This is a genomic window from Nocardioides montaniterrae, from assembly GCF_054782655.1.
The window spans coordinates 226783-281925 of sequence record NZ_BAAGSB010000004.1 but is presented as its reverse complement, the minus strand read 5'-3'; the positions used below and the strand labels follow the sequence as shown (position 1 = coordinate 281925).

Genomic DNA, 55143 nt, shown 5'->3' with positions numbered 1-55143 from the left:
CGACGCCCACGGCCGCCAGGTGCTGCGCACCCAGGGCGATGCCAACCCGAAGCCCGACCCGTGGAGCTTCTCGCTCACCGCGAGCAAGCAGAACGTGGTCCGGACCTCCGTGCCGTACGTCGGCTGGGCGTTGATCGTGCTGGCGGACCGCCAGTACCGGATGCTCCTGATCGGGCTCCCGGCCGCGCTCATCGCGCTGCTCAGCCTGGTCGAGCTCGTCAGCGGTCTCCGGACCCGCCCGCGCCAGGTCTCCGTGGGGGGATCGATCGGCGCAACCGGTCCCGTCTGACGGAACCTGGCCGTCTCGCCCGGTGTGGGGCGGGGCGAGGCGGCCCCTCTCTCCACCCCGGCCGACGCGCGAGTCCCCTCAGCGCCTCGGCCGGGGTTCCAAGTTGTGGAAGTCCCGTGGACGATTCGTCGATCCGTCGTGGCGGGCCACTCCCTAGCGTTGAGACCGACGCTCAGCCGCCCACCCACCGTCGCGAGCACCCGAGAGGAGCCGTCATGAAGAAGCCTGTCGGCCGCCTCCTGGCCCTGCTCGCCCTGCTCCTCGCTGCGCTCCTCGCGTCCGGGCTCACCGGCTTCTCCGGTGCGACGTACGTCGCCGCGACGCAGGCCACCGCGACCGTCACCGCCGCCGCCGACTGGACGCCGCCCACGGTGTCGCTGAACACCCCGACCAACCCGCTGCAGCGCACCGTCACCCTCACCGCCACCGCGACCGACTCCGGCCTCGGGGTCGACACCGTGACGATCCAGCAGCAGGCGCCGGGCGCGAGCGGCTGGACGGCCATCTGCGCCGACAGCACCGCGCCGTACTCCTGCGCGTGGGACACCACCACGGGTGCCGACGGCAGCTACGACCTGCGCGCGAAGGCGGTCGACAAGGCCGGCCTGGCCACGCTCTCGGACTCGATCACCGTCGTGGTGGCCAACTCGGTCGTCATCACCCTCGCCGACCCCGGCGACATCGTGCACGGCGCCGTGCCACTGACCACGAACCTCTACAACGCCGGCAGCCTGCCCTGGCTGGTCACCGTCCAGTACGCGACCGCCGGCGGCTCGACCTGGAGGAACATCTGCACCGGTCTGGCCTCGCCGTTCCCGTGCACCTGGGCGACCGCCCCGGTGGCGGACGGCTCGTACGACCTGCGCGCCACGGCGACCTCCGGCACCACCACGGTGACCAGCGCGGTCGTGACCGACGTGCTAGTCGACAACACCGGCCCGGTCGTGACCATGACCGACCCGGGCACCCCCGTCAGCGGCACCACGACGTTCTCCGCGACCGCCTCGGACGCCGCCTCCGACGTGGCCCGCGTGGAGCTGCAGTACGCCCTCGGCACCGGTGCCTGGCGCACGCTGTGCACGATCTCCACCAGCCCGTGGAGCTGCCGCTACGACACCACCACGCTCAGCGACGGCAGCTACTCGTTCCGGGCCATTGCCACCGACCTCGGCGGCAACGCCACGACGTCGACGGCCGTCACCGGCCGCGTCATCGACAACACCGTCGCGTCGGTCTCCCTCACCGACCCGGGCGCCTACCTGACCGGCAGCGTCACGCTGGCCGCCCAGGCGAACTCCAGCGCCGGCGTCGCCTCGGTCCGCATCCAGCGGGCGGTCTCCGGCACCACGACCTGGACCGACGTGTGCACCGACACGAGCGCGCCGTACAGCTGCGTCTGGGACACCACCGCCGTGAGCGACGGTCTCTACGACCTGCGGGCGATCCTCACCGACACCCGCGGCGCGACCACGACCTCGGCGACCGTCTCCGCCCGCCGGGTGGACAACAGCCCGCTGCGCGGCGTCGACGTCCAGACCCAGAACGGTGACGGCACGCCCGGCCGCGTCGACACCAACGACGTGATGACGCTGGTCTACAGCGGGGTCGTCGCGCCGAGCAGCATCAGCGCCGGCTGGAACGGTACGGCGCAGGCCGTCACCCTGCGACTGCGCGACGGTGCCCTCCTCGGCACCGGCACCAAGGGCGACACCGCGGACATCCTGAAGGGCGGCACGGCGGTCAACCTGGGATCGGTCGCGCTGAAGGAGGACTACGTCAAGAAGTCCAAGTCCGTCAGCCTGAACGCCACCATGACCGCCGCGACTGTGACCGGCGCCGACGGGGTACCGCACACAGTGGTCACCATCCAGGTCGGCACCAGCCCCGGCACCAACCTGCGCACCGTCACGCTCCCCTCCTCGATGGTCTGGACACCCTCGGCGCTGGCCACGGCGGCCACCGGCGAGAAGTGCTCGGCCGCCCCCGTGACCGAGTCGGGTGCGGCGGACCGGGAGTGGTGAGCGACATGCGCACGCGGCTCTCGACGTACGTCGCGGGACTGACGCTGCTGCTCGCCGTCCTGCAGATCTTCTGGGCGCTGTTCCGCGCACCCGACGACCTGACCGTGACGCTGGGCCTGCTGCTCGGCCTGACCTCCATGGTCGCGGGCGTCAGCCTCGCGCGGAGCAACAGCTTCGAGGGCCGGCTGTGCGTCGGGCTGGCCTGCGGTGCCCAGATCGGGCTGATGGCCCTGGCCATCACCGTCGGCATGCCGGGCTCGTCGCGCCGACCGGTCGATCTCCACGTCGTGGTGGCGCTCGTGCTGCCCGCGCTCCTGCTCGCACTGCTCGACCTCGACCGCCGCGCCCGCCGGCGGCGCCGCCCGGAGGAACACTCCTCCTATGCTCTGTGAGGTGCCCGTGCGCCTGCTCATCGTCGAGGACGACGACGCCATCGCCATCCCGCTCCTGCGCGCCGTCCAGCGCGATGGGTACGACGTCACCCGCGTCGCCACCGGAGGCGAGGCGATCGCCGACGTCGCCCGTGGTGGCGTCGAGCTGGTCCTGCTCGACCTCGGCCTTCCCGACCTCGACGGGCTCGACGTCTGCCGGCGCCTGCGCTCGGACGGCTACGACGGCGGCATCCTGATCCTCACCGCCCGGGCCGGCGAGCTCGACCGGGTCGTCGGGCTCGACGTCGGCGCGGACGACTACCTGGCCAAGCCGTTCTCGCTGTCCGAGCTGCTCGCGCGCGTGCGGGCGCTGCTCCGGCGTACCTCCCGAGGCGGGGTGGAGGCCGAGCCGGCCGCTCCCGCCACGGTCGGGTCGAGCACCGACTTCCGGGTCGACGCCGCGGCGCGACGGGCCTGGGTGGCCGCCGGCGAGCTGCCGCTGACGGCCAAGGAGTTCGACGTGCTGGCCCTGCTCGACCAGCAGCGCGGCTCGGTCGTCAGCCGCGAGACGCTGATGTCGGAGATCTGGGACGAGAACTGGTTCGGCTCGACCAAGACCCTCGACGCCACCATCGGCCGGTTGCGCCAGAAGCTGGTCGACGCCTCCGCGCCGGTCGTGCTCGGCACCGTGCGCGGCGTCGGCTTCCGGCTGGAGGACGCCCCCCGCCATGCGTGAGCGGCTGGTCCTGGCGTTCGTGCTGCTGGCCGTCGGCGTGATCGCGCTGTACGGCGTCCCGCGGGCCTACTCGCGCGCCGATCTCGTGCACGACCACCAGACCCAGCGGCTCTCGATCGCCGCCCACGATGTCGCGGCGCTGGTCACCGAGAGACTCGCACGGCACGTGCCGGTCGACGCCGACCTCCTCGACCACGGGCTGACCGCGACCGACCGGGTCGAGTACCACGCCGCGAACGGCGACGACGTCGCCGTCGGCAGCGCCGCTGACGGCGGACCCAGCGAGACCGAGCCGGTGGACGGCGGCGGCTACGTCACGGTGGCGCTGACCCGCTCGACCACGACCGCCGAGCTGCACTCCGCCCTCGCCCCGCTGCTCTTCCTCGGACTCGGCCTGGCCGTCGCGGCCGCCCTGGCCGGCTTCGTGATGGCCCGCCGGCTGGCGCGGCCCTTCCAGGAGCTCGCCCAGAGTGCGCAGCGACTCGGGCAGGGCGACTTCGACATCGACGTGCCGGCGTACTCGGTGCCGGAGGCGGAGGCCATCGGCTCCTCCCTGCGCGGGGCGGCCGCCCACCTCGACCGGCTCGTACGCCGCGAACGCGAGTTCGCCGCGAACGCCTCCCACCAGCTGCGCACCCCGATCACCGCGCTCCGCCTGAGCCTCGAGGACCTGACGCTGTGGCCCGAGACCGCGCCCGCGGTGCGCGAGGAGCTGGAGCGGGTGCTCGGCGAGCTCGACCGGCTGAACGCCGCGATCACCGAGCTGCTCTCGCTCGCGCGGGAGCGCACCCTGGCCACCCACGGCGCGATCGACCTCGCCGCCCTCGTCGCCGCCGCCGGCGGCCGGTGGGAGCGCCGGCTGCGTGAGGACGGACGGTCCCTGGTCGTACGGCGTGCGGGGACCGTGCGGGCCCAGCTGCCCGTCGGGCCGCTCGAGCAGGTGATGGACGTCCTCATCGAGAACGCCCGGGTCCACGGCACCGGCACGATCACGCTCGAGGTCAAGGACGTCGGCAGCCACCTCGAGGTCAGCGTCGCCGACGAGGGCGAGGGCTCGCTCGCACCCGACATCTTCCGTCGCGGCGTGACGACGCGCGTCGGCAACAACGCCGACCACGGTGTCGGTCTCGCCGTCGCCGACGAGCTGGCCGACGCGGTCGGCGGACACCTCTCCCTCGACCCCGCCTCGACGACCACCCGGTTCCTGCTGCGGCTGCCGCGGCCGGCCGAGGTCGTCGGCTAGGACCGCTCGTCGACCAGCTCGCCGCGCCGACGTGCCACGTAGGCCCGCTCGGCGGTGTTGTCGGTGAGCGCCAGCGCCTCGTCGTACGCCGCTCGCGCCTGCGTGCTCCGGCCCAGACGGCGCAGCAGCTCGGCACGGGTGGCGTGGAACGGGTGGTAGGCCGCCAGGGAGTCCGCGAGCCCGTCGACCAGTGAGAGAGCGACCTCGGGGCCGTCGAGCTCGGCGATCGCGACCGCGCGGTTGAGGGTCACCACCGGGCCCGGGTCGAACCGCGCCAGCTGGGCGTAGAGCGCGACGACCTGGCTCCAGTCGGTCGCGGCCGACGTCGGGGCGTCGGTGTGGACGGCGTTGATCGCCGCCTGGACCTGGAAGCGTCCGGGCCGATCGGTGGCGAGGCACTCGCGGACCAGCGCGTGGCCCTCGTCGATGAGGGCGCGGTCCCAGCCACCGCGGTCCTGCTCGTCCAGCGGGACCAGCACGCCGTGGCGAACCCGCGCCCGGGCACGCGCCTCGGTGAGCAGCATCAGGGCGAGCAGGCCGGTGGTCTCCGGGTGGGCCGGCAGCAGCTCGCGGACCAGGCGGGCCAGGCGGATCGCCTCGGCCGTGAGCTCGCGCCGGATCGGCTCGCCCTCGCTGCTGGCCAGGTAGCCCTCGTTGAAGATGAGCCAGAGCACCGTCAGCACCGTGTCGATCCGGGTCGTGAGGTCATCGGGCTGCGGGACGACGTACGGGATGTTGGCGGCCCTGATCTTGGCCTTGGCCCGGCTGATCCGCTGGCCCATCGTGGTGTCCTGCACCAGGAACGCGCTGGCGATCTCCGGAACCGTCAGGCCACCGAGCAGGCGCAAGGTCAAGGCGATCCGTGCCTCCGGCGCGAGGGCCGGGTGGCAGCAGGTGAAGATCAGCCGCAGCCGGTCGTCCTCGACGGGACCGGTGGGCTGGTGCTCGTCGGTGTCGATGATCATCAGGGCCGCCTGGTGCTTGGCGTCGCGCTTGGCCTCGCGGCGGATCCGGTCGATGCCCCTGCGGGCCGCGGTCGTGGTCAGCCACGCGCCGGGGTTGGGAGGTACGCCGTCGGCCGGCCACCGCTCCAACGCCACGACCAGCGCCTCGGACGCGAGGTCCTCGGCGAGGTCGATGTCGCGGAAGCGGCGTACGAGCGTGGCGATCAGGCGTCCGTGCTCGGCACGGAAGACCCGCTCGACCTCCTCCTGCGCCGACAACTCAGGCGAGTCCCTCGAAGGGGCGGACCTCGACCTTGCCACGGCACGCCTTGGAACCGGCCGCCGCGAGCTTGAGGGCCACGTCGAGGTCGGGGGCGTCGATGACCCAGAAGCCACCGATGTACTCCTTGGACTCCAGGTAGGGCCCGTCGGTGACCACCGGCGCCTCGCCGGTGCCGTCGACGACGGTGGCGGTCGTGGCCGCCTCCAGGCCGCCGGCGAACACCCAGTAGCCGTCGGCCTTGAGCTGCTCGTTGAAGGCTCCGGTGTCGGCGAACGCCTGCTCCATCGCCTCCTGCGAGCCGTAGTTGCCGAACTCGGTCCGCTCGGCCGGGCCGTGCACGGACATCAGGTAGTGCGTCATGGTTCTTCTCCCTCTGGTGGGTCTCGTACGCCGGCCGCTGCGGCCAGCCTTCACCCTCACCACGAATGCGGTCGAGGGGTTTCGACAGCTGTCCCTAGAATTCTCCGGTGAGTCTTCGCGGTCTGCTGGCCGACACCCGGCCCTTGCGGAACCCGCACTTCCGACGGCTCTGGACCGCCAACATCGTCACCGTCATCGGTGCCCAGCTCACGGTCGTCGCCGTGCCGGCCCAGATCTACGCCGAGACCGGCTCGTCGGCGTACGTCGGACTGACGGGTGTCTTCGGTCTCGTGCCCCTGGTCGTCTTCGGCCTGTGGGGCGGCGCGCTGGCCGACCACTTCGACCGGCGCACGATCCTGCGGGTCACCACGACCGGGCTGATCGTGACCAGCCTGCTGTTCTGGCTGCAGGCCTTCTCCGGGCTCGGTTCGGTGTGGCCGCTGCTGGCGCTGTTCTCGATCCAGCAGGGGTTCTTCGCGGTCAACCAGCCGACCCGGTCGGCCGTCCTGCCGCGGCTCCTTTCCGACGACCTGCTGCCGGCGGCCAACTCGCTCAACATGACGATCCTGCAGGCCGGCGGCATCGCCGGACCGCTGGTCGGCGGCGCGCTGATCCCGGTGACCGGCTTCTCGTGGCTCTACCTGATCGACGCGGTCTGCCTGACCGCGACGTGGTGGGCCGTGTTCCGGCTGCCGCCCCTGCCCGTGGCGGGCGTGACCGGGCGCGCGCCCGGGATCCGGTCGGTGATCGACGGGCTGCGCTACCTGGCCGACCATCCCGTGCTGCGGATGTCCTTCGTGGTCGACATCATCGCGATGCTGTTCGGCATGCCGCGGGCGCTCTTCCCGCAGATCGCGCACGAGAGCTTCGGGGGGCCGACCGACGGCGGACTGGCCTTCGCGCTGCTCTTCGCGGGCATCCCGGCGGGTGCGGTGATCGGCGGCGTCTTCTCGGGCTGGGTCTCGCGGATCTCCCGGCAGGGCGTCGCCGTCGTCTGGTCGATCGTGCTGTGGGGCCTGTCGATGGTCGGCTTCGGGGTCGCCGTGGGTCTGGCCGTCCACCACTCGCGGCCGCTGTGGCTGACGGTGGCCGTGCTGATGCTGATGGTCGGCGGTGCGGCCGACATGGCCTCGGCGGCGTTCCGTACGTCGATGCTGCAGGCCTCCGCCACCGACGAGGTACGCGGTCGGCTCCAGGGCATCTTCATCGTCGTCGTGGCCGGTGGCCCACGACTGGCCGACGTCGCGCACGGCGCCGTCGCCGCCGTGGTCGGGACGGCCGTCACCGCTGCCGGCGGCGGGGTCCTGGTGGTCGTGGGCTGCCTGGTCGCCGTCGTCCTCGTGCCGGTGTTCGTGCGCTACCGGCTGGTCCCGTCTCACTGAGAGTGGTCTATCGGTCACTCTCAGTGAGACGGGACCGGCGTACGCGCGTCAGGCCCACCAACCGAGGACCGGCCAGGCGCTGCTCGACGCGACGGGCCTCACGGGCGACGGGCTGGGCGACGTACTCGCCGAGGATCACGCCGGCCGCGAGGGCGATCGCGATCGACGCGGCGGTGACCATGGCCAGCAGGCCTTGGGCGGCATGCGGGTCCTGCGAGGCGCCGAGGAGGGCGAGGCCCTTGTAGATCGAGAGTCCCGGCAGCATCGGCACGACCGCAGGGACGACGACGACCAGCGGCGGCACCTTGAGCCGCCCCGAGACCGCGAAGCTGACCAGGCCGACGGCGAACGCCGCGACCGCCGTCGCCCACGGGACCGCGAAGTCGTGCAGCGTGATGGCGTCGCTGATGGCGAGCGCGCCGCCGCCCAGGAGGGCGATCGGCAGCAGCGTGCGCAGGGCGGCGTACGTCGCGAAGCCGAAGGCCGCCGCACCGATGCCGGCGCCGAGCGCGCCCACGCCGATCCCGGTCAGGTCGGTGCGGGCCGGCACGAGTGGTGGCAGGTCGAGGCCGACGGCGGACGCGACGCTGAGACCACCCGTCACACCCGCGATGACGCCCGCAGTGGCCAGGATGGCCTCGAGGATGCGGGCGGCGCCGGTGACGTAGAAGCCGGTCAGGGCGTCCTGGATCGCACCCATGAAGCCGATCCCGGAGAGCAGCATCATGATGTTCGCGCTGACGACGGCGCTGGCGTCGAGGTGGACCCAGTGGTCGACGGTCCGGGTCGCCAGGGCCGCCAGCAGCGTGGCGACGATGCCGCCGGCGACCTGTTGGTAGAAGAACGGCAGCCGGCCGCGCCCGAGCACGATCTGCAGGCGGTCGATGGCGACACCGGCGACGAGGGCGGTGGCGATGCCGATCGGCGTGCCTCCGAGCTGGAGCCCGATGCCGGCACACATCAGGCCCCACCCGATCGTGACCGCCCAGCGCGGGCGCTGGTGGCCACTGGAGACGAGTCGTGCGACGCGGCCGCGGGCCTCGGCGACGTCGATCCGGCCGGCCGCGATGTCGCGCACCAGGTGGTCGACCTGGGTGAGGTCCTCGTAGTCGATCTCGCGCTTGGTGACCCCGCGGATCTGGATCAGCGGCGGCTCGTCACCCTCGCTCGCGGCACTCATCGCGAGCTGCGTGAAGGTGACGTCGACGTGCGGGTTGCGGACGCCGTACGCCTGCGCGATCACCCGCATCGTCGCCGTCACGTCGGCCGCGCCGGCGCCGTTCGAGAGCAGCACCTCGCCCACGCGCAGGCTCAGGTCGAGCGTCTGCGCGAGCTTGCGGGAGCCGGCGGGCGTGCCGCCGGCAGCGGTCGCCTTGTCCATGTCAGGCGTCCAGCAGGCCTCGGAGGTACGCCGCCTGGCCGGCGTGCTGGGTGCAGTCGTTGATCACGCTGACCAGCCGCACGCCGAGGGTGACCGGCGGGTCCCAGCGGGTGTCGACGATCCGGTCGAGGTCGTCACCGGTGACCCCGGCGACGTAGCTGAGCGTCTGGCGGTGGGTGGCGCGGTAGTAGTCGAGGAGGAGGTCGGCCGGGATGCCCCGCACCTTCGCGACGTCGTCGGAGCTGTGGCCGTAGCCGTGCGCCTCGACCGGGAACGGCAGGCCGAAGCGGTCGGCGTACCCCTGAGCGGTCCACACCTGCTCGATGCCCGCGACACCGGCGACGTGGTCGTCCTGCACCCGGGTCAGGTGCCACACGAGCCACGCGATCGAGTTGGCGTCGGGCGTCGGGCGGGCGGTCAGCTGCTCCTCGGTGAGTCCGTCCAGGACGGCCTCGAGGTCGCCGAGGACCCGGCCGATCGCGTCGGTGAGCAGGTCGCTGGGGGTCATGCTTTCGACCGTAGCGGGGACGGTGTCACATCACGAGGGGCTTGTTCGTCGGTACGTCGAGGAGAGGATGTGGTCGTGGACCTGGATGTGTTCGAGGCGGAGCGGGGACGGCTGCGTGCCGTGGCGGTGCGGATGCTCGGCTCTGCCGACGATGCCGACGACGTGCTGCAGGAGGCGTGGCTGCGGTGGTCCTCGGCCGGCGAGGGGATCGAGAATCCTGCGGCCTGGCTGACGACCGTGACGTCGCGGTTGTGCCTGGACCGGTTGCGGTCGCGGGGCCGGCGGGACGCGGTGCCGCTGGACGCCGTCGCCGAGGTCGCCTCCCCGGGAGCCGGTCCGGTGGACGAGGCCGAGCTGGCCGAGTCGGTCGACGCGGCCCTGCTGGTGGTCCTCGAGCTGCTGTCCCCTGCCGAGCGGCTCTGCTTCGTGCTGCACGACCTGTTCGGGATGCCCTTCGACGAGATCGCCTCCCTGCTGGGACGTACGTCGGCCTCCGTCCGTCAGCTCGCCTCCCGCGGCCGGCGCCGGGTGCAGGATCCCGCCGGCGCCGCCGCCGCCGAGGTGCGAGCCCGCCAGCAGTCCGTGGTCGACGCGTTCTTCGCCGCTTCCAAGGCCGGTGAGTTCTCGGCCCTGATGGAGCTGCTCGACCCCGGTGCCGTGGTCCGCTCCGACGCCACCGCCGTCGCGATGGGGGCCGCGCCGTTGTTGACGGGCGCCGCCGCTGTCGCGGGCCGCTTCTGCGGTCAGGCCCAGGCCGTCGTACCGATCCAGCTCGACGGGTACGCCGCCGCCACCTGGCAGCTGCGCGGCGAGCCCAAGGTGGTCTTCGCGTTCGTCATCTCCGAGGAGACCGGGAAGATCCTGGAGATCGAGGCCGTCTCCGACCCCGAGGTCCTTGCCTCCTCGGACCTCTCGCGGGGTGGTGGGGCGGTCCGCTTTCGGTGAGTCCTCGGCGGGCGGGGGTCGCGCAGCGGCCGTGTCGCGATCCCTCGTTGGTTAGTAGCCCGAGCCGCTAGGCGAGGGCGTGTCGAAACCAACTGCGTGGCCGGTCGCTCCTGGTCGGTGTTCTGATTCCTCGACTGGCGGCCGCGCTTATCCGACCGTCCCCCGCCGTCAAGGATCCTCGCTTCGCTCAGCCCGCTTCGCGGCGGCCTTCGGCCGTCCTTGACCGCGGGTCCCGGACGGTCGGATGGCGGCGCGGTGGGGCGACGGCTCGCTTCGCTCGCGCCGCCGCTATGCGGCCGCCTCCGACGACCGCTTTCCGCCGTTGGTTGAGTAGCCCGAGCCGCTAGGCGAGGGCGTATCGAAACCAATTCCGCCGACAGCGAAAAGTGCCTCTGACCTGCACGTTTGGGCGAATTCTGCATTGAGAAACCGTTCGAACAGGCGTACTATGAAGGCACGAATCAAGCCTCATCTCTCGGGAGTCACCATGGCGACAGCATCGGTGCCAGAGCACCCGATGCTGCGTGCGGTGAACACCTCCCGCCGAGCCTTCGACGGGGTCGCGTCGGTCGAGCCGGTCTACATGACACCCGCCGACAAGGCCGCTGCCCTTCGGGGCCTGGCGGCTCTCAAGGCGCAGGTCGAGGAAGCCGAGATGCGGCTCCTCGCCGCCTCCGGGGACCTCGCTCAGGACAACGGTGCTCGCGACGCCGGGATGTGGCTGGCGCACGAGGCGCACCTGGATCCCCAGGCAATGCGTGCCGAGCTCAAGCTCGCCGAAGCGATCGACGAGCGGTGGCGACAGATCGGTGTCGCGATGCGCGAAGGTTTCGTGAATCGTGCGCAGGCGCAGGTGATCGTCGCGGCGTTGGAGAAGCTCCCACCCGAGATCGACCAGGTCACCCGGCGCCGTGCCGAGAAGCACCTCGTGGAGCTCGCCGGTCAGTTCGGGCCGCGTGAGCTCCGCACCCTGGGCGAACGGATCCTTGCCGTGGTCGCGCCCGAGATCGCCGATGAAGCAGACGCGAAGGCACTCGAACGCGAAGAACGCTCCGCGCGGGTCAACACCTCGATGCGGTTCAAGCGGCTCGGCAACGGCATCACCCGCATCATCGGCCAAGTCCCCGACGCGATCGCGGCAAGGTTCGAGACGTACCTCGACGCGTTCTCCTCGCCCAGGGTCTCGACCGGCGAACGCGTCCCCCGGAGCAACCGACTCGGCCGGGCGTTCTGCGCGCTGCTCGAGCACCTCGACCCGAGCAAGCTGCCCGACCACGGCGGCGACACCACCACCGTCATGGTCACCATCAGCCTCGACGACCTGCGGCGCGACCTCGCCACCGCCGGCGTCATCGGCTCCCTCGACGGCAACCTCCGCATCACCGCTGACGAGGCCCGGCGCCTGGCCTGCACCGCGAAGATCATCCCCGTCGTCCTCGGCGGCAAGGGCGAGATCCTCGACCTGGGCAGGGCCCAGCGGTTGTTCAAAGCCGCTCAGCGCAAGGCGCTGCGACTCCGCGACAAGCAGTGTCGCGCCGAAGGCTGCTCGATCCCCGCCACCTGGTGCGAAGCACATCATTCACATCCATGGTCAGCCGGCGGGAAGACCGACCTCAAAGACGGCGTGCTCCTCTGCAGTCACCATCACCACATCGCCCACGACCCCCGGATGACCCATGAAGTCATGCCGACCGGCGCCTGGCGGTTCCACCGCCGGCCCTAGACCCCGATCGTGGAGTCCCAGAGCCACCTGGTGACCCCACAACTCCACAATGTCGAGAGCCAGACCCCACCATCACACCGATGGGGCCGCCGAAGGCGGCCGCATCGCGTCGGCGCGAGCGAAGCGAGCCGCCGACAACCGCGCCACCAGCGCGCCGCCAGGGACCCGCAGTCAAGGACGCCGAAGGCGCCGCGAAGCGGGCCGAGCGCAGCGAGGATCCTTGACAGCGGGGAGCGGCGCGCTACGCGCGGCCGCCACACCCACCTGAGAAGTCACGGCACCACCCAGCCAACAGCCGGTCCGCCGGTACGAGCCGGCTCACTCCACCACGAGCGGCACGGACAGGGGCCGACGTACGTAGGCCCCCGGAGCCCAGGTCACCCCCTCGAGATCCACGGAGAAGTCCGGGATCTCGGCGAGGAGCTCCTCCAGGGCGACGCGGGCCTGGAGACGGGCGGCGGCGGAGCCGAGGCAGTGGTGGTGGCCCTGGCCGAAGGCGAGGACCTGTGCGGGCTTGCGGCGGATGTCGAGGTTCTCGGCGTCGGCGCCGTAGGCACGCCAGTCGCGGTTGGCGGCGGCGTACAGGAGCAGGACGCGCCGGCCCGCCGGGATGCGTACGCCGTGCAGGTCGACGTCGCGCGTGGTGGTCCGAGCGAGGCCCTGGACGGGGGAGGACAGCCGCAGCAGCTCCTCGACCGCGTCGGGGATGAGCTTGGGCCAGTCGACGAGGTCCTCGCGCTGCTCCGGGTCGGCGGCGAGCAGCTGCACGGCCTCACCGAGCATCCCGGTCACCGTGTCGTTGCCGCCGGTGATCATGGTGAACACGAAGCCCAGCACCGCCAGCAGGTCCGGCCCGTCCGCGGCCGACGACGCGGCGACGAGGTGGGAGACGGTGTCGGCGCCGACGATCCCCCGGGCCTGCTCGGTACGCCGGCGCTCGCAGAGCTCGGTGAAGTACTCCATCAGCGAGCCGACGGCCGCCGCAGCGCCGAGCACGCCGCCCGACGCGTTGGCCGCGACGATCGCCGAGGACCACTCGTCGAACCGGTCGCGGTCCTCGGGAGGAACACCGAGGTAGTGCGCCACCACCAGCGACGGCAGCGGCTTGAACACCTCCGCCACGATGTCGCCCCCGCCAGCGGCGGAGAGCCGCGCGATCCGCGAGCGCACGAACGACCGCACCAACGGCTCGAGCTCACCGACCTGTCGCGGGGTGAAGCCCCGCACCACGAGCCGCCGCAGCGCGGTGTGCGCCGGCGGGTCGGTCATCACGAAGGGCGGCGCGTCGGCGAGGCCCACCGACTCCAGGTCGCCGTACCCGACCGTCAGGCCCGTCGCGCTCGAGAACGTCTGCACGTCGATCGCCGCGGCGAGCACGTCGGCGTGCTGGGAGAGCACGTAGAAGTCCTCGTCCGGGCGGCCGGTGGGCACGACGTGGTGGACGGGGTCCTCGTCCCGCAGGCGTGCGTACGTCGCCCACGGGGAACGCCAGGCGTCGCCCCCACCAGGCACGTAACGCACGGCAGCCCGGTCCCCCAGCATCCGTTCAGGATCCTGCAGGACCGGGCGCGCGTAAAGGCCCAGCGGGCGATCGGGGTGGTTCGATCAGCGGATCAGCTCGTCCAGGCGGTTGTAGACGTCGGACGAGCCCTGCACGACCCGGCTCGGGCGGCCGTCGATGGAGACGGGGACGTCGCCCTGGACGGTGATCCGGCGTACCTCCCGCGGCTGGGTGTCGAAGTCGGCGACGGCGTAGTGCTGCGTCGCGCGGTTGTCCCAGATCGCCACGTCGCCGGGCTGCCAGGTCCACCGGATCGTGTTCTCCAGCTTGGTCACGCGGTCCTGCAGGAGGTTGAACAGGGCCGCCGACTCCTTGGCGTTGAACCCCGAGAACTGCTGGACGAAGTGACCGAGCACCAGCGAGCGCTCGCCGGTCTCCGGGTGGACGCGCACGACCGGGTGCTCGGTCTTGTAGACCGTCGAGGCGAACTGGTCGCGGTAGAAGTCGGTGTCCTCGGCCTTGGTCGACCCGTCCTCGCCGAACTGGTGGGCGTAGTCGTAGTCGTTGCTGTGGACCGCCCACAGCCCGTCGACCAGCGCCTTGAGCTGCACCGGCAGGTTGTCGTACGCCGCCGCGGTGTTGGCCCAGTTGGTGCTGCCGCCGTACTCCGGGATGGTCACGCCGCGCAGGATCGAGAACGCCGGCACCCGGTCCACGAACGTCACGTCGGTGTGCCAGGAGTTGGCGGCCATGCCGCGCGTCGACTTCAGCGAGAGCACGCGCGCGCTGCCGGTGTTGACGGTCGGGTGCGCCGTGGTGAGCGGGCCGAGGCGCTCCCCGAAGGCGATCTGGCCGGCGTCGTCGAGGTGGTCCTGGCCGCGCAGGAAGACGACCTTGTGCTCGAGGATCGCCCGGCGGATCGCGGCCACCGTCTGGTCCGGCAGGTCCCCGGACAGTCGTACGCCGTCGATGCGGGCGCCGATCCGCGAGCCGAGCTTGGCGACGGTGACGGCGTCAGCGGTGGGGGTGGCGGTCGTGCGGTCGATCTGGATGGTCATGTCGCTCCTCGCGGTTCGTGCTGGAAGTGCTGGGGAAGTGCCGGGATCGCCGGCCTGCCCAGCGTGGCAGCGCGAGGAGCAATGTTCTAGAGTTTCTCTACCAAGTTTATTTACTTTCGATCGGAGACCCGTGAACCGCCGCTCCCCCATGATCACGATCGCCCGCGGCGACCTCGGCGTGACACCGGCGCGCGTCCTGGAGCAGGTGCGCGCCGGCGGCGTGGTGACGCGCGACGAGCTCGTCGCCCGCACCGGCCTGAGCTCGGCCACCGTCGGCCGGATCGTCACCTCGCTGGTCGAGGCCGGCGTGCTGCGCGAGCGCCACGACCGCATCCGGGTCGGCGCCGTCGGCAGACCGGGCATCCCGGTCGAGATCGACCCGGACCGCTTCGTCGTGGTCGGCATCCACATCGGCCGCCGCGTCTCGACCGTCGCCATCGGCGACCTCGCCGGCCGGGTGATCACCCACGAGACGGTCTCGACAGGCCCGACCACCGAGGCGAGGTCGACCACCGAGCCGCCCGACCTCGAGCTCCTGGCGCGGACCGCCGCCAGGCTGCTCGGCACGCTGCCCTCGCGCGCCCCGCTCGCGGCCGGCCTGGTCGCACCCTGGCGCGACCTCGGCATCGGCGCGGCGGCGTACGCCGGTGAGCTGGGCGAGCTGACCGGCCTCGAGGTGCACACCGGCGACCACATCGCGGCGGTGGCCGCGAGCGAGTTCTTCCACCGCCGCCACGGCACGACGGGCGTGACGCTGTACGTCTACGCGCGCGAGACGATCGGCTTCGCCGTCGCCGTCGACAAGGGCTCCACCGTCGAGGTCTCCCGCGTCGGCAGCCTCACCCACTTCCCGACGGACACCGACGTGCCGTGCGCCTGCGGCCGCACCGGCTGCCTGGGACGGGTGGCGGGCGATGCGGCCGTCGTCGGGGCCGCCCGGGCCGACGGCCTGCTCGACGGCACCGGCATCGACGGTCTCTACGCCCGCTCCAAGGAGCCGCGGGTCCTCGCCCTCCTGCGCGAGCGGGCCCGCCGCCTCGGACAGGTCGCGGGCGTCGTGCGCGACATGACGGCACCCGACCGGGTCGTGCTGGTCGGCCAGGCCTTCACCGGCTGCCCTCCCGTCTTCGAGGAGATCCACGCCGGCCTCGCGACGGGCGCGCTGCCCGACGTACCCGTCTCCTTCACGCGGTTCGGCTCCGGGATCCAGGCGATCGCGGCCTGCACGATCGCGCTCTCCCCGGTGTACGACGACCCGCTGGCCGCCGTACCAGGAAGGACGGCCTGAGACCCGGGGGCCAGACCCCGGGCCTCAGGCCGTGCTCGAAGGGTGTCGGCGGTCAGAGACCTGCCGGCACCTCCAGGCGCCCGAACGCGCTGCGGTGGAAGACGAGCGGCTGCTCCTCGTTGGTGTGTGCCACGGCGTGCAGCTCGAGCAGGACCAGGACGTGGTCGCCGGCGTCCACCTCGCGGTAGACGGTCGTGTCGAACAGCGCGATCCCGTCGTCGACGAGCACTGCTCCGCGGTCGGTGACCGTGACGTCGACACCGTCGAAGCGGTGCGCGACGTCGCCGGCCAGCTGCCGGCACAGCGGGCCGTGGTGGTCGGCCAGCACGGTCAGGCCCAGGTGCTCGGCCCGCCGCAGGTCCGGCCACGTCTTCGACGCGCTGGCCAGGTTGATCGAGACCAGCGGCGGGTCGAGGCTGACGCTGGTGAAGCTGCTCGCGGCCAGGCCGATGAGCTGCCCGTCGACCTCGGCGGCGACGGCGACGACGCCGGTCGGGAACACCCCGAACGCCTCGCGCAGCCGGACCGTGTCGAGGTCCTGGTTGGTCGGGAAGGCGATCGTCATGCGCGCGCCTCCAGGACCGCCCGCACCAGCGGCCGGGTCGCCTCCAGCCAGGCGCGATAGGCGCCGGGGGCGTCGTACGCCGAGTCCAGGATGTACAACCCGCGACCGGGCACGGTCGCCCCGAGCTCGGTGAGCACCGGTCGCAGGCTGAGCTCGGGGGCCAGCGCGTGGGCGGGCGAGCCGCCGAGCTGGAACGGGACGGCCAGGCCGGTCAGGCCGGAGCCACCGGCGAAGCGGTCCAGGAACAGCTTGAGCAGGCCCGTGTAGGTCCCCTTGTACGTCGGCGAGGCGACCACCACGAGGTCGGCCTTGCCGATCCGGTCGACGAGATCGGTCACCGTCGGTGAGACCTGGTCGAGCAGCTCCGCCCCGAGGGTGGCCAGGTCGACCACGATCTCCGGCTCGGCGCCGGCGAGCTCGCGGGCGACGTACGTCGCTGCCTGGAGGGTGCGGGACTCCGGCTTCGGGTTGCCGACGACGACCGCCACGCTAGGCAAGACGGGCCTCCGCAGCAGCGGCGCCCGAGTAGAGGCTCTCCGGACGCGGCAGGCCGAAGTGGTCGCGCAGCGTCGACCCGGCGTACTCCTCCCGGAAGATGCCGCGCTCCTGCAGCAGCGGCACGACCTTCTCGGTGAACGCGTCGAGCAGCTGCGGGTAGAGCGGCGGCATCACGTTGAAGCCGTCCGCGGCGCCGCCCTCGAACCACTCGGTGATGATGTCGGCCACCTGCGTCGGCGTACCGGCGACCACGTTGTGGCCACGACCGCCCGCGAGGCGGTGCAGCAGCTCGCGCAGGGTGGGCCGGTCGCGCTCGACGATGTTCGCCACGACCTGGAGGCGCGAGCGGTTGTTGTCGAGGACGTTGCCCGAGCCCGCGAAGATCTCGGCGGGCACACGCTCGTCCAGCGGCAGGTGCCCGAGCGAGATGCCCGCGATCGACTCCAGCTGGGAGAGCCCGTACGCCGGCACGGTGAGCTCGTTGACGTGGGACTGCAGGTCCCGCGCCTCCTTCTCCGTGTCGCCCAGGAACGGGCTGATGCCCGGCAGCACCTTGACGTGGTCGGGGTTGCGGCCGAAGCCGGCCGCCCGCGCCTTGATGTCGTCGTAGAACGCGCGGGCGTCACCGATGGTCTGGTGCGCGGTGAAGATCGCCTCGGCGTTGCGGGCGGCGAAGGCCCGGCCCTCGTTGGAGGAGCCGGCCTGCACGTAGACGGGCCGGCCCTGCGGCGAGCGGGGCGCGGCGAGCGCGCCCTCGACCTGGAAGTAGCGGCCCACGTGGTTGATCGCGTGCACCTTGTCCGGGTCGAAGTAGTGGCCGGACGCGCGGTCGGCCAGGATCGCGTCGTCCTCCCACGAGTCCCACAGCTTGGTCACGACGTCGAGGAACTCCTGCGCCCGGGCGTAGCGCTCCTCGGCCGGCGGGACCTGCGCCAGGTTGAAGTTGCGGGCCACCGAGTCGGTCTGCGTCGTGACGATGTTCCAGCCCGCGCGACCGCCGGAGGCGAAGTCGACCGAGGAGAACAGCCGCGCCAGGTTGTAGGGCTCGTAGAAGGTGGTCGAGGCGGTGGCGATCAGCCCGATCTTCTTGGTGTGCACCGCGATCGCGGCCAGGCGGGTGATCGGCTCGAGGTGCCCGGTGGGGCGGTACGGCGTCGCCGAGAACATGCCCGGGGCGTCGGCGAAGAAGATCGCGTCGAGCTTGGCGGCCTCGGCCTTCTGCGCGAGCTCGATGTAGTAGTCGATGTCGTTGGCGCGCTCCACCGAGGACTCCGGGTGGCGCCAGGACGCCTCGTGGTGGCCGGTGTCCATCAGGAAGGCGTTGAGGCTGAGCTGTCGGGTGGGCTGTGCGGACATGGGGGTCTCCTTGGGAGTGGGGGATCAGGCAGGACGCCAGCGCGAGAAGCGCTTCTCGAGCGCGACCAGGCCGTAGTTGACGGCCACTCCGAGGAGCGAGGTCGTGAGGATCGCGGCGTACATCTTGGGGATCAGGAAGTTCATGTTCGAGTAGTTGATGAGGAAGCCCAGGCCGGCGGTCGCGCCGATCATCTCGGCAGCGATCAGGACCAGCACCGCTGCGGCGCCGGCGATCCGGATGCCGGTGAAGATGGTCGGGATCGCGGCCGGGAAGACGACCTTGCGGAACGTCTGCACCGGGCTCAGGCCGAGCACCTTCGCCGAGCGCAGCAGCTGCGGGTCGACCTGGGCGACGCCGGTGATGGTCGAGAGCAGGATCGGGAAGAAGCACGCATAGGCGACGATCGCGATCTTCGAGGTCTCGCCGATCCCGAGCAGCAACGTGAACACCGGCAGGATCGCCAGCGCCGCGGTGTTGCGGAACAGCTCGAGCACCGGCTGGAAGAACTCGCGCACCGGGCGGTACCAGGCGATCACCGCACCGAGCGGGATCGCGATCGCGATGGCAGCGGCGAAGCCGACGCCCGAACGGAGCAGGCTGGCGCGCAGGTGCTTGGCCAGCTCGCCGTCGGTGACCATCGCCCACCACTCCTGCAGCACGACGTGCAGCGGCGGGATGAAGTAGCTGTCGACCAGGCCGGTCCGCGGGACGATCTCCCAGACCAGCGCGACGGTGACGAGACCCGCGACACCGCGGGCCACGGTGACGGCACGCGTACGCCGGATCGAGACGCCCTTCGCGCGGAGCGACTCCTCCTGCCGGCGGTTCGGTCGTGCCTCGGTCTTCTCGGCGAGGATGCTCGCGCCCCTCGGGCGCTCACTCAGTCGGCTAGGCACTGAGTCGCTCCTCGGTCCGCTCACGGGTCTCACCCGTGGCGCGCTGCTGCTCGCGCAGCAGCGACCAGATGTGGTGGCGATAGCCGGCGAACGGCGTCGTCGCGCGGATGTCGGTCTCGCCGGCCGCCGTACGGTCCAGGTCGATCCCGACGACCTCCTTGATCCGGCCGGGTCGCGCGCTCATCACCGCGACGCGCTGGCCGAGGAAGACGGCCTCCTCGATGTCGTGGGTGATGAAGACGATCGTGGTGCCGGTACGCCGCCAGATGCTCAACAGCTCCTCCTGGAGCCGCTCGCGGGTCTGGGCGTCCAACGCCCCGAACGGCTCGTCCATCAGCAGGACCTGCGGCTCGTACGACAGGCTCCGGGCGATCGCGACCCGCTGCTTCATGCCGCCCGACAGCTCGTGCGGGTAGCGGTTGGCAAACTCGGTCAGCCCGACCAGGTCGAGGTAGCGGCGAGCCCGCTCGGCGCGCTCCTTCCGGCTCAACCCGCCCTTCGCCTCCAGCGCGAACTCGACGTTGCCGGCAGCGGTCCGCCACGGCAGCAACGTGTACTGCTGGAACACCACGCTGCGATCCAGGCCGGGGCCGGTGATGGGGCGTCCGTCGATGGTCAGGCGGCCGGAGGTCGGCGCGGCCAGGCCGGCGATCAGGTCCAGCACGGTGGACTTGCCGCAGCCCGACGGCCCGACGACGGTGAGGAACTCACCGGCCCCGACCGTCAGCCCGACGTCCTCCAGGGCGACGAACTCGCGCAGCTGCTTGTCGTCATCGCCCCTGACCCAGAACGTCTGGGCGACGCCGGTCAGCTCGATCCGTGAACTCATGGAATCTGCTCCTGGTCCGTCGTACGCCGTCAGGCGTTCGGGTTGAGGTCGTTGGTGTAGACCTTCGAGACGTCCAGGTGTCCCTGGAGGTCGCCGCGGCCCTCGAGCCAGTCGGTCCACCGCGAGATGTCCGCGGGCGCGATCACCGGCTTGGTGCCGACACCGAGGGTGCCGGGGTAGTTGGCCTGGATGGCCGGGATGTAGTCACCGAAGCCGTGCGCCTTCAGGTACGGGAAGTAGATGTCGAAGACCTGCTGCTTGGTGTGGGTGCCGATGTACTCCGTGGCCGCGGCGAGGCCGGCGACCAGCTTCTTCGCGGCGTCCGGGTTGGACTTGATGAAGTCGTCGCGCAGCGTGAAGGCACCGCCGACGTACGGACCGCCGAGGGCTTGGACGTCGTTGACGACCTCCCGGACCTTCTGCGTCCGGGACAGCTGCTGGTAGCCGATGAACGAGACGACCGCGGCGTCGACCTGGCCCTTGGCCAGTGCGTCCGGCGTGTTCAGCGGCGGCAGCGGGACGAGCGTGACCTTGCTCTGGTCGTCCTTGCTCAGACCCTCCTTGGCGAACCAGGTGTCGAGGAACGCCTCGGAGTTGGCACCGAGCGTGTTCACGGCGACCTTCTTGCCGATCAGGTCCTTGGCGCTGCTGATGCTCGAGCCGTCCAGGACGACGAGCTTCTCGTTGCTCTTCTCGTCATAGCCGTACGACGGGAACACCGCCTTGATGGGTGCGCCACCGGCGACCAGCTGGGCGATCGCGCCGTAGAACGCCGAGGAGCCGATGTCGGTCTGGTGCGAGACCAGCGCCTGCAGCGCCTGCGGTCCGCCGGTCACGTCGCCCACCCGCTTGAGGTGGAGGCCGTCCAGCTTGCCGAGCGCGTCGGCGAACAGCAGGGCATCGACCGCGCCGGCGTAGCTCTGGTACCGGATCGTGTTCTTGTCGCCCTCGGCGCTGGCGCTGCATGCGGTGAGCGAGCCGAGCGCGGCGAGGAGGGCCAGGATGATGACGGCGAGCCGGCGCGGGCCGGCCTGGTGGTGGGAAGGCATGCGATCAACTTTAAGTCGATCGACTTTATAGAGAAACGGTTCGGTTCAGGCTGATCCGAAGGCGATCGAGATGCCGACGAGGTACGCCGTCGGGCAAGACCGTGTGGATCCGTGGTCACCTGGTGGCCTCAGATCCACACGATGTGGCCGACGAGACGGTCGCAAGCGAGTCCTCAGTCAGCCCGGCCGGTGCTCGCCGTCAGCCCACAGTCCAGGGATTGTGGAGTTCCACGGTCACCTGGTGACCACCAGACTCGACGATGACGAGCCGACCCCACGAAACACACCGATGAGGCCGCCGAAGGCGGCCGCATCGCGTCGGCGCGGCCGAAGGCCGTGCCGACCTCCGCGCCACCAGCCGTCCGGCCGGGTCCCGCGGTCAAGGACGGCCGAAGGCCGCCGCGGAGCGGGCCGAGCGAAGCGAGGATCCTTGACGGCGGGAGACGGACGGCTACGCGCGGCCGCCACAGTCCCCGGAGTCACCAGGTCTCGAGACGGTCGCGAGCGGCCGCCTCGACCAACGGCGACGGGTCAGTCGGCGAGCGCGGGCACCTTGTTGGTGTGGACGGGCAGCGCCTCGACGCCGTACACGGCGGAGAGCTTGCGGAACTCCAGCTCCTCGATGCCGGCGGCCATGGTCAGGTCCGGGAAGCGCTCGGCGAGCATCCGCAGGGAGGTGCGCAGCTCCATCCGGGCGAGCTCGGCGCCGACGCAGCGGTGCATACCCCAGCCGAAGGCCAGGTGACGGGTGGACTCACGCTCGGGGTCGAACTCGGCGAGACCCTCGCCCAGCAACGGGTCGCGGTTGGCGGCCAGCAGGGAGACCCCGACAGCGTCGCCCTCCTTGATCTGCTTCCCGGCGATGGTGACGTCCTTCTTGGCGAACCGCAGGAAGGCCAGCTGCACGACACAGAGATGACGCAGCAGCTCCTCCACCACGCGGTCGACGGAGGCCGGGTCGGCCCGCAGCATCTCGCCGGCCTTCGGGGTGGTGGCGATCAGGTAGGTGCCCAGCGCCAGCATCGACGCGGAGGTCTCGTAGCCGCCGAGGAAGACGCCGTCGGCGATGCCGCCGAGGGTGACGTCGTCCAGCTCGTCACCGTGCTCCTTGAGCAGCGCGCCGATCAGGCCGTCGCCGGGGTTGGCGCGCTGCTCGCGCACCGCGTTGATCAGGAACGAGCGCGTGTGCTCCTGGGCGCCGAACGCACCGGCACCGCCCTCGGTCAGGTCGAAGCGGGCCACGCCGAGCTCGAGGAACCGGGCGCGGTCGTCGACCGGCAGGCCGAGCAGGTCGCAGATGACGTCGAACGGTACGGCGAACGCGAACTCCTGCACCATGTCCACCGCCTTGCCCTCGGCGCCGGCCGCCTCCATGGCGTCCAGGCGCTGGGCCACGATCGCCTCGATGCCCGGCTGCAGCCGCGCGAGACGGCGCATCGTGAACTCGGGCGTGAGGTACTTGCGCAGCTTGGTGTGCAGCGGCGGGTCGGTCATCCCGAGGCCGCCGATCTGCTCCTCGTCGGACTTGCCCTCCTGGGACACGAACTGGCCGAGATCGTTGGACCAGGTCTCGGCGTCGCCGGCGAGCACCTCGCGCGCGGCGTCGTACCCCGTCACCATCCAGACGTTCCTGCCGAACAGGGTGACCAGCTTGGACACCGGCTCCTCGGCCTGGCGCGCCATCATCCGCGGCAGCGGGTCGAGGCCCTCACGCTTGAGCGGGAGCGTCACCGACTCCGGGAGGAAGCGGAGCTTGCGCAGGTCGATACCGTCCTTCATCGTCCGGTTGATCAGCCACACGCCGACGCGGTTCTTCACGAACCCGACAAGTCCCATGGCGACATTTCACCAGACATCAGGCCGTTACCCGCAGGCCGCGCGGCCGCTGGCGGTCCCCGCTAGCCTGAGACGCATGTCGACGCAGCCCCACGAACTGGACTGGAGCAGGTACGCCGCCGCGTTGTTCGACCTCGACGGGGTGATCACGCCGACCGCTCTGGTGCACATGCAGGCGTGGGCCGAGATGTTCGGGGAGCTGCTCTCGGCCTACCCCGACCAGCGGCCGTACGCCGACGCCGACTACTTCGCCCACATCGACGGGAAGCCGCGGTACGACGGGGTGCGCGACTTCCTCGCCTCCCGCGGCATCGAGCTCCCCGAGGGCGCCCCGAGCGACCCGATCACCGCGCAGACGGTGTGTGGCCTGGGCAACCGCAAGGACGCGCTGTTCAACGCCGTCCTCGAGCGCGACGGGGTCGCTCCCTACCCCGGGTCGGTCGTCCTGCTCGACGCGCTGCAGGCGCAGGGCGTGCCGATGGCGGTCGTCTCGTCGAGCCGCAACGCGCCCGCGGTGCTGGACGTCGCGGGCGTCGCCCACTACTTCACCACCGTCGTCAGCGGTGCCGTCGCCGGCGAGCTCGGCCTGGCCGGCAAGCCCGCGCCCGACACGTTCGTGCACGCCGCCGAGGTCCTCGGCGCCACCGCGGCCACCAGCGTGGTCCTCGAGGACGCCACCAGCGGCGTCGCGGCCGGCCGCGCGGGGAACTTCGGTCTCGTGATCGGGGTCGACCGCGGTGCCGGCGTACAGGCCCTCACCCAGGCGGGCGCCGACCTCGTCGTCGCCGACCTCCAGGAGCTGGTCCGATGACCCCGGCCCCCGACGCGCTGTCGGGCCCGGGCCCGTCCCACGTCGCGCCCCCGACCACCGACCCGTTGGACCGCAGCCGGTTCCCCGTCGACGAGTGGCGCCTGGTCGAGAAGCGCTTCGACGCCGAGGACCTCGGCGTCACCGAGTCGCTGTTCACCGTCGCGAACGGCTACCTCGGTCTCCGCGGCAACTACGAGGAGGGCCGCACGTTCCACGCGCACGGCACCTTCATCAACGGCTTCCACGAGACCTGGCCGATCCTGCACGCCGAGGAGGCGTTCGGCTTCGCCCGCACCGGTCAGACCATCGTCAACGCGCCGGATCCCAAGATCATCAGGCTGTACGTCGACGACGAGCCGCTGCACATGACCAAGGCCGACCTGATCGAGTACGAGCGCTCGCTCGACTTCCACACCGGCGTGCTCACGCGTGACCTGGTGTGGCGCACACCGGGAGGCAAGCGGGTCCACGTCCGCAGCACCCGGATGGTGCCGCTCGAGCAGCGGCACCTCGCGGTGATCACCTACGAGGTGACCCTGCTCAACTACCGCGCGTCGGTGACGCTCTCCTCGCAGGTCGTCAACCGGCAGGACGGCCAGGAGCCCCACAACGGGCACTCCGAGGAGCCGGTCGACCCGCGCAAGGCATCGGCGTTCCGCCGCCGCGTGCTGCAGCCGGCCGTCCACGAGGCCAACGCCGAGACCGGCCGGATGAAGGTCGGCTACCAGACCACCGACTCGCACATGACGATCGGCGTGGTCGCCGACCACCGGCTGGAGACCGAGGGCGACGTCGCGGCCGTCCAGGCGCATGCCGAGGAGGACCTCACCAAGCTGATCTACCGGATCTCGGCCGAACCCGGCCAGACCATCCGGCTGACCAAGCTGGTCTCGGTCCACACCGCCGACTCGGTCCCGGCCGCCGAGCTGATCGACCGCTGCGAGCGCACCCTGGACCGCACCTGGGAGCAGGGCATCGAGGCGCAGTACACCGCCCAGCGCCGACTCCTCGAGATCTTCTGGGAGCGCGGAGACGTCGAGGTCCCCGGCCAGCCGGAGCTCCAGCAGGCCATCCGCTGGAACCTCTTCTCGATCCTGCAGGCCGCGGCCCGCGCCGAGGGCCAGGGCATCGCGGCCAAGGGCGTCACCGGCTCCGGGTACGGCGGCCACTACTTCTGGGACACCGAGATCTACGTCCTGCCGTTCTTGACCTACACGATGCCGTGGGCGTCCCGGAACGCCCTGCGCTTCCGGCACACCCTGCTCAAGGCCGCCCGCGAACGGGCCCGCGAGCTCGCCCAGAAGGGCGCGCTGTTCCCGTGGCGCACCATCAACGGCGAGGAGGCGTCGGCCTACTACGCCGCCGGCACCGCGCAGTACCACATCGACGCCGACATCTCCTATGCCCTGAGCCAGTACGTCGGCGCGACCGGCGACGACGAGTTCCTGGCCAGCGGGGCGGTCGACATCTTCGTCGGGACCGCCCGTCTCTGGGCCGACCTCGGGTTCTGGCGCGACGAGAAGCAGCGCACCTTCCACATCCACGGCGTCACCGGGCCCGACGAGTACACGACCGTGGTGAACGACAACCTGTACACGAACGTGCTCGCGCGCTTCAACCTCCGCCGGGCCGCGCACGCGGTCTGGACGCTGCAGCGTGACGACCCGTCGGCGTACGCCGAGATGGTGCGCCGCACGGGCCTGCGCGACGACGAGCCCGACGAGTGGGCGGCGTGCGCCGACGGCATGCTCATCCCGTACGACGACTTCCTGGGCATCCACCCGCAGGACTCGCACTTCCTCGAGCGCGAGATCTGGGACCTGGAGAACACGCCACTGGACAAGCGGCCGCTGCTGCTGCACTACCACCCGCTGGTGATCTACCGGTTCCAGGTGCTCAAGCAGGCGGACGTGGTCCTGGCCCTCTACCTGCAGGGCGACGAGTTCAGCGCCGAGCAGAAGAAGGCCGACTTCGACTACTACGACCCGATCACGACCGGTGACTCGACGCTGTCGGCCGTGGTGCAGTCGATCGTCGCCGCCGAGGTGGGGTACGCCGACCTGGCGCTGCGCTACTTCCACGCGGCCCTCTTCGTGGACCTCGCCGACCGGCACAACAACACCGCCGACGGCGTGCACGTCGCGTCCACCGGCGGTGTGTGGAGCGCGCTGGCCTGCGGGTTCGGCGGGTTCCGCGACGTCGGCGCCGACAAGGGCGACCAGCAGTGGCAGCTCGACCCGCGCCTGCCGGCGACCTGGGAGTCACTGACCTACCGGCTGACGCTGCGGCACACGCGGGTCCGGGTGGCCGTCGAGCGCGACCGGCTCACCCTGACGACCGAGGCCGGGAAGGCCCCGCTGACGTTCGTGGTCCGCGGCGAGCCGGTCACGGTACGACCGGGCGAGCCCGTCGTCGTACCCCTCGACCACCAGGGCCCTCAGCTCGTGGGTGAGCCACCCAACCCCGCCGGCGTGCAGCGCTCGGACGGGACGGTGCTGTCCGCGATCGTGCCGTCGGGCGACTGATCAGGACTTCCCGCAGACCGTCAGGCCGAGGCCGTTCGCGAGCTGGTTGGCCGCATCGAACGGCGAGGCCGCCATGGCGGCGGCGGGGTCCGCCTTGACCGCGGCGATCGCCTTGTCGATAGCGGCGATGAGGTCGGCGTACTTGACTGCGTCGGTCTTCGGCGGCTCGAGTGCATCGAGCCGGTCGCGCTGGTCCTGGATGATCGGGACGATCTGCTCCTTGGTCGCCTTGAGGACCGCCGCCCTCGTGGGCTTGCCGTGCTTTGTGACCTTCTTGACCACGGCGGCCACGTCCTTCGTGCCCTGCTTGCAGATCGCGTTGCCCTGCTTGACGAGCTGAGCGTGGGTCAACGGGGTCGGGTCGTCGCTGCCGCCGCATCCGGCGAGCGCGAGGGTGGCGGCGAGGGTGGTGGCGAGGGCGAGCTGCTTCATGGGCGCCAGCGTCTCAGAGTTGCGGGGCCGCCGGATCGTTCTTGGCGAACAAGTGGAACCCTCGGTGTGTGGCTGTGGAGACCGAACCGCCGGCGTACGCCGAGGTGTCGGTCGCGCGCCGCTGGGCGATGCTCGGTGTCGGTACGACGGCCCAGGCGAGCTCGGCCACGATGGTGCACGGTCCGGCGTTCCTGATCCCCACGCTGCACTCCTCGCTGGGGCTCTCGCTGGCCCGGGCCGGAGCGGTCTCGGCCGCCTCGATGGCCGGCCTGATGTGCACGCTGATCCTGTGGGGCGTGGTCGTCGACCGGCGCGGTGAGCGCTTCGCGCTGCTCCTCGGCCTCTCCCTGGTCGTGGCTGCGGGCGTCGTTGCGGCCCTGTCCCCCGGCGTCGTGACGATGGCGATCGCGCTGTTCGTGGCCGGAGCCTGCTCGGGCGCGACCAACGCCGCGTCGGGTCGACTCGTCGTGGGCTGGTTCCCACCCGCTCGGCGCGGCCTGGCGATGGGGATCCGGCAGTGCGCACAGCCCCTCGGCGTCGGCGTCGGGGCGCTGACCATGGCGGTGATCGCGGCGCACGCCTCGGTCCAGGCGGCGATCTGGGTGCCGACCGGTCTCGCGGTCGTCGCGCTGCTGCTGGTGGCGTGGCTGATCATCGACCCGCCGCACCCCTCATCGCTGGGCGCTCCCCCGGCGGCCAACCCCTACCGCGCCGACCGCTACCTCGCCCGGGTCCACGCGACCTCGGCGATCCTGGTGGTCCCGCAGTTCGTGGTGTGGACGTTCGGGCTGACCTGGCTGGTCGAGTCGCTCGGCTGGGCCGCGGGATCGGCCGGCGTCGTCGTCGCCGGGACCCAGCTGCTCGGCGCGTTCGGCCGGATCGGCGCGGGCCACCTCTCAGACGCGGTCGCCTCCCGGCTCCGTCCGATGCGCTGGATCGCCTGGGTCGCCGCCGCGACGATGGGGCTGCTCGGTGCCGCGGCCCGCTTCGACGGCGTCGTCGCCGTGGTCGTCGGTGTCGCCCTGCTGGTCGTCGCCTCCGCCGTCACGGTCGCCGACAACGGACTGGCGTACGCCGCCGTCGCCGAGCGGGCCGGGCCGTCCTGGTCGGGCCGCGCCCTGGGCGTGCAGAACACGACGCAGTACCTCGTGGCGGCCGCCGTACCTCCCCTGGCCGGCGCCCTGATCTCCGCGACCGACTACTCCGTCGGCTTCGCCGTCGCCGGCCTGCTGCCGCTGCTCGCCGTCGCGCTCGTCCCGGTGCGCGACGAGCGCCTCATCGCCTGAGGTCGCGCAGCGCCGCCTGGGCCGCGAGGTACCCGCACATCCCGTGCGCGCCGGCGCCGGGGGGCGTGGCCGCCGAGGCGAGGTAGACGCCGCTCACCCCGGTGGCGTACGGCGAGGCGCCGACCCGCGGCCGGAACACCAGCTGGGTGCCCGTAGTGGCACCGGTGGCGATGTCGCCGCCGACGTAGTTGGGGTTGTGCTCCTGCATCCCGCGGGCCGAGCGGACGTGGTGGGCCAGGATCCGGTCGCGGAAGCCGGGGGCGAACTGCTCGATCCGCGCGATCATCGCGTCGACGACCGGCTGGTCGGGTCCGTCGTACGCCGCCGGCACGTGGGCGTAGGCGTAGAGGGGATGGATGTCGCCGACCGAGCGGGTCGGGTCGGCGATCCACTGCTGGCCGACGATCATGAACGGCTGCAGCGGCATCCCCCCGGCGAGCACCTCGGCCTCCGCCGCCGCGATCTCGTCGAGCGTGCCACCGAGGTGGAGGGTGCCGGCCGAGCGCGCCGGGCCGTAGGACCACGGCACCCCGCCCTGGACCGCGAAGTCGACCTTGAACGCGGCCGGTCCGTGGCGGTAGCCGAGGAAGGCCCGCCGCACCCGGCGCGGGAGGCGCGGCCCGATGATCCGGGCCGCGGCGCCCGGGGCCGTGTCGAGCACGACCACGTCGGCGTCCGGCAGCTCGTCGAGCGAGGTGACCAGGCGACCGGTCTCCGCGTGCACGCCGTGCTCCCGGCAGCGCGCCCACACCGCGTCGGCGATCGCCTGCGAACCGCCCTCGGCGACCGGCCAGCCGTAGGCGTGCGCCGCGGCCGTCAGGGCCACCCCGGCCGCTGCCGAGAACGGGCGGTCGAACCGGGTGAAGCCATGGGCCGCCACCCCGGCGTACAGCGCCTTGGCCTCCTGGCCGCGCCACCGCTGGGCGAGCATCGCGACCGACTGGGCGGCGTTGAGGCCGAAGCGCGCCAGGTGGAGCGGGTGGTCGGGCATGCGCAGCACCGGCTGGAGGATGCCGTCGCTGATCGTGTCGAAGCGCTCGGTCAGCGGGCCGAACGTGCGGGTCCAGGCGGCGCCGTCGACACCGAGGACGCGCGCCGTCTCGGCGACGGAGCGCTGGAGGACGGCGCCGCGACCGGCCTCGAGCGGGTGCGCGAACTCGTACGGCGCCCAGCGCCACCGGAGCCCGGCGCCGGTCAGGTCGAACGCGCGCGCGAACGCGGAGGACCTCGCGAACGGGTGGAAGCCCGAGCACTCGTCGTGGATCAGCCCGGGGATGGTGAGGTCGGCCGACGACCGTACGCCGCCGCCGAGACGGTCGGCCGCCTCGATGACCGTGACGTCGAGACCGGCCGCGGCCAGCGTGAGCGCCGCGGCGAGACCGTTCGGTCCGCTGCCGACGACCACGGCGCTGGTCATGGCCTCAGACCTTCCGGTCCTCCGGGCCCTGCGGCAGGAACTGGCGCGACAGGTCGGCCCAGGAGTTCTCGATCAGCTTCTCGACGTCGAGGTTGAGCGCCTTCTGGATGTACGGCTTGGTGAGCTCGGTCTGGAGGACCTGCGGCAGGAAGCGGCGCAGCTCGGACTCGAGACCGGTGATCCGCTGGAAGACCGCGCCCCGTCGGGTCGACGGCTGAATGACCAGGTCGACCTTCTCCGTGGACATGGTCAGGTCGAGCCGGATCCTGGCCGGCGCGTGGGTGTGCACAACCAGCTTGAGCGGCACGACGACGTCGGCGTTGAACGTCAGCGAGTCCATCGGCAGGTCGAGGGTGAAGGTGACCGCGATCGGCAGCTTGAGGTCGTAGGTCAGCAGATCGGCGTGCACCTCGTGACCCGTGGTCTTGCTGAAGCGGCCGACGACGGTGACGCTCGCGAACGCGCGGCCCGGTCCGGCACCGATCGGGCCGAGCTCGATGGTCGGGCCAAGGATCGAGTCGACCGTCTCGAGGATGCGCTCGAGGTGCAGGACCCGGCGGATCCAGTAGCGACCGAACTGCTCGTAGCTGATCTCGACGCCCTCGGGCGCCTCGGTCGGCCGGGGACCCATGCCCTCGTTGCCGGCGTGCACGGTCTGCGCGGACGAGACGGGGAGGCGGACCGGCATCTCCACGACGGGAGAGGCGGGGTCGACCTCGGGAAGCTCGACGACGTCGGTGTCGGTGGGTTGGTCCAGCCGCGGCGGGAACGTCGGCGCTGCGTCACTCACGTGTCCGGGCCCCCTGCCTGATCCTTGCAACCGACGGAGATCTGCCCGTGGTTGCTGACGATTCTCCACTCTGCCATCGCGTCCCCGTACCCCTCCATCCGGCCCCTGGGACGCTCAGCGGACGTGTCGTGGGTCACATCGCCTGCTGCTCGCGCGCCGGCCAGAAGAGCCTAGCCCGCGTGGATGTGCGGGCGTCGGGTTCTGTCCGATTCGGCCCGGCGCACGACCTCCCGCGTCAGCGGAGCGACCTCGCCACCCCCGAAGAGCAGGAAGCGGGCCAGCTGCCCGACCGGGTTGCCCTCGGTCCACTCGAAGTAGATGTGCGGGCGCACGCCGGTCCGGTCGCGGATGTCCAGCAACAGCGCCGCGAGCGCGTTCGGCACGGTCGATGCGTGCACCGTGAGCACCCGGAACGCGTCGTGCAGCACTTCACCGCAGACGTCGATCTGGCTCTCGAAGTCGGAGTAGTCGGCGACGGTGACCTCGACGAACAGGATGTCCCCCGGCTCCACGAGGTCGTGGTCGTCCATGACCTCCTGGAGCTTGTCGCGATACTCGGCCACGTCCCGCGCGCCCGGCTCGTTGGCGACCAGGCGGATGCTGCGCCGCGAGCAGTCGCGCAGGAACGCCTCGGCGGTGCGGTCGTAGGTGACCTCGGTCGTGCGCAGCTCCAGCGAGCGGAAGATCCGCGACACCAGCGACAGACCGACGATCGCGGCGATGAAGCAGCCGCCGATCTTGAGGCCGTCGGGCCGCTCACGGACGTTGTCGAAGAGCGTGTAGGTCATCACGAGCGCGATCGCACCGAAGGCGACCGTGAGCCAGCGCTGGCCGGCCTTGCGGGCCGCGAGCATCACCGCAACGGCAGCGGACGTCATCAGCACGAGCACACCCGTGGCGTAGGCCCCGCCCTGCGCGTCGACGTCGGCGTGGAAGAGCCAGGTGATGAAGAAGCCGACCGCCGTCAGGATCACCACGAGCGGCCGGGTCGCGCCGGCCCACTCCGGGGACATGCCGTAGCGCGGCAGGTAGCGCGGGATCAGGTTGAGCATGCCCGCCATCGCGCTCGCTCCCGCGAACCAGAGGATCAGGATCGTGGAGACGTCGTACGCCGTCCCGAAGCTGTCACCCAGGTAGAGGTGGGCCATGTACGCCAGCGCGCGGCCGTTGGCCGGGCCGCCGTCGGCGAAGTCCTTGGCCGGGATCAGCAGCGTGGTGACGAACGCCGAGGCGATCAGGTAGACGCTCATCACGATGGCCGCCACGGTCAGCAGCCGCTTGGTGTTGCGGATCCGCGCGACCGGCTTGCGGGGGTCGTCGCCGGGCGCACCCTCGACGTGACCCATCACCGCGACGCCGGTCTCGAAGCCGGACATGCCGAGGGCGAGCTGAGGGAAGAGGGTCAGGCTCACGCCGATCATCGCGAAGACGTTGCCGTGCTGGATCTTCAGGGCGTTCGACCAGTCGGGGACCAGGTGTCCGTGCTGGATCACCTGCACCGCGCCGACACCGATCACGACCGCGTTGAGCGCCATGTAGACGACGACCAGCACCAGTGCGATGCCGATCGCCTCGCGGAAGCCCTTGAGGAAGACCGCGCCCAGCAGGGCGACCAGGAAGAGCGTGATCCACAGCTCCTTGCCGTGGAAGTACGCCGGCATGTGCGGGTTGTTGACTGCGTGGGCCGCCGCGTCGGCGGCCGAGAGGGTGATGGTGATGATGAAGTCGGTCAGCGCGAAGCCGAGCAGCGCGAGCACGAACAGCTTGCCGCGCCAGAACGGCAGCAGCCGCTCCAGCATCGCGATCGAGCCCTGCCCGTGCGGACTCTCCGCGGCGACCCGGCGGTAGACCGGCAGCGCGCCGAACAGGGTGAGCAGCACCAGGATGATCGTGGCGATCGGGCTGAGCAGGCCGGCGGCGAGGAACGCGATGCCGGGCTGGTAGCCGAGGGTGGAGAAGTAGTCGACGCCGGTGAGGCACATGACCTTCCACCAGGCCTGTGGCTTGTCGTGCTGCTCGGCCTGCGCGCTGACGCGCGGCCTCGGTGCGGGATGGGCATCCGCGATGACGTTCACGGTTCCATCCAACGGCGCCGACGGGGCACCAGCACGCGGCCTAACGAACCCCTAACGGCGGCCACGTCACAATGAACGCCTGGTCGTCGACGGGTTCGCAGGAGGGAGGTGACGCGGTGATGCTCGGCTTGCGCACGGCCGCGCTCAGCAACCGGCGCCGGATCGTGGGCCATGCGCTCGCCGTCGTCGCACCGATCCTGCTCCTGGCCGGCCTGGTACCGCTGCGCGAGCGGCTGGGCCTGGCCGGGGACGTCTCGGTCTACCTCGTGGTGGTCGTCGGCGCCGCCCTGGTCGGCGGGATCGGTCCGGCACTCATCGCCGCGCTCTGGTCCGGCCTGCTGCTCAACTACTTCTTCACCCAGCCATACTCGACGTTCGCCATCAGCGACCCCGACAACGTCGTCGCGCTGGTGGCCTTCGTCGTCGTCGCAGTGATGGTCAGCGGCGTCGTCGACGTTGCCGCGCGCCGGGCCGAGGCCGCGGCCGCGGCAGCCGAGCTCGAGGCCGCCGACCGCATGCGCACGGCCCTGCTGGCGGCGGTCGGCCACGACCTGCGCACCCCACTCGCGGCCACGAAGGCGGTCGTGTCTGGCATGCGTAGTCGTGACGTCACGCTGACCGAGAGCGACCGCGACGAGCTGCTGGCCACCGCCGACGCCGCGCTCGACCGACTCACCGGCCTGGTCGACAACCTGCTGGACATGAGCCGGCTGCAGGCCGGCGCGCTACCCGTCCACCTGCGTCCGGTCGACCTGTCCGGCGTGGTCGTCGCCGCGCTCGACGACCTCGGCGTCGCCCCACGCGGCGTCGTCCTCGACGTGGCCGACGACCTGCCTGCGGCGTACGCCGACGCGGGGCTGCTGGAGCGGGTCGTCGTCAACCTCGTCGCGAACGCCCAGCGCCACTCGGCGCTGCCGCCGCTGGTGACGGCCGCCCACATGGGCCGTCGCGTCGAGCTGTGCGTGGTCGACCAGGGACCGGGCATCCCCGTCACCGATCGCCAGCGGGTCTTCGCTCCGTTCCAGCGGCTGGGCGACACCGACACCTCGACCGGTGTCGGTCTCGGGCTGGCGCTGGCTCGCGGCCTCACCGAGGCGATGGACGGCACGCTGACCCCCCACGAGACCCCCGGCGGCGGCCTGACGATGCGCGTCTCGCTGCCCCTCGCGCCGAAGGCCCTGCCATGAGCCGCATCCTGGTCGTCGACGACGAGCCGCACATCGTCCGGGCCCTCCGCATCAACCTGCGCGCCCGCGGCTGGGACGTCGACGTCGCCGGCGACGGGGGCCAGGCGCTCGAGATGGCGCTCGGGTCGACGTACGACGTCGTGGTCCTCGACCTCGGCCTGCCCGACCTCGACGGCGTCGACGTGCTCGTGCGGCTGCGGACCCGCTCCGAGGTGCCGGTGCTGGTGCTCTCGGGTCGCGGCGACAGCGTCGACAAGGTCGAGGCGCTCGATGCCGGCGCCGACGACTACGTCACCAAGCCGTTCGGCATGGACGAGCTGCTGGCCCGGCTGCGCGCGCTCCTACGCCGCAACGCGGCCTCCGAGGAGCCCCCGCAGCTGGCCTTCGGCGACGTGGTCGTCGACCTGGTCGCCAAGCGGGTGCTGCGCGGCGCGATCGAGGTACGCCTGACGCCGACCGAGTGGCACCTGCTCGAGGTGCTGGTGCGCAACCCGGGCCGGCTGATGTCGCAGCGCGAGCTGCTGCTCGAGGTCTGGGGACCCGGCTACGAGACCGCGCAGGGCAACCTGCGGCTCTACATGGCCCAGCTGCGGCGCAAGCTCGAGAGCGACCCGAGCCGGCCGGTCCACTTCCGCAACGAGCCCGGGATGGGGTACCGGTTCGAGGTGTGAGGGTGGGCCGGGACCAAACAAGTAACACGTCGTCCGCCGGTCTACCGCCCCGTTTTCGGCTCTCCCACGCCGTCACGACAGCGTGGAAGAGCCTCCAGCGACGTGGAGGACCGCCGAACGACGTGTTACTTGTTCGGCCGGCCCCCGCCCACAGCCCTCAGAGGTCGACCGAGAAGTACCGCGTCTCCTGGAACTCCCGGATGCCCTCGCGCGCACCCTCGCGGCCGATGCCGGACTGCTTGACGCCGCCGAACGGGGCGGACGGGTCGGAGACGAGGCCGCGGTTGATGCCGACCATGCCGGCCTCGATCCGCTCGGCCAGCTGGAGGCCGTCCTGGAGCCGGCCGGCATAGAGGTACGCCGCGAGGCCGTACTCGGTGTCGTTGACCAGCCGGATCATCTCGTCGGTGTCGGTCCAGGTCACGACGGGTGCGACGGGGCCGAAGATCTCGCTCTTGAGGATCTCGGCGTCGGGGGCCACGTCGACCAGCACGGTCGGGGCGACGTACCAGCCCTCCGGTGCGGTGGCCTGGTGCGCGATCCGCGCGCCCGCCGCGACGGCGTCGGCCAGCTTGCCGCGGATCTCGTCGGCAGCCTTCTCGGTGATCATCGGGCCGATGTCGTTGCCGTCGGCGGCGGGGCCGACCTTGAGCGCCTCGACGGCCTCGCCGAACTTCGCCACGAAGTCGTCGGCCACGTCAGCGTGGACGTAGAACCGGTTGGCGGAGGTGCAGGCCTGACCGGCGTTGCGGAACTTCGCGATCATCGCGCCCTTCACGGCCTCGTCGAGGTCGGCATCGGCCGTCACGATGAACGGCGCGTTGCCGCCCAGCTCCATGCCGGCGTTGACGACCCGCTCGGCGGCCTGCGCCAGCAGCTTGCGGCCGACGCCGGTGGAGCCGGTGAACGAGACCATCCGGACCCGCTCGTCCTCGAGCCATGCGGTGACGAGCGCTCCCGCGTCGGAGGTGGGTACGACGTTCACGACACCGTCCGGGACGCCGGCCTCCTTGAGCAGGTCGGCGACCGCCAGCGCGGTCAGCGGCGTCTCCGAGGCCGGCTTGAGCACCACCGCGCAGCCGGCGGCCAGCGCCGGGCCGATCTTGCGGGTGGCCATCGCGGCCGGGAAGTTCCACGGCGTGACGAGAGCGGCGACGCCGATCGGCTGGTGGGTCACGAAGGTCCGCGCACCCGAGGCCGGAGCGATCGAGTAGTCGCCCTCGGACCGGACGGCCTCCTCGCCGAACCAGCGGAAGAACTCGGCGGCGTACGCCACCTCGGCGCGGGCGTCGGTCATCGACTTGCCGTTCTCGGCACACATCAGCGCGGCCAGCCGGTCGGTGTTGGCCACCATCAGCTCGTACGTCCGGCGCAGCACCTCGCCGCGCTCGCGAGGTGTCTTCGCCGCCCAGCCGGGCAGAGCGGCGGCCGCCGCATCGACCGCGAGCCGGCCCTCGACGGTGCCCCCGTCGGCGACCGAGGCGATGGTCCTGCCCGTCGCGGGGTCGTGCACGTCGAGGGTGCGCTCGGTCGTGACGGGCGCTCCGTCGATGCGCAGGCCGGTGTCCACACCGGCGATGGCGGGGGCGAAGTCGATCGGAGGGGTGGTCATGCGGTGGTCTCCTCGAAGATCCGCTCGAGCAGGTCGAGCGCCTCGGTCAGCAGGTGGTCGGGGATGGACAGGGGTGGCAGGAAGCGCAGCACGTTGCCGTAGGTGCCGCAGGTCAGCACGATCAGGCCCTGGCGGTGGGCGGCCGTCGCGACGGCGGCGGCGAGCAGGGGGTCCGGGTCGGTGGTGCCGGGCCGGACCAGCTCGACGGCGATCATCGCGCCACGGCCGCGGACCTCGCCGATCCGGTCGTCCTTCGCGGCGAGCGCGGAGAGTCGGCCGCCGAGCTGCTCACCGATCGCGCGCGCCCGCTCGACCAGCCCGTCGGCCTCGATGGTCTCGAGGACCGCAAGCGCGGCGGCACAGGCGAGCGGGTTGCCGCCGTACGTGCCTCCGAGGCCGCCGGCGTGCGGCGCGTCCATGATCTCGGCGCGGCCGGTGACCGCCGAGAGCGGCAGCCCGCCGGCGATGCCCTTGGCGGTGACGATCAGGTCGGGCACCACGCCCTCGTCCTCGCAGGCGAACAGCTGGCCGGTTCGGGCGAAGCCGGTCTGGACCTCGTCGGCGACGAGCACGACGCCGTTGGCCGAGCACCACGCGGCGAGCGCGGGCAGGAAGCCCGGAGCAGGGACGACGAAGCCGCCCTCGCCCTGGATCGGCTCGATGACCACGGCGGCCAGCGAGGCGGCCCCGACCTGCTTCTCGATCACGCCGATCGCGCGGGCCGCGGCCTCCTCGCCGCCGAGTCCGTCGCGCAGCGGGTAGGACATCGGGGCTCGGTAGACCTCGCCGGCGAACGGCCCGAAGCCCTGCTTGTAGGGCATCGCCTTGGCGGTCAGCGCCATCGTCAGGTTGGTGCGGCCGTGGTAGGCGTGGTCGAACGCCACCACCGCCTGCCTGCCCGTGAAGGAGCGGGCGATCTTGACCGCGTTCTCGACCGCCTCGGCGCCGGAGTTGAACAGCGCGGAGCGCTTCTCGTGGTCGCCCGGCGTCAGCCGGTTGAGGGCCTCGCACACCTCCACGTAGCCGTCGTACGGCGTGATCATGAAGCACGTGTGGGTGAACGCCGCCGCCTGCGCGGCGACCGCCTGCGCCACCCGCGGGGCGGCGTTGCCCACCGTCGCGACCGCGATGCCGGAGCCGAGGTCGATCAGCGAGTTGCCGTCGACATCGACCACCACACCGCCTCCGGCGGCGACGGCGTACGTCGGCAGCATCGTCCCCACCGCCCGCGACACGGCGGCGTCCTTGCGGGCCGCGAGCTCGCGCGAGCGCGGGCCCGGGATCTCGGTGACGAGTCGTCTCTCCTGCGGAAGCCCGGGGCCACCCGTCTGCGTCATGAAATCGACACTAATACCGAGTGGCACACCGCACACGTCCGCTGCGACCATCTAGGCATGTTGGGCATCACGGACCTGTCGACGTACCTCGTCGGTCTCGTGCTGATCATCCTGCTGCCCGGCCCGAACACGCTCTACGTCCTCTCGGTCGCGGCCCGACGCGGGCACCGGACGGCGTACCGCGCCGCGGCCGGTGTCTGGACCGGCGACGCGATCTTGATGGTGCTGTCCGCGGCGGGCGCGGCCTCCGCCCTCGAGGCCAGCCCGACGGCGTTCGACATCGTGAAGTTCGTCGGCGCGGGCTACCTCGGCTGGCTGGCGTTCACCCTGGTCCGCAGCGCGGTCCGGACCTGGCGCACCCGCCGGGACGCGGTCGCCGCGGCCACCGCCGGCGTCAGCGTCGAGGAGCTGGAGCGGCCCTACCGCCGGGCGCTGGTGATCAGCCTGCTCAACCCGAAGGCGATCCTGTTCTTCGTCGCGTTCTTCGTGCAGTTCGTCGACCCGGCGTACGACCGGCCGTGGCTGTCGTTCCTGTTCCTCGGCAGCCTGGTCACGCTCTCGAGCGCGATCTACCTGTCCGGCATCATCTTCGGCGGGATCCGGCTGGCGACGATGTTCCGCCGCCGCCGCGGCCTCGCCGCCGCCGGCACCTCCGCGATCGCCGCCGTCTTCGTCACGTTCGCGGTCAAGCTGTCACTCGCCCACGCCTGACGCCTCGGCCCGGCGCAGCAGCAGGACCCGCTCGCTCTCGTTCTGGGTGAGCTCGGCGGCCTCGCGAAAGGCGTACGCCGCCTCGTCGCCGCGACCGGACCGCGCGAGCAGGTCGCCGCGCACGCTCGGCAGCAGGTGCGAGCCGGCCAGCGCGTCGGGGGCGATCGTGTCCAGCACCGCGAGGCCCGCGTCCGGGCCGAACGCCCGGCCGTGCGCCACTGCCCGGTTCACCTCGACGACCGGGCCGGGCGCCGCGGTCGCGAGCACGTCGTACAGCCGCGCGATGGTGCGCCAGTCGGTCTCCGCGGCGGTGCGGGCGCGCGCGTGGCGCGAGGCGATCGCGGCCTGGAGGAAGTAGCGGCCGACCGGCGTGCCCTCGGCCGCCAGGGCCTCGGCGCGGGCGAGGGCCGCGAGGCCGCGGCGGATCAGCAGCTCGTCCCAGAGGCCGCGGTCCTGGTCCTCGAGCAGGACCGGCTCGCCACCGGCCGACACCCGGGCCGGCAGCCGTGAGGCCTGCAGCTCCAGCAGCGCCTGGAGGCCCAGCACCTCGACCTCGTCGGGCATCAGGGTCGCGAGCAATCGGGCGAGACGGATCGCCTCCGTGGTGAGGTCGGGCCGCGACCAGTCCTCGCCGGCGGTCGCGGTGTAGCCCTCGTTGAAGATCAGGTAGATCACGGCCATCACGTCGTCCAGCCGTGCCTCACGGTCCCTGCCCGTGGGCAGGGCGAAGGTCGCGCGGGCCTGCTGCAGCGTCTTCTTGGCCCGCGAGATCCGCTGGCCCATCGTCGACTCGGCGGCCAGGAAGCCGCGCGCGATCTCGGTGGTGGTGAGGCCGCCGACCAGCCGCAGCGTCAGCGCGGCACGCGACTCCGGCGTGAGGGCCGGGTGGCAGGTGAGGAACACCAGCCGGAGGACGTCGTCCTCGATGTGATCGACCTGGGCGTCGAGGTCGGGCATGTCCTCCCCCTCCCGGAGCTGCAGGTCGTGCCCGATCTCGGCCGTCCTGCGGCGCAGGACCTCGGCGCGCCGGAAGTGGTCGATCGCGCGACGCTTGGCGGTGGTCATCAGCCACGCCCCCGGGTTGTCCGGTACGCCGGACGGCCACTGCTCCAGGGCCGCGACGAGGGCGTCCTGGGCGATGTCCTCGGCCAGGGCGACGTCGTACGTCATGCGCGTCAGCGCGGCCACCAGCCGTGGCCACTCCTGGCGCCACGCGGTCGTGATGGCCGCAGACGTGGTGGGCTCGACGGGCACCCGGCCAGCCTAGGGCCGGGTGCCGACGTCGGGATCCGGATCAGTCCTCGGCCGGACCCTCGGAGACCTGGCGCAGGGTGGAGACCATCTTGCAGCCGGGCCAGTGCTTGGCGTGCAGCTCGGCGAACTCCTGGCTGCCCGCGATCGCCTCCTCGACGGTGTCGTACTGCAGCAGCGCCCAGCCACCGACGACCTCCTTGGCCTCGGCGTACGGGCCGTCGACGCGGGTGGTCTGGCCGTCACGCACGACGAAGTTCACGGCGTCCTCGGTGCCGAACAGACCGCCGCCGTCGAGGAAGACACCCTTGGCGGCCTGCTCGCCGACGTAGACGTCCATCGCGTCGAACATCGACTGCGGGGGCATCCCCTGGCCCTCTTCCATCCGCACGAATCCCATGAAACGAGGCATCTGCCCACTCCTTGCTCGGGTGCGGGTCACCGTCGGTCGGTGGCCCTGTCATCAGTACGTCGAACGCCGGACCCGGTCTTCGACATGACCTGCGAAAAAGATTCTGCCCACTGACGCCGACATCGTTCTAGGGTCGGGCGCATGGCGTTCGCAGAGGTCAACGGTCAGCGGCTCCACTTCGAGGACACGGGCGGCGACGGTCCGCCGATCGTGTTCTCGCACGGCCTCTACATGGACCACGAGATGTTCGCGCCGCAGGTCGCCGCGCTCCGCGACCGCTACCGCGTCATCACCTGGGACGAGCGCGCACACGGCGCGACCCAGAGCACGGCCGAGCCGTTCTCCTACTGGGACTCCGCGGCCGACCTGCTCGGGCTGCTCGACCACCTCGGCATCGACCGGGCGGTGCTCGCGGGCATGTCCCAGGGCGGCTACCTCTCGCTCCGGGCCGCACTCACCGCCCCCGAGCGGGTCCGCGGCCTGGTGCTGATCGACACCCAGTCCGGCGTCGAGGACCCGGCCAACCTGGCGTCGTACGACCAGCTCCTGGAGATCTGGACCTCGCCCGCGGGTCCGCCGGACGAGGTGCTCGACATCGTCGCGGCGATCATCCTCGGCGGCGAGTGGTCCGGCGCCGCGGCGTGGAAGGCGAAGTGGAGGGACCTCCCGGCCGACCGGGTGCGCCAGGCCTACACGACCCTGGTCAGCCGCGAGGACGACGTCACCGGTCGGCTCGGCGAGCTGACGATGCCGACGATCGTGATCCACGGCGACCAGGACGCAGCGATCTCCGTCGACCACGCCCGGGCGCTCGCGACCGGGACCGGCGCCGAGCTGGTGCTCGTCCCCGGGGCCGGGCACGCCTCCAACCTGACCCATCCCGACGAGGCCACCGCCGCGATCGAGCGGTTCCTGTCCGGCCTGGAGTGATCCCGGCTCCTCAGAGCCGGCGCCACATCCGCACGTGCGGGCCGATCTCGGGGTCGACCCACTCCGCGCCGACGACCTCGAAGCCGGCGCGGGCGTAGAGGGTGCGGGCCGGCGTACGCGCGTTGCACCAGACGATCGCGGCGTCGCGCAGCCTGAGCTCCTCGAGCATCCGCTCCAGGACGGCAGCGCCGTGACCCTGGCCGCGGTGCTGCGGGTCCGTCGCCATGCCACGGAGCCGCCACGCCGGGTCGGTCTCCGGCTCGGTCTCCGGCTCGGCCGGGAAGGCATCGGGGTGCGCGACGACGCAGCAGACCAGTGCCCGCTCGACGAAGGCACCGATCGCGAACATCCCGGGCACGTCGGTCTCGGCCGCGATCTCGGCCGGCTGCTGGTTCGGGCGGAGCACCTTGCGCCGCAGCCACACGGTCGCCCGCGGATCGACCTGCTCCACCGATGTCGTCGCCACAACCCGATTGTGCCCGTCCACGACCAGCGGCAGGGTGGTCGCCATGGCCTCCTTCGTCGCGCACCTGACCGTCGACTGCCGCAACGCCTACGACCTCTCGCAGTGGTGGAAGCCGGTCCTGGAGTACGTCGACCTCGACGGCGACCCGAACCTCCCCGGCCACGAGGAGTGCATGATCCGCGACCCCGGCTCGGGCCACCGGATCCTGTTCCTCGAGGTCCCCGAGGCCAAGGCCGTCAAGAACCGCCTCCACCTCGACCTGCGCCCGCGCTCCGGCACCCGCGACGAGGAGATCGACCGACTGCTGACGTACGGCGCCACGCTGGTCGACGACCTGCGCGGCAAGGACGGTCCCGGCACGGGCTGGGCCGTGCTCGCCGATCCTGAGGGCAACGAGTTCTGCGTCCTACGGTCGGCCGCCGAGGCCGGCACCGACATCTGAGGGCGCCGCGGCGATAATGGGTCGACATGGCGCCGACTCGGGAGGTTCGACCATGACCAGTGCGACCACGACCAGTGCGTCGCGGGCCAGCGCGCGGAGCCAGTTCCCGCCCGTCGTCTACGTCCCGACGACCGATGAGCCCGATCCCGCCGTACGCCGCGTGATCCTGCACAAGGTCGCCGACGGGCGTACGGCGCTCTTCGTCTACTCCGCGATCGACCGGCTGCACGACTTCTACCTGCCCGGCCAGTCCTGGATCCTGTGTGACGTCCCGGCCCTCCAGCGCCTGCACGAGCAGTCGCCGTACGACCTGCTCTTCCTCGACGTCTCGCCCGGGCTGCGGGAGGGCGAGGCATGAGCATCGACGTCGACCTGGGCGTCCTCGCGACGATCGCGACCTCCCTGGACAAGGGGGCGAGCGGCCTGGACGGGCTGGACGCGACGGCCGCGACCGGTGTCGACGCCGGTCCGATGACCGCGGTGATCGCCGGCATGCTGAGCCAGGTGCTCGACAGCGCCGGCAACATCTCCGACGTCCTCACCGCGACGGCGGGCCGGGTCCGCGAGTGCCGGACCTACTACCAGCGGGCCGACGCCTCGGCCGCCGCCGATCTGGAGGCGATCCACAAGGCGATGACGCCATGAGCGTCGACACCGAGATCCAGGGCTCCCCCGCGGACATCGAGGGCGCCTCCGACTTCCTGCGCCACCACCTGGCCCCCAAGCTCGACCAGTCCGTCGACGACTTCAACAACGCCCGCCAGGACGCCGACGCGTCCTGGGACTCCGCCGCGGGTCGCGAGTTCAGCGGCCTGATGAAGCGCGCCCGTGGCAAGGCCTCCGACCTCCACTCGGCGACGACGTCGATGGCCGGCGACCTCGACACGTTCGCCGCGGCCCTGCGCCGCTGCCAGCACGAGATGGCGAACGTCCGCACCACGGCGACCAAGGCCGGTCTCACGGTGAGCGGTTTCCTGGTCCAGGACCCGGGGCCCTCGCTGCCCCGCCCGGCGCAGCGCTTCACCGGCACCGCGGACCAGGTCGACCAGTACAACGCCGACGTCACGGCGTACAACGCCCAGCAGAAGCTGGTGAACGCCTACGTCCACGCGAGCGTCGAGGCCTCGAGGATCGACCACGAGTACGCCGCCGCCTGCCGCGCGCTGCAGGACCAGTACACCCTCGGCGCGCACGCGTCGTGGATCGTCACGCTGGGCGACATCCTCGGCAAGGCGGGTGAGGCCGCGATCGGCGTCAACATCGGGCTGAAGCAGTCGGCGCTGCACAAGACCGCGCAGGGGCTCCTCGGCGAGGTGAAGAGCGCGATCGACGACCTCAACGCCCACCCCGAGCGCTACGTCAAGCGCAAGTGGGGGTTCCTCAAGACGCTCGACGAGGACAAGCTCAACGCCGACCGGCTCGCGCTCGAGGGCAAGCTCAACAAGGCCTCGCAGCTGCTCGACGAGGCCGGCGAGCTGCACGGCCCGAAGATCCCCAAGATCGTCGGCAAGTTCGGCAAGGTCCTCGGCCCGCTGGGCCTCGGGATCGGCATCTACAACGACTACGAGGACGGCGAGAGCCCCGCCCAGATCGCCACCTCGCAGGGCGTCTCGTTCCTCGCCGGCATGGGCGCCGGCGCCGCGGTCGGTGCCGGGGTCGGCTCCGTCGTACCCGTCGCCGGCACCGCCGTCGGAGCCGTCGCGGGCGCCATCGTCGGGGCCGGCGTCAGCATCTTCTCCGACGGCGTCATCGACTCGATGTTCGAGAACGGCCCGGACGTCGGCGCCGCCCTCGACGAGGGCGTCGGCGCCCTCGAGGACACCGGCGGCGCGATCGCCGACGGCGTCGGCAAGCTCGGCGGCGCGATCGGCGGGCTGTTCGATTGAGCAGGTACGCCGACGCCGGGATCCATCTGTTCCTGGGCGCGCTGGCCGCTGTCATCGGCTGGGGCCTGCTGATCGACCCCGGCACCTCGGCGTACGTCGCGATGCGGGTGCTGGCCGGCTACGCCCTGTGGTGCGCGGCGATCTCGGTCGTGCGCGCGGTCGCCGGCGAACGGATCGACCGCTGGTACGACGAGGGCGTCAACCTCGGCCTCGCGGCCCTCGCCCTCGTCCTCGCCGTCGTGGCCCTCTCCTGGGACGGGTCGGCGGCGCTGGCCGCCGTGCCGCTGGCGGTGGTGGGTCTCGCGCTCCTCGCCCGCACCGCCCTGAGGCTGCGCCGATGAACCGGCCTCCGCTCTGGACGATCCTGCTCGGCCTCCCTGTCGGCGCCGGCGTGATCGCGATCGGCATCGCTCTCATCGGCCGGTCCACCACGGCCGTCGGGACGGGGTGGGCGTCGCTGTTCGTCGTGCTCGGCGTGGTGCTGCTGCTCTCCGACGCGGCCCTGCTCGCTCCCGATCGGGCGGCCCGCCGCGTCGACCTGCGCCTCGTGGCCGGGCTGCTCGACCTCGCGCTGCTCGGGGCCTGGTCGCTGGCGATGGCGGTCATCGCGCTGGGCGAGCACGCCCCTCCCGCGTGGGTCCTGCTCGCGCTGGCGCTGACGGCCTTCCTGTGGGGCGCGGCCGTCGTCGGCGTACGCCGCGCCAGGGCCTGATCCGGCGCGGCGTCACGGACGGCCGCGGCGCGATCAGGCCAGGGCGACCATGGCGATAGGGTTCCTGGTCGGTACCTGGGACCCGCCCGCCGGCTCGATGGTGATGCCCAGCGCCCGCGCGTTGCCGGCGTTGCCGCGCACCACGACGCGGAGGTCGGTGCCGTCGGAGAACAGCCCGGCCGGGGCCAGGTGCCCCGAGGGACGCTGCAGCCACAGCTCGTAGACCTTGCCCGACGGCGCCGAGCCCATCCCGCTCGCCACGACCACGGCCCGGTCGAGCGAGACCGAGCGGTAGACGGTGACCTTGCCACCGCCCCGGACGGAGCTGCTGACCCGCTGGACGTCGTCGGCGTGCATGACCTGCGTCGCCAGGGACGGCAGGGCCGCCGGCGGCGCCGCGTCGGTCCACGGGTGCACGACGGCGGTGGTCCCGCCCGCGACGACCGCGGCTGCCGCGGCGGCCAGGCCGATGCGGGTCCAGCGCTGCCGCCGCACGAGCGGGCGGACGTTGTCGGGAGCCGCGGCCGGCTCGGCGTTCTCGAGCGGAGGAAGCGGTCGTACGTCGGAGATGCCGGCCAGCACCGAGGCACGCAGGCTCGGCGGCGGGGGCATCTCGGTGATGGCGGCCAGCTCGACCGCCGCGGCGCGCAGACCGGCGACCTCGTCGCGGCAGGACGCGCAGTCGGCCAGGTGGCGCTCGAAGTCGACGCGCTCGGCGTCGTCGAGGGCGTCGACGGCGTACGCACCGGACAGTGCGTGGATGTCGCTGCTCATCGGTTCACCCCCACTCCCCAAGTGTCTCTCAACCGGATCAGGCCGTCCCTGATCCGGGTCTTCGCGGTGCCGAGCGGCAGGTCGAGCAGACCAGCCACCTCGGTGTGGGTGTAGCCACCCAGGTAGGCGAGCGAGACCGCCTCGCGCTGGACCGGCGTGAGCTGGTCCAGCGCGGAGCGGACCCGCCGCGCCTCGAACGAGGCATGGGCCGCCTCGGCGGTCGAGTCGTGCTCGACCTCCCGGTTGCGGCGCTCATAGGCCTCGTCGCGACGGCCGGCCGCCTCGGCCGAGCGGACCCGGTCGACGGCCCGGCCGTGCGCGATCGTGAGGATCCACGCCAGCGCGCTGCCCCGAGCGGGGTCGAACCGGGACGCGTTCCGCCACACCTCGAGGTAGACCTCCTGGGCCACCTCCTCGGCCTGGTGCGGGTCGCGGAGGACCCGGCGGACGAGGCCGTAGACCCGCGGGGCCGTGGCGTCGTACAGCTCGGCGAACGCCGCCTCGTCCCCCCGCGCCGAGCGATGCAGCAGCGCGGGGAGGTCCGGGAGGCCGGTCGGCTGCCCCGTGGCGGGGGCGCCGTCCGGTTCCGGCAGAGGCTGGTCCATGGCGTGATTCTTTCGTCAACGGCGGGGTGGTGGGGTCACTTCTTGGGAAGCAGGACCTGGTCGATGACGTAGACCGTGGCGTTCGAGGTCGGGATGTTGCCGCAGAGCACGTGCGCGCCGTCGACCGTCATGCCGTTGGTGTCGCCCTTGACGGTGACCTGGTCCTTGTTGAGGGTCGTCTGGGTGCCGACGACCTGCTTCGGGTCGAGCTGACCGCCCACGACGTGGTGCGTCAGGATCTCGGTGAGCAGCGTCTTGTTCGCCAGCACGGCGGCCAGCTGCTTCTTCGGGATCTTGCCGAACGCGTCGTTCGTGGGTGCGAAGACGGTGAGACCGTCGGCGCCGTTGAGGGTGTCGACCAGGCCGGCCTTGGTCACCGCGGTGACCAGCGTGCTGAGCAGCGGGTTGTTGCTCGCGGCGGTCGCGACCGGGTCGTTGACCATGCCGTCGAAGGAGCCGGCACCGGACTTCGGGATCGCCGAGCAGGCGGGACCGAAGGTCTGGTCGGCGGCGCTCGCGCCCATCGCGGTGGACGGGCCGGGCGTCGCGGAGCTGTCGCTGTCGCTGCCACAGGCGGCCAGACCGCCGGTGAGGGCGAGGGCGAGGGCGGCGAGGCCGGTGCGGCGCAGGTTCCTGTTCATGGGTTCTACCTTCCGATCGAGGACCCGCGGTGGGTCCTGGTGATGAGTGGTTCGGAGCGGGGAGCAGATCGGATGGGTGACTCAGGACACAGTCACGGAGATCGACTGCAGGCCGCTGGACCCGGCCGGGAACGGCAGCGTGCGCACCGGCGTCTGGACCGTGCCCGCACCGTCGGTGACGCGGCAGCTGAGCTGGTGGTCACCCGGGGTCGCCGGCCAGCGGTGGAACCACTGGCGCCAGTAGTCGTTGCCGCCGGTCGGGCCGAGCGTGGCCGGCAGCCACGGGCCACCGTCGACGCTGACCTCGACCTTGGCCACACCACCGGCCTCCTGCGCCCAGGCGACTCCGCCGATGACGACGTCACCGGCCTCGAGCGACTGCAGCGGACGAGGGGTGTCGATGCGGCTGGAGATCTTGATCGGCGCACGTGTCGCCCAGTCGCGCTTGGTCCAGTACGCCTGCCTCTCGGCGTACGTCGTCACCGTCAGCCGGGTGACCCACTTGGTCGCGCTGATGAAGCCGTAGAGACCGGGCACGACCAGCCGGGCCGGGAAGCCGTGCTCGCGCGGCAGCGGTACGCCGTTCATGCCGACCGCGAGCATCGCGTCGCGCCCATCGGTCAGCAGGTCGAGCGGGGTGCTGATGGTCATCCCGCCGACATCGGTGCTGAGCACCTGGTCGGCACCGGCCTGCACGCCGGCGCGGTCCAGCAGGTCCTGCAGGCGTACGCCGAGCCAGCGGGCGCTGCCGACGTAGGGACCGCCGACGCTGTTGCTGACGCACGTGACGGTGACGTCGCGCTCGATCAGTGGCATCGCGAGGACCTCGTCGAAGCTGATCGTGAACGGGTGGTCGACCATCCCGTCGATCTCCAGGCTCCACGACGAGCTGTCGACGACGGGTACGTCGAGGCGGGTGTCGACCCGGTAGAAGTGCGCGTTCGGGGTGACGAAGGGCGTGATCCCGGGGACCGTGCGGTCGAGGCCGGCCGGCAGCGGGACCGCCGCGTCGGTCGCCGCCGGCAGGGTGATGTTCTCGGGACGGGCGCGCACGCTGATCACGCGACGGCCCAGCCCGCCCAGGCCCGCCGCGCCGGCACCGAGCGCGGCCAGGCCGACGAGGACGGCCCGGCGCGAGCCGCGCGCACCACCATCGAGCGGGTCGGTCGTGGCCCGGTCGCGTCCGAGGTGCAGCAGCAGGAGCAGGGCGCCCGACGCCACGACGGCGGTGAGCACGCTGGGCAGCACCTGGGTCGGGCCGGCCAGCGGCCGGCTCAGCGCACAGATCCCCGCGACGGTCGCGAGCGCGACGAAGGCACCGACCCCGTACGCCGTACGCCGGCGCGCCAGCGGCCCGACGACGCCGGCCACCAACAGCACCACCACGAGCACCGATCCGGTGAGGATCTGCTTGTCGTGCGTGCCGAAGTGGACGATCGCCCACTCCTTGACCGGTGTCGGTGTGTGGTCGATGACCACCGAGCCGACCGCCAGCACCGGCGATGCGGCCGGCGTGGTCAGGGCGGCGTACAGGTGGCCGGCCGCGAGGCCGAGGCCTCCGGCGACCGGGCCGAGCAGGGCGGTGGTCGGACGGTTCATGGAGGGGGTTCGGAGCCGGCCCGCGATCGGATGGGTGACGGTGTGACCGGGCCGACCAATCCGGCACGGACCAGTGCTCCGAACCCCGGGCATGACGAACCCGACCACCCCTCGCCGGGTCGCCGTGATCGGAGCAGGTGTCGCGGGGTTGACCGCGGCGTACCTCTGCTCGAGCGCCGCCGAGGTGACCCTCTACGAGGCCGATGACCGGCTCGGTGGGCACGCCGACACCCACAGCGTGCTCGACCCGTCCGGCCGCGAGCTCGGCATCGACACCGGCTTCATCGTGCACAACGCGCGCACCTACCCCGTGCTGCTCCGCCTCTTCGCCGAGCTCGGCGTGCCGACCCAGGAGTCGGAGATGTCGATGTCGATGGCCGACGACGTCACCGGCGTCACCTGGGCCGGGGCGCGTGGGCCCGGTGGGCTGGTGCCCTCCGGTGGCCGCCGCCTCATCCGGCACGCCCGGATGCTCGCCGAGGTCCCGCGCTTCCACCGTGCCGCGCGGGCGCTCCTCGTCTCGGGCGGGTCCGAGGACCTGACCACGCTCACCGACTTCGTGGCGCGGGAGGGCTTCTCGGCGTACCTCGTCCGGCACTTCCTCGAGCCGCTCGTCGCGGCGGTGTGGTCGTGCGACCCGGATGTCGCGGGCGACTACCCGGCGCGCTACCTGTTCGCGTTCCTCGAGCACCACGGGATGCTCGCGGTCACCGGCAGCCCGACCTGGCGCACGGTGACCGGCGGCTCGCACGCGTACGTCGACCGGGTGGCCGCCACGCTCACCGCGCGAGGCGGCCGGATCCTGCTCGGTACGCCGGTGACGGCCGTCGCCGAGACCGGCGACCGGGTCGAGGTCACCGTCCCCGACGGCACGCGGGAGAGCTACGACCAGGTCGTCATCGCGGTCCACCCGCACCAGGCCCTGGCCCTGCTCGCGGACGCGACGCCGGCGCACAAGGAGGTGCTGGGCGCGATCACCTACTCGCCGAACACCGCGGTGCTGCACACCGACACCACGCTGCTCCCCCGCGCGTCACGCCTGCAGGCGTCGTGGAACTTCCGCCGCCGCCACGAGGGTGCCGGTTCGGTGACCATCACCTACGACCTGACCCGGCTGCAGCGCCTGCCCACCGAGCAGCGCTACCTCGTCACGCTCGGCGGCGACGGGCTCGTCGACGCCGCGCACGTGATCGACACGATGGCCTACGAGCACCCGCTCTACACGCCCGAGAGCGTCGCCGCGCAGCGCCGGCTGCCCGAGCTCGACACCGACCGGGTGGCCTTCGCGGGCGCCTACCACGGCTGGGGCTTCCACGAGGACGGCGCGCGCTCCGGCCTCGCGGCCGCCGAGCGGCTCGGCCACCACTGGGCCGACACCGGGCCAGGCACAGGGTCCGGCGCATGACCGCGACCCCACCCGAGATCTACCGGACCACGATCGAGCACGTGCGACGCCGCCCGCTGCGGCGTACCTTCCGGGTTCGCTCGTGGCTGTGGGTCGCCGACCTCGACGCGCTGCCGACGTACGCCGGTCCGCTGGCGTGGCTGTGCCGCCACACCCTGGGCCGGATCGAGGCGCGCGACCACCTCGGCGACCCCGATCGCACGGTGCGGGAGAACGTGGCCCACTTCCTCGCCCTCAACGGGGTCGAGCTGGGCGACGCGCGCGTGCGGCTGGCCGCGCACCCGCGGGCGTTCGGGCACTGCTTCAACCCGATCAGCGTCTTCTGGTGCACGCGTCGCGACGGGACGCCGCTGGCGACCGTGGTCGAGGTGCACAACACCTACGGCGACCGGCACGCCTACCTGCTGCGCACCGACGACCACGGCGTCGCGGCGACGCCGAAGCTCATGCACGTCTCGCCGTTCCACGGCCAGGACGGCACCTACCGCGTCTCCGCACCCGAGCCCGCCGACCACCTCGAGCTCGCCGTCGTCCTGCGGACCGCGGACGGCGCGACGTTCCGCGCCTGGCTGCACGGCGAGCGGACCGACGGACCCGTCGACCTGCGCACGCGTCTGGCCGCCGCCCTCGTCGGCCTGCGCGACAGCGGCCTGATCCGCCTGCACGGCATCGCCCTCGTGCTCCGCGGCCTCCCGATCCACTCCCGCCCGATCCACCACCAGGAAGGTGTCCGATGACCACCACCGAGCTGCTGCCCCAGACCACCACCTCCACCTGGCGCGACCTGCCCGCTCCCGCTCCCGGCCTGCGCACGAGCGTGGGTGCGGCGGTCGCCCGCCGGCTGTTCACGGCGGCCGTCGACCGGTTGCCCGTGACAGTCCGCCTGCACGAGCACGGCGGCGTACGCGTGCTCGGCCTGGGCGGTCCGGAGATGGACGTACGTCGACCCGACGAGCTCTTCGCCCGCCTCGGCCGCGACGCCAACGTCGGCTTCGGCGAGGCCCACCTGACCGGCGCGTGGGACGCGCCGGACCTGGCCGGCTTCCTCACGGTGCTGGCTGCCCGGCTCGAGGACCTGGTCCCGCGGCCGCTGCACGCGGCCCGTGCCTTCGTGATGCCGCGGATCGCCCAGCACGACCGGGGCCGCAAGGAGGACACCCGACGCAACATCGCGCGGCACTACGACCTGTCCAACGAGCTCTTCGCGACCTTCCTGGACCCGTCGATGACCTACTCCAGCGCGTGGTTCCGCACCGACGCCTCGGGGGCACCGATCCCCGGCGATGACCTGCCCACCGCCCAGCTGCGCAAGATCGACGCGCTGCTCGACCTGGCCGGCGTGAGCGCGGGCACCCGCGTCCTCGAGATCGGCACCGGCTGGGGTGCGCTGGCGATCCGCGCCGCCGAGCGCGGCGCGACGGTGCGCAGCGTGACGCTGTCCGAGGAGCAGGCCGACCTCGCCCGCGCGCGGGTCGCGGCAGCCGGTCACGCCGACCGCGTGGCGATCGACCTGTGCGACTACCGCGCCGTCGAGGGCGAGTACGACGCCGTCGTCTCGGTCGAGATGATCGAGGCGGTCGGCTGGCGCTACTGGCCGACGTACCTCGCCACCATCGACCGCGTCCTCGCGCCGCGTGGCCGGGTCGCGATCCAGGCGATCACCATGCCCGACCACCGGATGCTCGCCACCCGCGACAACGAGACCTGGATGACGAAGTACATCTTCCCCGGCGGCTTCCTGCCCTCGGTCGAGGCGCTGGCCCGCGCTGCGCGCGCGGCGTCCACGCTGCGGCTGCGGGACGCGACGGGCTTCGGCGCGCACTACGCCGAGACGCTGCGGCAGTGGGACGCCGCCTTCACGGCGCGGGCCGACGAGGTCGAGGCCCTCGGCTTCGACGCGGACTTCCGCCGGATGTGGCACTACTACCTGGAGTACTGCCGCGCCGGCTTCGCCGCCGGCTACATCGACGTCCACCAGCTCCTGTTCACCCGCGAGGCCTGAGCGTGGGCCCGGTGCTGACCGTCGCCCTCTCCGCGGTGCTCGCGGTGGCCGTCGTGATGACCACCGCCGCGCTCTGGTCGCGGCGCCTGAGGAGGTACGCCGTCGTCGACGCCGCCTGGGGAGCGGCCTTCGTGGCGGCGGCCGTCGCGGGCGAGGTCGCCGCCGAGATCAGCGGCGCCGACAGCTCCATCCGCCGCGGGGTCCTGACGCTGCTTCTCGTGGTGTGGGGGCTGCGGCTCACCTGGCACCTCGGCACGCGGGTGCTCGGCTCGCAGCACGACGACCCGCGCTACGAGGACCTGATGGGCGGGCCGTTCGCGGCCGTGCCGTTCCGCCGGATCGTCGTCAAGGTGTTCGTCCTGCAAGGCGCCGCCGTCGCGGTCATCGCTGCGCCGGTCGTCGCCGGCCAGGCACTCGCGCCGGCCGCCGGATGGGCGTGGGCATTCGTGCCGGGCGTCGCGCTGTGGGCGCTCGGGCTGACCTTCGAGGCGGTCGGTGACGCCCAGCTCGCGGCGTACCGCTCCGATCCCGACCGCCCGCCGCTGCTGACCACCGGCCTCTGGGCCTGGACCCGGCACCCGAACTACTTCGGCGATGCCTGCGTCTGGTGGGGCCTCTGGCTGGTCGGCGGCGTCGCGAGCGGTGGCTGGGCCGCCCTCGCCACCCTGCCCGGCCCGATCCTGGTCACCTGGTTCCTCACCCTCGTCTCGGGCGCTCGGCTGGCCGACCGCCGGATGGCGGGCCGCCCCGGCTGGGAGGCGTACGCCGACCGCACCCCGATGTTCGTCCCCCGCCCGCCGCGGCACGGCCGGGCATCGGACTGACGGCCGTCGGTCCGGGCGCCGTCAGGGCGTCGACCGGCGGAGGGCGTCGTACGCCGCCAACGCGGCCACGCGCTCCTCGGCGTGGTCGACGATCGGCAGCGGGTACCCGTTCGGCGGCCCGTCGCTGCGCCGCCACGGCTCGTGGATCTCGCACGGCCCGAGCTCGCGCAGCTCGGGCACCCAGCGCCGGATGTAGTCGCCGGCCGGGTCGAAGCGCCGCGACTGCGCGACCGGGTTGAAGATCCGGAAGTACGGCGCCGCGTCGGTGCCGCAGCCCGCGACCCACTGCCAGCCGTGCTGGTTGCTGGCCAGGTCGCCGTCGACGAGGTGACGCAGGAAGTGCCGCGCGCCCTGCTGCCACTCGACCTTGAGGTCCTTGACCAGGAACGAAGCGACCACCATCCGCACCCGGTTGTGCATCCACGCCTCACCCGCCAGCTGCCGCATCCCGGCGTCGACCAGGGGGTAGCCGGTGCGGCCGGCCGCCCAGGCGTCGAGGCGCTCGGCGAGCACGTCGCCCTCGGCGTACGGCAGCCCGGCGAGCTGCGGGCGGAGGTAGTCGCGCGCGGAGGCCGGGTGGTGGTGGAGCGCGTCGGCGTAGAAGTCGCGCCAGGCGAGCTCGCTGCGGAAGGTGGTGTCCTCCGGGGCCAGGTCGGCGAGCAGGGTGCGCGGGTGGATCGCGCCGACCTTGAGGTACGCCGAGAGTCGGGATGTCGCGTCGAGGTCGGGGCGGTCGCGCTCCTCGGCGTACGCCGGCAGCCGGTCGAGCGCCACGGCCCAGGCCCGGTGCGCCGCCTCCTCCCCGGCTTCCGGCAGGGCGACGTCGCCGAGCGGCGGCTCCGCCGGCAACGAGTCCGACGGCAGCCCGCGCCAGGTCACCGCGGCCGGGTCCGAGGCGGCGGGCGCACGCCAGCCGTGGCGCAGCCAGGCGCGGAAGTACGGCGTGAAGACCTGGTACGGCGTCCCCGCGCCGGTCAGCAGCCGGCCCGGCGCCACGGCGTACGGCGACCCGGTGCGCACCAGCGGCACGCTGCCGAGCGCGGCCTCGACCCGGACGTCCCGGGCGGCGCCGTACGGACCGAGGTCGGCCGACACGTGCACCCCACTCGCCGCGGCCTCGGCCGCGACGGCCGGCACGACGTCCTCGGGCCGTCCGGAGCGCACGACCAGACCCGCGGCGCCGTGCCGGCGCAGGTCGGCGTCCAGCGCACGCAGCGAGCGCAGCAGGAAGGCGACCCGCGGCGCTCCTGAGGGCTCCAGCAGCGCCGGGTCGAGCACGAACAGCGGCACGACGCCCGAGGCCCCGGCGGCATCGGCTGCCGCCATCAACGCGGGGTGGTCGAGCAGCCGCAGGTCGCGGCGGAACCACAGCAGCCGAGCGGTCACGGAGGTGCTTCGGAGGCGCGCCGAGGACGGATGGGTCAGCTGCCCGGGGTCAGGCCCTTGCCGACCGCGACGCCCTTGCGCACGGCGTTCGCCGCCACCGAGCCGGCGGCGGCGCCGGCCGCCTTGAGCTGGTCGCCGAGCAGCTGGGCGCTGCCGAGCGGGCCGAGCAGCAGGTCGGCGCGGGCGAGCAGCCCGTCGGCCTTGTCGACCACGCCGTCGAACTCGCCGACGGTGCCGTTGAAGCCGCGCACCGAGGTGTTGAACTCGGTCAGCGCCGCGGTGAAGTCGACGAGCAGCGCGCCGAACGTGTCCAGGGTGTCGTTGAGCCGGTCGGTCGTCGCGTCCAGCTTGGCGATCGTCTGGTCGACGTCCAGCACGGTCCGCACCCGCCCGCGCTTGGCGGGCTTGGCGGGCTTGGCGGGTGCCGCCATCGAAGCGGGAGGAGCAGGGGCGACGGCCGGCGTCGCGGCCTCGGTCGCCACCGACTCGGCAGGCTCGGTCTCGGCCGACCGGGCCTCGGCCAGCCAGGCCCGCCCGACCTCGTGCTCCTGGTCGATCCCCGCGCTGGTGAGGTCGCTGATCAGCCGCTCGAGCTTGCCGGAGACGACCGGCACGCTCGCGGACACGTCGAGCTCGTAGCGCACGACGGATCCCTCCCCCTCGGGCACGACCGTGACCGTGCCCTTGATCGAGGTCGGCTTGCCGGGGGTGTCGACGACGTACGTCGCCTGCGGGCCGTCCCACGCCGCGGTGATGATCGCGCGGGTGCTGTCGCCGACGATCCGCTTGGCGAAGGCCGGCACGCCGGCGACCGCCTGCTGCTGGTCGGTGACCACCTCGACCGCACCGCCCTCGCCCGCCACGACCGTGGTCGCACTGGACAGCGCCCGCGTCGCCACCGCCACGCGGTCCCAGAACTCCGGCTCGTGGAGCATCGCGAGGACGGTGGTGACGGGGGCGTCGTAGGCGAGCGAACGCGTGAGCTGCATGCCCGCAAGTCTGCCCGAGATCAGTCCTCGGCGTGAGCGATCGCCGCTGCCACCGCGGTGTGCACGTCGGCGTTGAACACCGTCGGGATGATGTACGACGGGTTGAGCTCGGCGTCGCTGACGACGCCGGCGATCGCCGCGGCGGCGCGCAGCATCATCGTCGTGGTCACCTGCGAGGCGCGCGCGTCGAGCAGGCCGCGGAAGACACCCGGGAACGCCAGCACGTTGTTGATCTGGTTCGGGAAGTCCGAGCGGCCGGAGGCGACGACCGCGGCGTAGCGGGAGGCCTGGACCGGGTCGACCTCCGGGTCGGGGTTGGCCATCGCGAAGACGATCGGGTCGGGCGCCATCTCCGCGATCCACGCCGGCTCGAGGATGCCCGGCGCGGAGACGCCGATGAACGCGTCGGCGCCCTGGAGCGCGGCACGCAGGGTGCCGGTGACCTTGCGCGGGTTGGTCCGGACCGCGAGTGCGGCGTGTGCCTCCGAGAGCCCCGACGCCCCGTCGACCAGGCACCCCGCCCGGTCGTAGACCACGATGTCGGTGGTGCCCGCGGCGAGGAGCAGCCCCACGATCGCCGTACCGGCCGCGCCTGCGCCGGAGACCACCACCCGCGCGTCGGGCAGCGCCTTGCCGACGACCCGCAGGGCGTTGGTGAGGCCGGCCAGCGCGACGATCGCGGTGCCGTGCTGGTCGTCGTGGAAGACCGGGATGTCGAGCCGCTCGCGCAGCCGCGCCTCGATCTCGAAGCAGCGCGGCGCGGCGATGTCCTCGAGGTTGATCCCGCCGAAGCCGGGCGCGATCAGCTCGACCGCGCGCACGATCTCGTCGGTGTCCTGGGTGTCCAGGCAGATCGGCCAGGCGTTGATGCCGCCGAACTTCTTGAAGAGCGCCGCCTTGCC

The 55143-nt window shown here is 72.3% G+C and carries 55 protein-coding genes (2 of these 55 cut by a window edge); 26 read left to right on the top strand and 29 right to left on the bottom strand.

Annotation, left to right across the window (positions count from 1 at the left end; all coding sequences use genetic code 11):
• From ACYVJ3_RS09280 to ACYVJ3_RS09260, 5 genes are all read left to right on the top strand, one after another.
• Positions 1 to 289 carry the 3' portion of a signal peptidase I gene (locus ACYVJ3_RS09280; RefSeq protein ID WP_460852638.1) on the top strand. 269 nt of this gene lie to the left of the window's left edge, so only the last 289 of its 558 coding nucleotides appear in the window; the start codon falls outside the window, past its left edge; it ends in the stop codon at positions 287 to 289.
• A 215-nt stretch (positions 290 to 504) separates the two neighbouring features.
• Positions 505 to 2310, top strand: a complete 1806-nt coding sequence (locus ACYVJ3_RS09275; RefSeq protein ID WP_460852637.1) for an Ig-like domain-containing protein — start codon at positions 505 to 507, stop codon at positions 2308 to 2310.
• A gap of 5 nt (positions 2311 to 2315) precedes the next feature.
• On the top strand, positions 2316 to 2702 hold the full coding sequence (locus ACYVJ3_RS09270) for a hypothetical protein (RefSeq protein WP_460852636.1): 387 nt from the start codon (positions 2316 to 2318) through the stop codon (positions 2700 to 2702).
• A gap of 1 nt (position 2703) precedes the next feature.
• Positions 2704 to 3417, top strand: coding sequence for a response regulator transcription factor (locus ACYVJ3_RS09265; protein WP_460852634.1), 714 nt, complete (start codon positions 2704 to 2706; stop codon positions 3415 to 3417).
• Positions 3410 to 4660 (top strand): sensor histidine kinase, encoded by a 1251-nt coding sequence (locus tag ACYVJ3_RS09260; RefSeq protein WP_460852631.1) that lies wholly within the window; start codon positions 3410 to 3412, stop codon positions 4658 to 4660. Before ACYVJ3_RS09265 ends, ACYVJ3_RS09260 begins: the two co-directional genes overlap by 8 nt.
• On the opposite strand, the gene ACYVJ3_RS09255 is transcribed toward ACYVJ3_RS09260, so the two are convergent.
• Both ACYVJ3_RS09255 and ACYVJ3_RS09250 read right to left on the bottom strand, forming a co-directional pair.
• The gene (locus tag ACYVJ3_RS09255; RefSeq protein ID WP_460852630.1) at positions 4657 to 5883 is read right to left on the bottom strand and encodes an RNA polymerase sigma factor; all 1227 of its coding nucleotides are present in this window, start codon (positions 5881 to 5883) and stop codon (positions 4657 to 4659) included. The genes ACYVJ3_RS09260 and ACYVJ3_RS09255 overlap by 4 nt on opposite strands.
• Position 5884: 1 nt before the next feature.
• Positions 5885 to 6247: a YciI family protein gene (locus tag ACYVJ3_RS09250; RefSeq protein WP_460852628.1), complete on the bottom strand. Its 363-nt coding sequence runs from the start codon at positions 6245 to 6247 to the stop codon at positions 5885 to 5887.
• 107 nt (positions 6248 to 6354) lie between these two features.
• Between ACYVJ3_RS09250 and ACYVJ3_RS09245 the strand changes: the two genes are divergently transcribed.
• On the top strand, positions 6355 to 7629 hold the full coding sequence (locus ACYVJ3_RS09245; protein WP_460852627.1) for an MFS transporter: 1275 nt from the start codon (positions 6355 to 6357) through the stop codon (positions 7627 to 7629).
• Between the two features lie 7 nt (positions 7630 to 7636).
• Here the strand turns inward: ACYVJ3_RS09245 and ACYVJ3_RS09240 are convergent, their stop codons facing one another.
• Positions 7637 to 9010, bottom strand: coding sequence for a threonine/serine exporter family protein (locus tag ACYVJ3_RS09240; protein WP_460852626.1), 1374 nt, complete (start codon positions 9008 to 9010; stop codon positions 7637 to 7639).
• A gap of 1 nt (position 9011) precedes the next feature.
• Complete coding sequence (locus tag ACYVJ3_RS09235; RefSeq protein ID WP_460852625.1) at positions 9012 to 9518, bottom strand: mycothiol transferase; 507 nt, start codon at positions 9516 to 9518, stop codon at positions 9012 to 9014.
• A gap of 75 nt (positions 9519 to 9593) precedes the next feature.
• Between ACYVJ3_RS09235 and ACYVJ3_RS09230 the strand changes: the two genes are divergently transcribed.
• Positions 9594 to 10463, top strand: a complete 870-nt coding sequence (locus ACYVJ3_RS09230; RefSeq protein ID WP_460852624.1) for a sigma-70 family RNA polymerase sigma factor — start codon at positions 9594 to 9596, stop codon at positions 10461 to 10463.
• 487 nt (positions 10464 to 10950) lie between these two features.
• Complete coding sequence (locus ACYVJ3_RS09225; RefSeq protein WP_460852622.1) at positions 10951 to 12186, top strand: HNH endonuclease signature motif containing protein; 1236 nt, start codon at positions 10951 to 10953, stop codon at positions 12184 to 12186.
• Between the two features lie 318 nt (positions 12187 to 12504).
• Here ACYVJ3_RS09225 and ACYVJ3_RS09220 read toward each other — a convergent pair whose 3' ends face one another.
• Positions 12505 to 13707, bottom strand: a complete 1203-nt coding sequence (locus tag ACYVJ3_RS09220; protein WP_460852620.1) for a cytochrome P450 — start codon at positions 13705 to 13707, stop codon at positions 12505 to 12507.
• 84 nt (positions 13708 to 13791) lie between these two features.
• Positions 13792 to 14745: a TauD/TfdA dioxygenase family protein gene (locus tag ACYVJ3_RS09215; protein ID WP_460852619.1), complete on the bottom strand. Its 954-nt coding sequence runs from the start codon at positions 14743 to 14745 to the stop codon at positions 13792 to 13794.
• Positions 14746 to 14893: 148 nt separating this feature from the next.
• Here ACYVJ3_RS09215 and ACYVJ3_RS09210 point away from each other — a divergent pair, with 148 nt between their 5' ends.
• Positions 14894 to 16033, top strand: coding sequence for an ROK family transcriptional regulator (locus ACYVJ3_RS09210; protein WP_460852618.1), 1140 nt, complete (start codon positions 14894 to 14896; stop codon positions 16031 to 16033).
• Positions 16034 to 16085: 52 nt separating this feature from the next.
• On the opposite strand, the gene ACYVJ3_RS09205 is transcribed toward ACYVJ3_RS09210, so the two are convergent.
• The 7 genes from ACYVJ3_RS09205 to ACYVJ3_RS09175 all read right to left on the bottom strand — a co-directional run bounded on the left by ACYVJ3_RS09205 (position 16086) and on the right by ACYVJ3_RS09175 (position 23063).
• A complete protein-coding gene (locus ACYVJ3_RS09205) occupies positions 16086 to 16598 on the bottom strand; it encodes a flavin reductase family protein (protein WP_460852615.1) in 513 nt (170 codons plus the stop codon).
• A complete protein-coding gene (locus ACYVJ3_RS09200) occupies positions 16595 to 17086 on the bottom strand; it encodes an NADPH-dependent FMN reductase (protein ID WP_460852728.1) in 492 nt (163 codons plus the stop codon). Before ACYVJ3_RS09200 ends, ACYVJ3_RS09205 begins: the two co-directional genes overlap by 4 nt.
• 1 nt (position 17087) lies before the next feature.
• Complete coding sequence (locus tag ACYVJ3_RS09195) at positions 17088 to 18452, bottom strand: LLM class flavin-dependent oxidoreductase (protein ID WP_460852614.1); 1365 nt, start codon at positions 18450 to 18452, stop codon at positions 17088 to 17090.
• A 24-nt stretch (positions 18453 to 18476) separates the two neighbouring features.
• Entirely contained in the window at positions 18477 to 19349 is an 873-nt protein-coding gene (locus tag ACYVJ3_RS09190; RefSeq protein WP_460852612.1) for an ABC transporter permease, read from the bottom strand.
• Complete coding sequence (locus ACYVJ3_RS09185; RefSeq protein ID WP_460852611.1) at positions 19342 to 20178, bottom strand: ABC transporter ATP-binding protein; 837 nt, start codon at positions 20176 to 20178, stop codon at positions 19342 to 19344. Before ACYVJ3_RS09185 ends, ACYVJ3_RS09190 begins: the two co-directional genes overlap by 8 nt.
• Before the next feature lie 29 nt (positions 20179 to 20207).
• Positions 20208 to 21227 carry an ABC transporter substrate-binding protein gene (locus tag ACYVJ3_RS09180; RefSeq protein ID WP_460852610.1) on the bottom strand — a complete coding sequence of 340 codons (1020 nt, stop codon included), beginning with the start codon at positions 21225 to 21227 and terminating at the stop codon, positions 20208 to 20210.
• 531 nt (positions 21228 to 21758) lie between these two features.
• Entirely contained in the window at positions 21759 to 23063 is a 1305-nt protein-coding gene (locus ACYVJ3_RS09175; RefSeq protein ID WP_460852609.1) for a cytochrome P450, read from the bottom strand.
• Between the two features lie 76 nt (positions 23064 to 23139).
• Here ACYVJ3_RS09175 and ACYVJ3_RS09170 point away from each other — a divergent pair, with 76 nt between their 5' ends.
• On the top strand, positions 23140 to 23874 hold the full coding sequence (locus ACYVJ3_RS09170; protein WP_460852607.1) for an HAD family hydrolase: 735 nt from the start codon (positions 23140 to 23142) through the stop codon (positions 23872 to 23874).
• The gene (locus tag ACYVJ3_RS09165) at positions 23871 to 26399 is read left to right on the top strand and encodes a glycoside hydrolase family 65 protein (protein WP_460852606.1); all 2529 of its coding nucleotides are present in this window, start codon (positions 23871 to 23873) and stop codon (positions 26397 to 26399) included. The genes ACYVJ3_RS09170 and ACYVJ3_RS09165 overlap by 4 nt, the downstream gene beginning before the upstream one ends.
• Here the strand turns inward: ACYVJ3_RS09165 and ACYVJ3_RS09160 are convergent, their stop codons facing one another.
• Positions 26400 to 26831 (bottom strand): hypothetical protein, encoded by a 432-nt coding sequence (locus ACYVJ3_RS09160; RefSeq protein ID WP_460852605.1) that lies wholly within the window; start codon positions 26829 to 26831, stop codon positions 26400 to 26402.
• A gap of 68 nt (positions 26832 to 26899) precedes the next feature.
• Here ACYVJ3_RS09160 and ACYVJ3_RS09155 point away from each other — a divergent pair, with 68 nt between their 5' ends.
• Positions 26900 to 28117 (top strand): MFS transporter, encoded by a 1218-nt coding sequence (locus ACYVJ3_RS09155; protein WP_460852604.1) that lies wholly within the window; start codon positions 26900 to 26902, stop codon positions 28115 to 28117.
• On the opposite strand, the gene ACYVJ3_RS09150 is transcribed toward ACYVJ3_RS09155, so the two are convergent.
• From ACYVJ3_RS09150 to ACYVJ3_RS09140, 3 genes are all read right to left on the bottom strand, one after another.
• Positions 28107 to 29534: a phytoene desaturase family protein gene (locus tag ACYVJ3_RS09150; RefSeq protein ID WP_460852603.1), complete on the bottom strand. Its 1428-nt coding sequence runs from the start codon at positions 29532 to 29534 to the stop codon at positions 28107 to 28109. The two genes, ACYVJ3_RS09155 and ACYVJ3_RS09150, sit on opposite strands and share 11 nt — an antisense overlap.
• A 4-nt stretch (positions 29535 to 29538) precedes the next feature.
• Positions 29539 to 30324: a hypothetical protein gene (locus ACYVJ3_RS09145; protein WP_460852602.1), complete on the bottom strand. Its 786-nt coding sequence runs from the start codon at positions 30322 to 30324 to the stop codon at positions 29539 to 29541.
• A gap of 170 nt (positions 30325 to 30494) precedes the next feature.
• The gene (locus ACYVJ3_RS09140; protein ID WP_460852601.1) at positions 30495 to 32399 is read right to left on the bottom strand and encodes an APC family permease; all 1905 of its coding nucleotides are present in this window, start codon (positions 32397 to 32399) and stop codon (positions 30495 to 30497) included.
• 119 nt (positions 32400 to 32518) lie between these two features.
• On the opposite strand from ACYVJ3_RS09140, the gene ACYVJ3_RS09135 reads away from it, so the two are divergent.
• Positions 32519 to 33586: a sensor histidine kinase gene (locus ACYVJ3_RS09135; RefSeq protein ID WP_460852599.1), complete on the top strand. Its 1068-nt coding sequence runs from the start codon at positions 32519 to 32521 to the stop codon at positions 33584 to 33586.
• Positions 33583 to 34257 carry a response regulator gene (locus tag ACYVJ3_RS09130; protein WP_460852598.1) on the top strand — a complete coding sequence of 225 codons (675 nt, stop codon included), beginning with the start codon at positions 33583 to 33585 and terminating at the stop codon, positions 34255 to 34257. Before ACYVJ3_RS09135 ends, ACYVJ3_RS09130 begins: the two co-directional genes overlap by 4 nt.
• 157 nt (positions 34258 to 34414) lie before the next feature.
• Here the strand turns inward: ACYVJ3_RS09130 and ACYVJ3_RS09125 are convergent, their stop codons facing one another.
• Complete coding sequence (locus ACYVJ3_RS09125; protein ID WP_460852596.1) at positions 34415 to 35869, bottom strand: NAD-dependent succinate-semialdehyde dehydrogenase; 1455 nt, start codon at positions 35867 to 35869, stop codon at positions 34415 to 34417.
• Complete coding sequence (gabT, locus tag ACYVJ3_RS09120; protein ID WP_460852595.1) at positions 35866 to 37206, bottom strand: 4-aminobutyrate--2-oxoglutarate transaminase; 1341 nt, start codon at positions 37204 to 37206, stop codon at positions 35866 to 35868. The genes ACYVJ3_RS09125 and gabT overlap by 4 nt, the downstream gene beginning before the upstream one ends.
• A gap of 57 nt (positions 37207 to 37263) precedes the next feature.
• Between gabT and leuE the strand changes: the two genes are divergently transcribed.
• On the top strand, positions 37264 to 37917 hold the full coding sequence (leuE, locus tag ACYVJ3_RS09115) for a leucine efflux protein LeuE (RefSeq protein WP_460852594.1): 654 nt from the start codon (positions 37264 to 37266) through the stop codon (positions 37915 to 37917).
• Here leuE and ACYVJ3_RS09110 read toward each other — a convergent pair.
• Positions 37900 to 39171, bottom strand: coding sequence for an RNA polymerase sigma factor (locus ACYVJ3_RS09110; RefSeq protein ID WP_460852592.1), 1272 nt, complete (start codon positions 39169 to 39171; stop codon positions 37900 to 37902). The two genes, leuE and ACYVJ3_RS09110, sit on opposite strands and share 18 nt — an antisense overlap.
• Before the next feature lie 40 nt (positions 39172 to 39211).
• Positions 39212 to 39580 (bottom strand): YciI family protein, encoded by a 369-nt coding sequence (locus ACYVJ3_RS09105; protein ID WP_460852590.1) that lies wholly within the window; start codon positions 39578 to 39580, stop codon positions 39212 to 39214.
• Positions 39581 to 39721: 141 nt separating this feature from the next.
• Between ACYVJ3_RS09105 and ACYVJ3_RS09100 the strand changes: the two genes are divergently transcribed.
• Positions 39722 to 40510, top strand: coding sequence for an alpha/beta fold hydrolase (locus ACYVJ3_RS09100; RefSeq protein WP_460852589.1), 789 nt, complete (start codon positions 39722 to 39724; stop codon positions 40508 to 40510).
• Between the two features lie 10 nt (positions 40511 to 40520).
• Here ACYVJ3_RS09100 and ACYVJ3_RS09095 read toward each other — a convergent pair whose 3' ends face one another.
• A complete protein-coding gene (locus ACYVJ3_RS09095; protein WP_460852587.1) occupies positions 40521 to 41021 on the bottom strand; it encodes a GNAT family N-acetyltransferase in 501 nt (166 codons plus the stop codon).
• Here ACYVJ3_RS09095 and ACYVJ3_RS09090 point away from each other — a divergent pair.
• The 6 genes from ACYVJ3_RS09090 to ACYVJ3_RS09065 are packed head-to-tail and all read left to right on the top strand — an operon-like array spanning position 41020 to position 44016.
• Complete coding sequence (locus ACYVJ3_RS09090; protein WP_460852586.1) at positions 41020 to 41418, top strand: VOC family protein; 399 nt, start codon at positions 41020 to 41022, stop codon at positions 41416 to 41418. The two genes, ACYVJ3_RS09095 and ACYVJ3_RS09090, sit on opposite strands and share 2 nt — an antisense overlap.
• A gap of 52 nt (positions 41419 to 41470) precedes the next feature.
• On the top strand, positions 41471 to 41776 hold the full coding sequence (locus ACYVJ3_RS09085; protein WP_460852584.1) for an SAV_915 family protein: 306 nt from the start codon (positions 41471 to 41473) through the stop codon (positions 41774 to 41776).
• The gene (locus ACYVJ3_RS09080) at positions 41773 to 42063 is read left to right on the top strand and encodes a hypothetical protein (protein WP_460852582.1); all 291 of its coding nucleotides are present in this window, start codon (positions 41773 to 41775) and stop codon (positions 42061 to 42063) included. Before ACYVJ3_RS09085 ends, ACYVJ3_RS09080 begins: the two co-directional genes overlap by 4 nt.
• Positions 42060 to 43304 (top strand): hypothetical protein, encoded by a 1245-nt coding sequence (locus ACYVJ3_RS09075; protein WP_460852581.1) that lies wholly within the window; start codon positions 42060 to 42062, stop codon positions 43302 to 43304. Before ACYVJ3_RS09080 ends, ACYVJ3_RS09075 begins: the two co-directional genes overlap by 4 nt.
• Positions 43301 to 43645: a hypothetical protein gene (locus ACYVJ3_RS09070; RefSeq protein WP_460852579.1), complete on the top strand. Its 345-nt coding sequence runs from the start codon at positions 43301 to 43303 to the stop codon at positions 43643 to 43645. The genes ACYVJ3_RS09075 and ACYVJ3_RS09070 overlap by 4 nt, the downstream gene beginning before the upstream one ends.
• Positions 43642 to 44016, top strand: a complete 375-nt coding sequence (locus tag ACYVJ3_RS09065; RefSeq protein WP_460852578.1) for a hypothetical protein — start codon at positions 43642 to 43644, stop codon at positions 44014 to 44016. The genes ACYVJ3_RS09070 and ACYVJ3_RS09065 overlap by 4 nt, the downstream gene beginning before the upstream one ends.
• A gap of 33 nt (positions 44017 to 44049) precedes the next feature.
• On the opposite strand, the gene ACYVJ3_RS09060 is transcribed toward ACYVJ3_RS09065, so the two are convergent.
• The 4 genes from ACYVJ3_RS09060 to ACYVJ3_RS09045 form a co-directional block, all read right to left on the bottom strand.
• A complete protein-coding gene (locus ACYVJ3_RS09060) occupies positions 44050 to 44790 on the bottom strand; it encodes an anti-sigma factor (protein ID WP_460852575.1) in 741 nt (246 codons plus the stop codon).
• Positions 44787 to 45395 carry an ECF RNA polymerase sigma factor SigK gene (gene sigK / locus ACYVJ3_RS09055; protein ID WP_460852573.1) on the bottom strand — a complete coding sequence of 203 codons (609 nt, stop codon included), beginning with the start codon at positions 45393 to 45395 and terminating at the stop codon, positions 44787 to 44789. Before sigK ends, ACYVJ3_RS09060 begins: the two co-directional genes overlap by 4 nt.
• A gap of 35 nt (positions 45396 to 45430) precedes the next feature.
• The gene (locus tag ACYVJ3_RS09050) at positions 45431 to 46036 is read right to left on the bottom strand and encodes a fasciclin domain-containing protein (protein WP_460852571.1); all 606 of its coding nucleotides are present in this window, start codon (positions 46034 to 46036) and stop codon (positions 45431 to 45433) included.
• 81 nt (positions 46037 to 46117) lie between these two features.
• A complete protein-coding gene (locus tag ACYVJ3_RS09045) occupies positions 46118 to 47635 on the bottom strand; it encodes a molybdopterin-dependent oxidoreductase (protein WP_460852570.1) in 1518 nt (505 codons plus the stop codon).
• A gap of 91 nt (positions 47636 to 47726) precedes the next feature.
• Between ACYVJ3_RS09045 and ACYVJ3_RS09040 the strand changes: the two genes are divergently transcribed.
• Genes ACYVJ3_RS09040 through ACYVJ3_RS09025 form a run of 4 tightly spaced genes read left to right on the top strand, consistent with a single transcriptional unit; the run spans position 47727 to position 51866 of the window.
• The gene (locus ACYVJ3_RS09040; protein ID WP_460852569.1) at positions 47727 to 49040 is read left to right on the top strand and encodes an NAD(P)/FAD-dependent oxidoreductase; all 1314 of its coding nucleotides are present in this window, start codon (positions 47727 to 47729) and stop codon (positions 49038 to 49040) included.
• Entirely contained in the window at positions 49037 to 49777 is a 741-nt protein-coding gene (locus ACYVJ3_RS09035) for a DUF1365 domain-containing protein (protein ID WP_460852567.1), read from the top strand. The genes ACYVJ3_RS09040 and ACYVJ3_RS09035 overlap by 4 nt, the downstream gene beginning before the upstream one ends.
• Entirely contained in the window at positions 49774 to 51042 is a 1269-nt protein-coding gene (locus ACYVJ3_RS09030) for a class I SAM-dependent methyltransferase (protein ID WP_460852566.1), read from the top strand. Before ACYVJ3_RS09035 ends, ACYVJ3_RS09030 begins: the two co-directional genes overlap by 4 nt.
• Positions 51043 to 51053: 11 nt before the next feature.
• Entirely contained in the window at positions 51054 to 51866 is an 813-nt protein-coding gene (locus ACYVJ3_RS09025) for a DUF1295 domain-containing protein (protein ID WP_460852565.1), read from the top strand.
• Between the two features lie 21 nt (positions 51867 to 51887).
• On the opposite strand, the gene ACYVJ3_RS09020 is transcribed toward ACYVJ3_RS09025, so the two are convergent.
• The 3 genes in view from ACYVJ3_RS09020 to ACYVJ3_RS09010 are tightly spaced (at most 35 nt apart) and all read right to left on the bottom strand, a layout consistent with a single transcriptional unit that may run on beyond the window.
• Positions 51888 to 53252, bottom strand: a complete 1365-nt coding sequence (locus tag ACYVJ3_RS09020) for a cryptochrome/photolyase family protein (protein ID WP_460852563.1) — start codon at positions 53250 to 53252, stop codon at positions 51888 to 51890.
• Positions 53253 to 53287: 35 nt separating this feature from the next.
• Positions 53288 to 54241 (bottom strand): DUF2505 domain-containing protein, encoded by a 954-nt coding sequence (locus tag ACYVJ3_RS09015; RefSeq protein ID WP_460852562.1) that lies wholly within the window; start codon positions 54239 to 54241, stop codon positions 53288 to 53290.
• 20 nt (positions 54242 to 54261) lie between these two features.
• Positions 54262 to 55143: the 3' portion of a malic enzyme-like NAD(P)-binding protein gene (locus ACYVJ3_RS09010; RefSeq protein WP_460852561.1), read on the bottom strand. It continues 504 nt past the right edge of the window; the window shows 882 of its 1386 coding nt (coding positions 505–1386); its start codon lies beyond the right edge, outside the window; its stop codon occupies positions 54262 to 54264.

What these genes read in the sequence shown, in the direction of transcription:
- ACYVJ3_RS09105 (WP_460852590.1), bottom strand. Translation starts at nt 39,580, where the DNA reads ATGCCTCGTTTCATGGGATTCGTGCGGATGGAAGAGGGCCAGGGGATG.
- ACYVJ3_RS09215 (WP_460852619.1), bottom strand. Translation starts at nt 14,745, where the DNA reads ATGACCATCCAGATCGACCGCACGACCGCCACCCCCACCGCTGACGCC.
- ACYVJ3_RS09225 (WP_460852622.1), top strand. Translation starts at nt 10,951, where the DNA reads ATGGCGACAGCATCGGTGCCAGAGCACCCGATGCTGCGTGCGGTGAAC.
- ACYVJ3_RS09085 (WP_460852584.1), top strand. Translation starts at nt 41,471, where the DNA reads ATGACCAGTGCGACCACGACCAGTGCGTCGCGGGCCAGCGCGCGGAGC.
- ACYVJ3_RS09065 (WP_460852578.1), top strand. Translation starts at nt 43,642, where the DNA reads ATGAACCGGCCTCCGCTCTGGACGATCCTGCTCGGCCTCCCTGTCGGC.
- ACYVJ3_RS09030 (WP_460852566.1), top strand. Translation starts at nt 49,774, where the DNA reads ATGACCACCACCGAGCTGCTGCCCCAGACCACCACCTCCACCTGGCGC.
- ACYVJ3_RS09205 (WP_460852615.1), bottom strand. Translation starts at nt 16,598, where the DNA reads ATGACGATCGCCTTCCCGACCAACCAGGACCTCGACACGGTCCGGCTG.
- ACYVJ3_RS09125 (WP_460852596.1), bottom strand. Translation starts at nt 35,869, where the DNA reads ATGACCACCCCTCCGATCGACTTCGCCCCCGCCATCGCCGGTGTGGAC.
- ACYVJ3_RS09035 (WP_460852567.1), top strand. Translation starts at nt 49,037, where the DNA reads ATGACCGCGACCCCACCCGAGATCTACCGGACCACGATCGAGCACGTG.
- leuE (WP_460852594.1), top strand. Translation starts at nt 37,264, where the DNA reads ATGTTGGGCATCACGGACCTGTCGACGTACCTCGTCGGTCTCGTGCTG.
- ACYVJ3_RS09260 (WP_460852631.1), top strand. Translation starts at nt 3,410, where the DNA reads ATGCGTGAGCGGCTGGTCCTGGCGTTCGTGCTGCTGGCCGTCGGCGTG.
- ACYVJ3_RS09270 (WP_460852636.1), top strand. Translation starts at nt 2,316, where the DNA reads ATGCGCACGCGGCTCTCGACGTACGTCGCGGGACTGACGCTGCTGCTC.
- ACYVJ3_RS09050 (WP_460852571.1), bottom strand. Translation starts at nt 46,036, where the DNA reads ATGAACAGGAACCTGCGCCGCACCGGCCTCGCCGCCCTCGCCCTCGCC.
- ACYVJ3_RS09180 (WP_460852610.1), bottom strand. Translation starts at nt 21,227, where the DNA reads ATGCCTTCCCACCACCAGGCCGGCCCGCGCCGGCTCGCCGTCATCATC.
- ACYVJ3_RS09130 (WP_460852598.1), top strand. Translation starts at nt 33,583, where the DNA reads ATGAGCCGCATCCTGGTCGTCGACGACGAGCCGCACATCGTCCGGGCC.
- ACYVJ3_RS09045 (WP_460852570.1), bottom strand. Translation starts at nt 47,635, where the DNA reads ATGAACCGTCCGACCACCGCCCTGCTCGGCCCGGTCGCCGGAGGCCTC.
- ACYVJ3_RS09275 (WP_460852637.1), top strand. Translation starts at nt 505, where the DNA reads ATGAAGAAGCCTGTCGGCCGCCTCCTGGCCCTGCTCGCCCTGCTCCTC.
- ACYVJ3_RS09185 (WP_460852611.1), bottom strand. Translation starts at nt 20,178, where the DNA reads ATGAGTTCACGGATCGAGCTGACCGGCGTCGCCCAGACGTTCTGGGTC.
- ACYVJ3_RS09175 (WP_460852609.1), bottom strand. Translation starts at nt 23,063, where the DNA reads ATGGGACTTGTCGGGTTCGTGAAGAACCGCGTCGGCGTGTGGCTGATC.
- ACYVJ3_RS09195 (WP_460852614.1), bottom strand. Translation starts at nt 18,452, where the DNA reads ATGTCCGCACAGCCCACCCGACAGCTCAGCCTCAACGCCTTCCTGATG.
- ACYVJ3_RS09150 (WP_460852603.1), bottom strand. Translation starts at nt 29,534, where the DNA reads ATGACCAGCGCCGTGGTCGTCGGCAGCGGACCGAACGGTCTCGCCGCG.
- ACYVJ3_RS09240 (WP_460852626.1), bottom strand. Translation starts at nt 9,010, where the DNA reads ATGGACAAGGCGACCGCTGCCGGCGGCACGCCCGCCGGCTCCCGCAAG.
- ACYVJ3_RS09160 (WP_460852605.1), bottom strand. Translation starts at nt 26,831, where the DNA reads ATGAAGCAGCTCGCCCTCGCCACCACCCTCGCCGCCACCCTCGCGCTC.
- ACYVJ3_RS09080 (WP_460852582.1), top strand. Translation starts at nt 41,773, where the DNA reads ATGAGCATCGACGTCGACCTGGGCGTCCTCGCGACGATCGCGACCTCC.
- ACYVJ3_RS09235 (WP_460852625.1), bottom strand. Translation starts at nt 9,518, where the DNA reads ATGACCCCCAGCGACCTGCTCACCGACGCGATCGGCCGGGTCCTCGGC.
- ACYVJ3_RS09040 (WP_460852569.1), top strand. Translation starts at nt 47,727, where the DNA reads ATGACGAACCCGACCACCCCTCGCCGGGTCGCCGTGATCGGAGCAGGT.
- ACYVJ3_RS09165 (WP_460852606.1), top strand. Translation starts at nt 23,871, where the DNA reads ATGACCCCGGCCCCCGACGCGCTGTCGGGCCCGGGCCCGTCCCACGTC.
- gabT (WP_460852595.1), bottom strand. Translation starts at nt 37,206, where the DNA reads ATGACGCAGACGGGTGGCCCCGGGCTTCCGCAGGAGAGACGACTCGTC.
- ACYVJ3_RS09170 (WP_460852607.1), top strand. Translation starts at nt 23,140, where the DNA reads ATGTCGACGCAGCCCCACGAACTGGACTGGAGCAGGTACGCCGCCGCG.
- ACYVJ3_RS09075 (WP_460852581.1), top strand. Translation starts at nt 42,060, where the DNA reads ATGAGCGTCGACACCGAGATCCAGGGCTCCCCCGCGGACATCGAGGGC.
- ACYVJ3_RS09135 (WP_460852599.1), top strand. Translation starts at nt 32,519, where the DNA reads ATGCTCGGCTTGCGCACGGCCGCGCTCAGCAACCGGCGCCGGATCGTG.
- ACYVJ3_RS09095 (WP_460852587.1), bottom strand. Translation starts at nt 41,021, where the DNA reads ATGGCGACCACCCTGCCGCTGGTCGTGGACGGGCACAATCGGGTTGTG.
- ACYVJ3_RS09100 (WP_460852589.1), top strand. Translation starts at nt 39,722, where the DNA reads ATGGCGTTCGCAGAGGTCAACGGTCAGCGGCTCCACTTCGAGGACACG.
- ACYVJ3_RS09060 (WP_460852575.1), bottom strand. Translation starts at nt 44,790, where the DNA reads ATGAGCAGCGACATCCACGCACTGTCCGGTGCGTACGCCGTCGACGCC.
- ACYVJ3_RS09210 (WP_460852618.1), top strand. Translation starts at nt 14,894, where the DNA reads ATGATCACGATCGCCCGCGGCGACCTCGGCGTGACACCGGCGCGCGTC.
- sigK (WP_460852573.1), bottom strand. Translation starts at nt 45,395, where the DNA reads ATGGACCAGCCTCTGCCGGAACCGGACGGCGCCCCCGCCACGGGGCAG.
- ACYVJ3_RS09250 (WP_460852628.1), bottom strand. Translation starts at nt 6,247, where the DNA reads ATGACGCACTACCTGATGTCCGTGCACGGCCCGGCCGAGCGGACCGAG.
- ACYVJ3_RS09015 (WP_460852562.1), bottom strand. Translation starts at nt 54,241, where the DNA reads ATGCAGCTCACGCGTTCGCTCGCCTACGACGCCCCCGTCACCACCGTC.
- ACYVJ3_RS09090 (WP_460852586.1), top strand. Translation starts at nt 41,020, where the DNA reads ATGGCCTCCTTCGTCGCGCACCTGACCGTCGACTGCCGCAACGCCTAC.